Source organism: Massilia yuzhufengensis (assembly GCF_900112225.1).
Lineage (GTDB): Bacteria > Pseudomonadota > Gammaproteobacteria > Burkholderiales > Burkholderiaceae_D > Telluria > Telluria yuzhufengensis.
On the sequence record NZ_FOLD01000021.1, the window covers coordinates 1 to 57,671 of the forward strand.

At 57.7% G+C, this 57,671-nt stretch carries 53 protein-coding genes (1 of these 53 running past the window's edge); 32 read left to right on the forward strand and 21 right to left on the reverse strand.

The window, feature by feature from the left end; genetic code table 11:
• The 4 genes from BM031_RS16580 to BM031_RS16595 all read left to right on the forward strand — a co-directional run.
• Window positions 1-359: transposase (locus tag BM031_RS16580; protein ID WP_143084618.1), on the forward strand; the 359-nt coding region annotated here is incomplete at its 5' end.
• 460 nt (window positions 360-819) lie between these two features.
• On the forward strand, window positions 820-1,284 hold the full coding sequence (locus tag BM031_RS16585) for a bacteriohemerythrin (protein ID WP_143084619.1): 465 nt from the start codon (window positions 820-822) through the stop codon (window positions 1,282-1,284).
• Window positions 1,285-1,323: 39 nt separating this feature from the next.
• A complete protein-coding gene (locus tag BM031_RS16590; protein WP_091875683.1) occupies window positions 1,324-2,160 on the forward strand; it encodes a universal stress protein in 837 nt (278 codons plus the stop codon).
• A 43-nt stretch (window positions 2,161-2,203) separates the two neighbouring features.
• Entirely contained in the window at window positions 2,204-3,259 is a 1,056-nt protein-coding gene (locus tag BM031_RS16595) for an NAD(P)-dependent alcohol dehydrogenase (protein ID WP_091875684.1), read from the forward strand.
• A 6-nt stretch (window positions 3,260-3,265) separates the two neighbouring features.
• Here BM031_RS16595 and BM031_RS16600 read toward each other — a convergent pair whose 3' ends face one another.
• A complete protein-coding gene (locus BM031_RS16600) occupies window positions 3,266-3,760 on the reverse strand; it encodes a universal stress protein (RefSeq protein ID WP_091875685.1) in 495 nt (164 codons plus the stop codon).
• A gap of 134 nt (window positions 3,761-3,894) precedes the next feature.
• Here BM031_RS16600 and BM031_RS16605 point away from each other — a divergent pair, with 134 nt between their 5' ends.
• From BM031_RS16605 to BM031_RS16615, 3 genes are read left to right on the forward strand one after another with little or no spacing between them, the layout of a single operon-like run.
• Window positions 3,895-4,980: an HlyD family secretion protein gene (locus tag BM031_RS16605; protein WP_091875686.1), complete on the forward strand. Its 1,086-nt coding sequence runs from the start codon at window positions 3,895-3,897 to the stop codon at window positions 4,978-4,980.
• Window positions 4,977-7,730: a ribosome-associated ATPase/putative transporter RbbA gene (gene rbbA, locus BM031_RS16610; RefSeq protein ID WP_091875687.1), complete on the forward strand. Its 2,754-nt coding sequence runs from the start codon at window positions 4,977-4,979 to the stop codon at window positions 7,728-7,730. Before BM031_RS16605 ends, rbbA begins: the two co-directional genes overlap by 4 nt.
• A gap of 2 nt (window positions 7,731-7,732) precedes the next feature.
• Entirely contained in the window at window positions 7,733-8,857 is a 1,125-nt protein-coding gene (locus tag BM031_RS16615; protein WP_218147614.1) for an ABC transporter permease, read from the forward strand.
• 51 nt (window positions 8,858-8,908) lie between these two features.
• On the opposite strand, the gene BM031_RS16620 is transcribed toward BM031_RS16615, so the two are convergent.
• Complete coding sequence (locus BM031_RS16620; RefSeq protein ID WP_091875688.1) at window positions 8,909-10,687, reverse strand: PHA/PHB synthase family protein; 1,779 nt, start codon at window positions 10,685-10,687, stop codon at window positions 8,909-8,911.
• Window positions 10,688-10,699: 12 nt separating this feature from the next.
• The gene (locus BM031_RS16625; RefSeq protein WP_091875689.1) at window positions 10,700-11,539 is read right to left on the reverse strand and encodes a universal stress protein; all 840 of its coding nucleotides are present in this window, start codon (window positions 11,537-11,539) and stop codon (window positions 10,700-10,702) included.
• Between the two features lie 715 nt (window positions 11,540-12,254).
• Between BM031_RS16625 and BM031_RS16630 the strand changes: the two genes are divergently transcribed.
• Together BM031_RS16630 and BM031_RS16635 are read left to right on the forward strand one after the other, a co-directional pair.
• Window positions 12,255-13,016: a hypothetical protein gene (locus BM031_RS16630; RefSeq protein WP_091875690.1), complete on the forward strand. Its 762-nt coding sequence runs from the start codon at window positions 12,255-12,257 to the stop codon at window positions 13,014-13,016.
• A gap of 111 nt (window positions 13,017-13,127) precedes the next feature.
• The gene (locus BM031_RS16635; RefSeq protein ID WP_177207791.1) at window positions 13,128-13,727 is read left to right on the forward strand and encodes a hypothetical protein; all 600 of its coding nucleotides are present in this window, start codon (window positions 13,128-13,130) and stop codon (window positions 13,725-13,727) included.
• Between the two features lie 1,397 nt (window positions 13,728-15,124).
• Here BM031_RS16635 and BM031_RS16640 read toward each other — a convergent pair.
• From BM031_RS16640 to BM031_RS16655, 4 genes are all read right to left on the reverse strand, one after another.
• On the reverse strand, window positions 15,125-16,135 hold the full coding sequence (locus BM031_RS16640; RefSeq protein ID WP_091875692.1) for a DNA-binding protein: 1,011 nt from the start codon (window positions 16,133-16,135) through the stop codon (window positions 15,125-15,127).
• 1,167 nt (window positions 16,136-17,302) lie between these two features.
• Complete coding sequence (locus BM031_RS16645; RefSeq protein ID WP_091875693.1) at window positions 17,303-19,120, reverse strand: ATP-binding protein; 1,818 nt, start codon at window positions 19,118-19,120, stop codon at window positions 17,303-17,305.
• Complete coding sequence (locus BM031_RS16650; protein WP_091875694.1) at window positions 19,117-20,424, reverse strand: dsDNA nuclease domain-containing protein; 1,308 nt, start codon at window positions 20,422-20,424, stop codon at window positions 19,117-19,119. Before BM031_RS16650 ends, BM031_RS16645 begins: the two co-directional genes overlap by 4 nt.
• 530 nt (window positions 20,425-20,954) lie before the next feature.
• Window positions 20,955-21,248, reverse strand: a complete 294-nt coding sequence (locus BM031_RS16655) for a helix-turn-helix domain-containing protein (protein WP_218147615.1) — start codon at window positions 21,246-21,248, stop codon at window positions 20,955-20,957.
• A 176-nt stretch (window positions 21,249-21,424) separates the two neighbouring features.
• Here BM031_RS16655 and BM031_RS16660 point away from each other — a divergent pair, with 176 nt between their 5' ends.
• The 11 genes from BM031_RS16660 (at window position 21,425) to BM031_RS16710 (ending at window position 28,706) form a co-directional block, all read left to right on the forward strand.
• On the forward strand, window positions 21,425-21,838 hold the full coding sequence (locus tag BM031_RS16660; protein ID WP_143084621.1) for a hypothetical protein: 414 nt from the start codon (window positions 21,425-21,427) through the stop codon (window positions 21,836-21,838).
• 62 nt (window positions 21,839-21,900) lie between these two features.
• A complete protein-coding gene (locus BM031_RS25165) occupies window positions 21,901-22,278 on the forward strand; it encodes a hypothetical protein (protein ID WP_143084622.1) in 378 nt (125 codons plus the stop codon).
• A gap of 663 nt (window positions 22,279-22,941) precedes the next feature.
• On the forward strand, window positions 22,942-23,268 hold the full coding sequence (locus BM031_RS16670) for an ArsR/SmtB family transcription factor (RefSeq protein WP_091875752.1): 327 nt from the start codon (window positions 22,942-22,944) through the stop codon (window positions 23,266-23,268).
• Between the two features lie 250 nt (window positions 23,269-23,518).
• Window positions 23,519-24,013: an arsenate reductase ArsC gene (locus BM031_RS16675; protein WP_091875698.1), complete on the forward strand. Its 495-nt coding sequence runs from the start codon at window positions 23,519-23,521 to the stop codon at window positions 24,011-24,013.
• 57 nt (window positions 24,014-24,070) lie between these two features.
• Complete coding sequence (locus tag BM031_RS16680) at window positions 24,071-25,351, forward strand: arsenic transporter (RefSeq protein WP_091875699.1); 1,281 nt, start codon at window positions 24,071-24,073, stop codon at window positions 25,349-25,351.
• Between the two features lie 8 nt (window positions 25,352-25,359).
• Window positions 25,360-25,785 carry an arsenate reductase (glutaredoxin) gene (gene arsC / locus BM031_RS16685; protein ID WP_091875700.1) on the forward strand — a complete coding sequence of 142 codons (426 nt, stop codon included), beginning with the start codon at window positions 25,360-25,362 and terminating at the stop codon, window positions 25,783-25,785.
• Window positions 25,778-26,494 carry an arsenical resistance protein ArsH gene (gene arsH / locus BM031_RS16690; RefSeq protein ID WP_091875701.1) on the forward strand — a complete coding sequence of 239 codons (717 nt, stop codon included), beginning with the start codon at window positions 25,778-25,780 and terminating at the stop codon, window positions 26,492-26,494. Before arsC ends, arsH begins: the two co-directional genes overlap by 8 nt.
• 271 nt (window positions 26,495-26,765) lie before the next feature.
• Window positions 26,766-27,044 carry a metal/formaldehyde-sensitive transcriptional repressor gene (locus BM031_RS16695; RefSeq protein ID WP_091875702.1) on the forward strand — a complete coding sequence of 93 codons (279 nt, stop codon included), beginning with the start codon at window positions 26,766-26,768 and terminating at the stop codon, window positions 27,042-27,044.
• 7 nt (window positions 27,045-27,051) lie between these two features.
• Window positions 27,052-27,228, forward strand: coding sequence for a DUF1289 domain-containing protein (locus tag BM031_RS16700; protein ID WP_091875703.1), 177 nt, complete (start codon window positions 27,052-27,054; stop codon window positions 27,226-27,228).
• Between the two features lie 20 nt (window positions 27,229-27,248).
• Window positions 27,249-28,226: a CDF family Co(II)/Ni(II) efflux transporter DmeF gene (dmeF, locus tag BM031_RS16705; protein WP_091875753.1), complete on the forward strand. Its 978-nt coding sequence runs from the start codon at window positions 27,249-27,251 to the stop codon at window positions 28,224-28,226.
• 186 nt (window positions 28,227-28,412) lie between these two features.
• The gene (locus tag BM031_RS16710; RefSeq protein ID WP_082493945.1) at window positions 28,413-28,706 is read left to right on the forward strand and encodes an H-NS histone family protein; all 294 of its coding nucleotides are present in this window, start codon (window positions 28,413-28,415) and stop codon (window positions 28,704-28,706) included.
• 58 nt (window positions 28,707-28,764) lie between these two features.
• Here BM031_RS16710 and BM031_RS16715 read toward each other — a convergent pair whose 3' ends face one another.
• The 14 genes from BM031_RS16715 to BM031_RS16780 form a co-directional block, all read right to left on the reverse strand.
• Window positions 28,765-30,159 (reverse strand): hypothetical protein, encoded by a 1,395-nt coding sequence (locus BM031_RS16715; RefSeq protein ID WP_091875704.1) that lies wholly within the window; start codon window positions 30,157-30,159, stop codon window positions 28,765-28,767.
• Window positions 30,160-30,166: 7 nt separating this feature from the next.
• Window positions 30,167-32,587 (reverse strand): heavy metal translocating P-type ATPase, encoded by a 2,421-nt coding sequence (locus tag BM031_RS16720; RefSeq protein WP_267873323.1) that lies wholly within the window; start codon window positions 32,585-32,587, stop codon window positions 30,167-30,169.
• Between the two features lie 189 nt (window positions 32,588-32,776).
• Window positions 32,777-33,676: a CopD family protein gene (locus BM031_RS16725; protein WP_091875705.1), complete on the reverse strand. Its 900-nt coding sequence runs from the start codon at window positions 33,674-33,676 to the stop codon at window positions 32,777-32,779.
• Window positions 33,677-34,045 carry a copper homeostasis periplasmic binding protein CopC gene (gene copC, locus BM031_RS16730; protein WP_091875706.1) on the reverse strand — a complete coding sequence of 123 codons (369 nt, stop codon included), beginning with the start codon at window positions 34,043-34,045 and terminating at the stop codon, window positions 33,677-33,679.
• A 23-nt stretch (window positions 34,046-34,068) separates the two neighbouring features.
• Window positions 34,069-34,497, reverse strand: coding sequence for a YybH family protein (locus BM031_RS16735; RefSeq protein WP_027867468.1), 429 nt, complete (start codon window positions 34,495-34,497; stop codon window positions 34,069-34,071).
• Between the two features lie 88 nt (window positions 34,498-34,585).
• On the reverse strand, window positions 34,586-35,200 hold the full coding sequence (locus BM031_RS16740; RefSeq protein WP_084416539.1) for a DUF305 domain-containing protein: 615 nt from the start codon (window positions 35,198-35,200) through the stop codon (window positions 34,586-34,588).
• Between the two features lie 94 nt (window positions 35,201-35,294).
• Complete coding sequence (locus BM031_RS16745) at window positions 35,295-35,648, reverse strand: copper-binding protein (protein ID WP_091875708.1); 354 nt, start codon at window positions 35,646-35,648, stop codon at window positions 35,295-35,297.
• Between the two features lie 97 nt (window positions 35,649-35,745).
• Window positions 35,746-37,137 (reverse strand): multicopper oxidase family protein, encoded by a 1,392-nt coding sequence (locus tag BM031_RS16750; protein WP_091875709.1) that lies wholly within the window; start codon window positions 37,135-37,137, stop codon window positions 35,746-35,748.
• A gap of 14 nt (window positions 37,138-37,151) precedes the next feature.
• Entirely contained in the window at window positions 37,152-38,453 is a 1,302-nt protein-coding gene (locus tag BM031_RS16755; RefSeq protein ID WP_229408952.1) for a TolC family protein, read from the reverse strand.
• A gap of 28 nt (window positions 38,454-38,481) precedes the next feature.
• On the reverse strand, window positions 38,482-38,622 hold the full coding sequence (locus BM031_RS26035; protein ID WP_229408953.1) for a hypothetical protein: 141 nt from the start codon (window positions 38,620-38,622) through the stop codon (window positions 38,482-38,484).
• Window positions 38,623-41,459: 2,837 nt separating this feature from the next.
• Entirely contained in the window at window positions 41,460-41,873 is a 414-nt protein-coding gene (cueR, locus tag BM031_RS16765) for a Cu(I)-responsive transcriptional regulator (RefSeq protein WP_091875712.1), read from the reverse strand.
• Window positions 41,874-42,039: 166 nt separating this feature from the next.
• Window positions 42,040-42,735, reverse strand: coding sequence for a VIT1/CCC1 transporter family protein (locus BM031_RS16770; RefSeq protein WP_091875713.1), 696 nt, complete (start codon window positions 42,733-42,735; stop codon window positions 42,040-42,042).
• 86 nt (window positions 42,736-42,821) lie between these two features.
• Window positions 42,822-43,211: a diacylglycerol kinase gene (locus BM031_RS16775; RefSeq protein ID WP_091875714.1), complete on the reverse strand. Its 390-nt coding sequence runs from the start codon at window positions 43,209-43,211 to the stop codon at window positions 42,822-42,824.
• A gap of 87 nt (window positions 43,212-43,298) precedes the next feature.
• Window positions 43,299-43,853 (reverse strand): cytochrome b, encoded by a 555-nt coding sequence (locus tag BM031_RS16780; protein ID WP_091875715.1) that lies wholly within the window; start codon window positions 43,851-43,853, stop codon window positions 43,299-43,301.
• A gap of 467 nt (window positions 43,854-44,320) precedes the next feature.
• Between BM031_RS16780 and BM031_RS16785 the strand changes: the two genes are divergently transcribed.
• The 12 genes from BM031_RS16785 to BM031_RS16840 all read left to right on the forward strand — a co-directional run.
• A complete protein-coding gene (locus BM031_RS16785) occupies window positions 44,321-45,388 on the forward strand; it encodes a DMT family transporter (RefSeq protein ID WP_091875716.1) in 1,068 nt (355 codons plus the stop codon).
• 174 nt (window positions 45,389-45,562) lie between these two features.
• The gene (locus BM031_RS16790) at window positions 45,563-45,937 is read left to right on the forward strand and encodes a hypothetical protein (RefSeq protein WP_091875717.1); all 375 of its coding nucleotides are present in this window, start codon (window positions 45,563-45,565) and stop codon (window positions 45,935-45,937) included.
• A gap of 179 nt (window positions 45,938-46,116) precedes the next feature.
• The gene (locus tag BM031_RS16795; RefSeq protein ID WP_091875718.1) at window positions 46,117-47,232 is read left to right on the forward strand and encodes an efflux RND transporter periplasmic adaptor subunit; all 1,116 of its coding nucleotides are present in this window, start codon (window positions 46,117-46,119) and stop codon (window positions 47,230-47,232) included.
• Window positions 47,232-50,315: an efflux RND transporter permease subunit gene (locus tag BM031_RS16800; protein ID WP_091875719.1), complete on the forward strand. Its 3,084-nt coding sequence runs from the start codon at window positions 47,232-47,234 to the stop codon at window positions 50,313-50,315. The genes BM031_RS16795 and BM031_RS16800 overlap by 1 nt, the downstream gene beginning before the upstream one ends.
• Entirely contained in the window at window positions 50,308-50,610 is a 303-nt protein-coding gene (locus tag BM031_RS16805; protein WP_091875720.1) for a DUF3240 family protein, read from the forward strand. Before BM031_RS16800 ends, BM031_RS16805 begins: the two co-directional genes overlap by 8 nt.
• Window positions 50,607-51,833 carry a TolC family protein gene (locus BM031_RS16810; RefSeq protein ID WP_091875721.1) on the forward strand — a complete coding sequence of 409 codons (1,227 nt, stop codon included), beginning with the start codon at window positions 50,607-50,609 and terminating at the stop codon, window positions 51,831-51,833. Before BM031_RS16805 ends, BM031_RS16810 begins: the two co-directional genes overlap by 4 nt.
• Before the next feature lie 72 nt (window positions 51,834-51,905).
• Window positions 51,906-52,553, forward strand: a complete 648-nt coding sequence (locus BM031_RS16815; RefSeq protein ID WP_229408960.1) for a HupE/UreJ family protein — start codon at window positions 51,906-51,908, stop codon at window positions 52,551-52,553.
• Window positions 52,554-52,564: 11 nt separating this feature from the next.
• Window positions 52,565-53,203: a hypothetical protein gene (locus BM031_RS16820; protein ID WP_091875723.1), complete on the forward strand. Its 639-nt coding sequence runs from the start codon at window positions 52,565-52,567 to the stop codon at window positions 53,201-53,203.
• 629 nt (window positions 53,204-53,832) lie between these two features.
• A complete protein-coding gene (locus BM031_RS16825; protein ID WP_091875724.1) occupies window positions 53,833-54,519 on the forward strand; it encodes a response regulator transcription factor in 687 nt (228 codons plus the stop codon).
• Window positions 54,506-55,756 carry a sensor histidine kinase gene (locus BM031_RS16830; RefSeq protein ID WP_091875725.1) on the forward strand — a complete coding sequence of 417 codons (1,251 nt, stop codon included), beginning with the start codon at window positions 54,506-54,508 and terminating at the stop codon, window positions 55,754-55,756. Before BM031_RS16825 ends, BM031_RS16830 begins: the two co-directional genes overlap by 14 nt.
• 106 nt (window positions 55,757-55,862) lie before the next feature.
• Window positions 55,863-57,503 carry a phosphoethanolamine transferase gene (locus BM031_RS16835; protein WP_229408954.1) on the forward strand — a complete coding sequence of 547 codons (1,641 nt, stop codon included), beginning with the start codon at window positions 55,863-55,865 and terminating at the stop codon, window positions 57,501-57,503.
• On the forward strand, window positions 57,493-57,671 hold the start of the coding sequence (locus BM031_RS16840) for a phosphatase PAP2 family protein (RefSeq protein ID WP_177207793.1). The gene runs 622 nt beyond the window's last position; the window shows 179 of its 801 coding nt (coding positions 1-179); it begins with the start codon at window positions 57,493-57,495; the stop codon falls past the right edge of the window. Before BM031_RS16835 ends, BM031_RS16840 begins: the two co-directional genes overlap by 11 nt.

Below are 57,671 nucleotides of genomic sequence, written 5' to 3' on the forward strand. Positions count from 1 at the left end.
CCGTGAGCGCGCTCCAGCTGGAACGGCACCTGTTACCGATGCTCGATCCCCAAGTGCTGCTGGTAACCGACGCCAACGCGGCCTACCGGGCGTTCAGCCGGCGCCACGGCATCGCCCACCAGTACGTCAACCTGCGCGCCGGCGAGCGGGTGCGTCGCAGCAGCGAAGGCGCCATCCATGTACAGAACGTGAATGCCTATCACCGCCGCCTGCGCGACTGGCTGGCGCGCTTCCACGGCGTCGCGTCCCGCTACCTGACGAACTACCTGGGCTGGCGCAGGGCGCTTGATGGCGGGCGCGTCACGTCTGCCGAGGGATTGCTGCGCCTGGCAATCAAACCCATCCATAGCAAAAGGTGACAGCGCCAAGCAACAGGCCCACCGCGCGCGGCGGGTGACGGTGATCGAAGCCCGCGTCATCCTGGCCCAGCCGGTACAGCTTGAGGTTGTGAAGTCGGCGTCGTATCCGGACGATCCTGGCTCGTGACAGGATAATCGTCCGGCGGACCAAATTCGACCTGTACCGTTCGCATGTAACTATCTGATTCTACGCGATTGCTTCACTCTGCTCTCTCAACATTAGTTCACTTTGTCGCGAACTAGCTTTGAAACTTGGCGAAGGCGCGAACGCATTTTGAGACCTGCCGAAGGCTCTGGACTGTGGTGCGCTGACACCTGATTAGCTGGCTTCAGCGGCGCTGCGTCCATGTGCCTTTAACGCGAACCCGAGACATTTGATGTGGATCAAAGACAGGGCCGTAGTGGAACGGGGAGACTGCTACTTCATCCTCGCCGCCGCCATCCGGAACAGGTCTGCATCATGATTCCCGCATCACATCCCCCACAAAGCGCGCACACCGTCCTTCGCGCGCTGACTCATGCACGCAAGGGCCTGCTAACCCAAGTCCACGCTGCGGCAGGTGAGCCGGACGAACGCTTTCCCTCAGCTTTCGCGCGCTTGCTGGCAGCCATCGAAGCCGCCTTCCGCCACGAGGAGACACTGATGGAAACGATCGGCTTTCCCGGCGTACGCGAGCAGCGCCGCGACAATGCGCTGCTGCTCAACGCACTGCACCATGCGGCGCCGCGGGTGGAAGACGGTGAGCTCGGGATCGGCCGCGAGGTGGTCGCCGCCTTGCCGGGCCTGCTCTCGCTGCACCGCTTCTGCGGCCTGCGCGTGCTGGCGAGCGCGCGCGGCGCGGTGCTGGCCCTGCGCCGCCGCCCACCCGGCCCGCTTGCGGGGTATTCCCGGGCGACCAGGCCGGCCCGCCGACATCACGCCTAGCAAGGGACATCCGGACGCATCAACCAGGAGAAGCATGCCATGAGCTACCGAACCATCATCGTGCACGCCGACGCCTCGCGCCACGCGCCGCAACGCATCGGCATCGCCGCCAGGCTGGCTGCCGAGCACGAGGCACACCTGGTCGGCGTCGCCGCCATCGGTGTGTCGCGCGAGGTATTCCCTCGTGGCTATCACGCAGTGCCCGGCAGCCTGGAGGCCAGCTATTTCGATCCCCTGCATGAAACTGCGACGCAGGCGCTCGATCGCTTCGGCGAGCTGGCGGGCGAAGCCGGCGTCGCATTCGAAAAACGGCTGGTGTGCGACCTGGCCAGCGAGGCGTTGGCGCGGCTCGGGCGCTTTGCCGACCTGGTGATCGTGAACCAGGACGACCTGAGCGAAGCCCTGACCGACACCATCGGGCGCATCCCCGAATACGTGGCCTTCACCTGCGCACGCCCTGTGCTGGTGGTGCCCTGCGCGCCGGTGACACACGGCCTCGGGCGGCATGTGCTGGTCGCCTGGAACGGCAGCAAGGAAGCGTCGGCGGCGCTGTTGGCGGCCTTGCCCCTGATGCGGCGCGCCGTGCGTGCGACCATCGTCGCGTTCCGGCCGCCGGGCGATACCGAGCTGGCCGATCCACAGCAACAGGCCGATCTCGCCGCCTTCCTGGCGCGGCACGACGTCCAGGCCGAGATCCTGGCGATCGACCGCCACATCGATGGCGGTCGGGCGCTGCTCACGCTGGCGGCCCAGGAAGCCTACGACCTGCTGGTCATGGGCTGTTATGGCCATTCGCAGTTCCGCGAACTCTTTCTCGGGGGTGTCACCCGGCACGTGCTGCAGAACGCGACGATGTCCGTCCTGATGGCGCGCTGAACGGTGTAACAAGTCCGGGATCCATCACCGACGGGAGGATCCGATGGAAATGATGAAGGCGGCAGTTTTCGAGGGGCCGGGCCGGATCGCGCTCGGGCGCAAGCCGGTACCCCATGCAGGGCCCGGCGAAGCCATCGTCAAGGTGACGATGACGACCATTTGCGGGACGGACGTGCATATACTGAAAGGCGAATACCCCGTTGCGCCCGGCCTGACCGTCGGGCACGAACCGGTCGGCGTGATCGCCGAACTGGGCGCCGGGGTAGATGGCTACACGCTCGGCCAGCGGGTCGTGGTGGGGGCGATCACGCCCTGCGGCCAGTGCCATCCCTGCCTGGAGGGTCACCAGGCGCAGTGCGGGGGACATGCGATCGGCGGCTGGCGCTTCGGCAATACCATCGACGGCTGCCAGGCCGAATACGTGCGGGTGCCGTTCGCGATGGCGAACCTGGCCCCGGTACCTAGCGGCCTGAGCGACGAGCAGGTGCTGATGTGCCCCGACATCATGAGCACCGGCTTCGGCGGCGCCGAGAACGGCGCGATCCGCATCGGCGACACCGTGGCGGTGTTTGCCCAGGGTCCGATCGGCCTGTGCGCCACCGCCGGGGCGCGGCTGCGCGGCGCCAGCCGCATCATCGCGGTCGACACGGTGCCGGCACGGCTCGAGATGGCAAAACGGCTGGGCGCGGACCACGTCATCGATTTCAGGCACACCGATCCCGTCGAGGCAATCCTCGAACTGACCGGCGGGCAGGGCGCCGACGTCGCCATCGAGGCGCTCGGTACCCAGCAAACCTTCGAGAGCTGCCTGCGGGCCCTGCGTCCCGGCGGCACCTTGTCGAGCCTGGGTGTCTACTCGGGCAAGCTCAGCCTCCCGGTCGATGCCTTCGCCGCCGGCCTGGGCGACCACAAGCTGATCACGACCTTGTGCCCGGGCGGCAAGCACCGCATGCGGCGGCTGATGGACATTGTGTCGTCGGGCCGCGTCGACTTGCGGCCACTGGTAACGCACCGCTTCCCGCTCGACCGGATCGAGGAAGCCTACGAGCTGTTCGCCAACCAGCGCGACGGCGTGCTCAAAGTGGCGATCGTTCCCTGACACGCTTCAAGCCATGCCATCTTCGGTAAAATCGGGGCGCGTGGCCTCGCGTGGATCGCGCAGCAGCAGGACGGGGATGGGCGAGTTGGCCAGCACGTACTGCGCCACGCTTCCCGTAAACAGGCGGTTGGCGTCGTTGGGCCCGTGCGCTCCCATCACGATGAGGTCGCAGCCGTGTTCTTCGGCCACCCGGATGATCTCGGGGCCCGGGCTGGAAGCCAGCGGGATGGCGGGGTCGCAGCTGACCCCGCTCAGTTGGGCGATGCGGCCCACCGTGTCGGCATGGGTGTGCGCGGCCCGGCGGGCGCGCTCGAATTCTGCCTGCGCCGCCTGCGCGTCCGGCGCGGCCTCGCCGCTGTCGGGTATGCGGAAATGCGGTTGTGCGACCGATACCGCGACCACGCGCCCGGCGCCTGAACGGGCCAGCTGGACCGCCATCTCGGCGGCACGGACGGCCAGGTCGGAACCGTCGGTGGCAATGCAGATGCGTTCGAGGAACATGATGGGCCACCCTTTGTCGAAGTGCCAACAGCATTAAGGTTTCCCATCGCGAGCGCTTTGATGCACATCAAATTCCACAGAAGCTTGGCGCGCTCCCAGCCACCGCGGGGCAGGATCCGCGGGCGCGAGGCACCATGATCGCCTGGCGCGGTTGGCGCCTCGGCGCGCTCCTGCTGCTGGCCGCGCTGCTGGCCCTCGGGGCCACGGCCGGGCTCTGGTGGCAAGGGCGCGGGCAGGGCCAGGACCCCGGTCCGGGCTTCGTCGGCGGCAATGGCCGCATCGAGGCCACCGAGATCGACATCGCCACCAGGCTGCCGGGACGGGTTGCCGAGGTGCTGGTGCAAGAGGGCGACATGGTGAAGGCAGGGCAGGTACTGGCGCGCATGGACCCGCACACCCTGCTGGCGCAGCGCGCGGAAAGCGCGGCGCGCGAGCGCCAGGCGCGCGACGCGGTGGCGCAGGCCGCGGCCGGACTGGCGATGCGCCGCGGTGACGAGGCGGCTGCCGCCGCGAACGTGGTCCAGCGTCTGAGCGAGCTGGAAGCGGCGCAGCGGCGCCTGCGCCGCTCCACCACCCTGGCGGCAGCCGGCGCGGTGCCGTCCCAGGAGCTGGACGACGACGAGGCGCGGGTACGGGGCGCCGAGGCCGCGGTCACGGCGGCGCGGGCCCAGCGCGAAGCGGCCGCCGCTGCCATCGAGGCAGCCCGCGCCCAGGTGGTGGAGGCGCGCTCGAGCGTCGCCGTGGCGCTGGCCGCGACCGCCCGCATCGACGCCGACCTGCGCGAGCTCGAATTGCGCGCGCCGCGCGCCGGGCGCGTCCAGTACCGCGTGGCGCAGCCGGGCGAAGTGCTTCCCGGCGGCGGGACCGTACTCAACCTGATCGACCTGAGCGACGTCTTCATGAGCTTTTTCGTGCCCGAGGCCGCCGCCGGCCGCGTCGCGCTCGGCGCCGAGGTGCGCCTGCGGCTGGACGCCGCACCCGGCTTCATCGTGCCGGCCAGGGTCACCTATGTCGCCAGTAGCGCCCAGTTCACGCCGAAGTCGGTGGAAACGGCCAGCGAGCGGCAGAAGCTGATGTTCCGCGTCAAGGCCCAGGTCGATCGCCAGGTGCTGCTGCGCTACGCCGACCATGTCAAGGCCGGGGTACCGGGCGTCGCCTGGGTACGGCTCGACCGCCGCGCGAACTGGCCGCCTGCGCTGGCGCTGCGAGGCGGCCAATGAGGGAGGGCGCGGCCCCGGCGCCCCCGGTCGCTCGCGTCGAGGGCCTGCGCCTGCGCTACCGGCGCGTGACGGCGCTGGACGACATCAGCCTGGACCTGCCGGCGGGCGCCATGACGGGACTGATCGGGCCGGACGGGGTCGGCAAGTCGAGCCTGCTCGCAGTGCTGGCCGGCGCGCGCCGCTTTCGCCATGGCCGGGTCGAGGTGCTGGGCGGCGACATTGGCCACGCAGGCTTCCGTGCCCAGGCCAGCCCGCGCATCGCCTACATGCCCCAGGGGCTGGGCCGCAACCTGTATCCCTCGCTCACGGTCGAGGAAAACCTGCAGTTCTTTGCCCGCCTGTTCGGCCTCGACGCGCCGGCCGCCCAGGCACGTATCGACCTCCTGAGCCGCAGCACCGGGCTGCATCCCTTCCTCGGGCGTCCGGCGGGCCTGCTGTCGGGCGGGATGAAGCAGAAGCTGGCCTTATGCTGCGCTCTCATTCATGAGCCTGACTTATTAATCCTGGATGAGCCCACCACCGGCGTCGACCCGCTGGCCCGGGTGCAGTTCTGGGAACTGATCGCCGCGATCCGGCGCGCGCGGCCGGCCCTGAGCGTGGTGGTGGCGACCGCCTACATGGACGAGGCCGGCCAGATGGACTGGCTGGTGGCGCTCGACGCCGGCCGGGTGCTGGCCGCCGGCAGCCCCGCCGCGTTACTGGCGCGCACCGGCTGCACCGACCTGGAACAGGCCTTCGTGGCGCTGCTGCCGCCTGGGCGCCGGGCCGGACAGCGGCCCGCGGCCGCCCCACCCCTGCAAACAGTGCCCACAGGAGAGGCGCCATTGGCGGACGCCGTGGTCGAGGCGCGCGGGCTGTCACGGCGTTTCGGCGACTTCGTCGCGGTGCGTGACGTAAGTTTCCGCATCGCGCGTGGCGAGATCTTCGGCTTCATCGGCTCCAACGGCTGCGGCAAGAGCACCACCATGAAGATGCTCACCGGACTGCTGGCGCCGAGCAGCGGCGAGGCCTGGGTCCTGGGCCAGCAGGTAGAGCGCCACGACCTCGCCAGCCGGCGCCGGGTCGGGTATATGTCGCAGGGCTTTTCCCTGTATCACGAACTGAGCGTACGCCAGAACCTGCTGCTCCATGCGCGCCTGTTCGACCTGCCCGAGGATGCCGGACACCGCCGCTGCGCCGACCTGGCCCAGCGCTTCGGGCTGGAGCCGGTGCTCGACGCCATGCCGGACGCGTTGCCACTGGGGATGCGCCAGCGCCTGTCGCTCGCGGTCGCGCTGGTACATGGGCCCGAGCTCCTGATCCTGGACGAGCCCACCTCCGGCGTCGACCCGGTGGCGCGCGACGGTTTCTGGGGCGAGATGCTGGCCCTGTCGCGCCAGGAAGGCGTGACGATCTTCATCTCGACCCATTTCATGAACGAGGCCGAGCGCTGCGACCGGGTGGCGCTGATGCATGCCGGCCGGGTGCTGGCCTGTGGCGCGCCCGGGGATCTGCGGCGCGAGCGGGGCGTGGACAGCCTGGAACAGGCCTTCGTGGCCTGGCTGCGCGAAGCCGACCCCGAGGCGGCGCAGCCGGCGCCCGCGCTGCCGCCGCACCAACCCCAGGCTGTCGCGCGCTTCGCCTGGCTGCGCCGAGCCGCGGCCTGCAGCCGGCGCGAAAGCCTGGAGCTGCGGCGCGACCCGGTCCGGGCCCTGCTGGCGACGCTCGGCTCGCTGCTCCTGATGATCGTGATCGGCTATGGCCTGAACATGGACGTCGAAGACCTGCCATATGCCGTGCTCGACCGCGACGGCACGGCGCTCAGCCGCGACTATGCACTGAACCTGTCCGGCTCGCGCTACTTCAGCGAGCGGCCGCCGCTGGCGGACTACGCCGACCTCGACCGCCGCATGCGCTCGGGCGAGCTTGCGCTGGCGATCGAGATCCCGCCCGGCTTTGCACGCGCGCTGCAGCGCGGCCGGCCAGTGGAGATCGGCGCCTGGATCGACGGCGCCAACCCGCCGCGCGCCGAGACGGCAGAAGGCTATGTGCAGGGCATGCACGCGCACTGGCTGCGCACCCGGGCCGCCATGGCGGGCGCCGCCGGGGCGGGGGCAGGGACGACCATCGCCAGCGTCGAGACGCGATTTCGCTACAACCCCGACGTGCGCAGCATGCCCGCCATGGTGCCGGCGATCATCGCCCTGCTGCTGCTGAACCTGCCGGCCATGCAGGCGGCGCTGGCGGTGGTGCGCGAGAAGGAGATGGGTCCGATCGTCAACCTGTATGTGACGCCGCTGCGGCGCAGCGAGTTCCTGCTCGGAAAGGCGGCGCCCTACGTGCTGCTCGCCATGCTGAACTTCGCCCTGATGACGCTGCTGGCCGTGACGGCGCTCGGCGTCCCGCTCAAGGGCAGCGTGGCGGTGCTGGCGGCGGCAGCTTTCCTGTTCTGCATCTGCTCGACCGGCATCGGCCTGCTGGCCTCGGCCTTCACTCGCAGCCAGATCGCGGCCATCTTCCTGACCATGATCGGCACCATGCTGCCGGCGATCCAGTTCGGCGGCCTGATCAACCCGGTGGAGACGCTGGAGGGCGTCGGCAGGATGATCGGCGAAGCTTATCCGGCCTCGCACATGCTGACCGTCGCGCGCGGTGTCTTTTCGAAGGCGCTTGGCTGGAGCGACCTGCGGGCCGAGTTCCTGGCCCTGCTGGCGGCGATCCCCGTGATCCTGGGCCTGGCGATCGTGGCCCTGCCGCGGCAGGAGCGCTAGCCGTGGGCCTGTCCTGGCACAAGATCTGGCGCCTGGGCGTCAAGGAGTGGTGGAGCCTGTTGCGCGACCCGGTGATGCTGGGCCTGATCGTGTACAGCTTCACCGCGGCCGTGTACGTCGCCGCGACCGCCCAGCCCGATACACTGAGTCGGACCTCGCTCGCCATCGTCGACGAGGACGTGTCGGCGCTGTCGCTGCGGATCCGCCAGGCCTTCCTGGCGCCGCAGTTCATCCCGCCCGAGGTCATCGGCCTGGACGAACTGGATGCGCGCCTGGATCGCGGCAGCGCCACCTTCGTGCTGGTGATCCCGGCCGGCTTCCAGCGCCGGGTGCTGGCGGGGCGCCCGGCTGCGCTGCAACTGAACGTCGACGCCACCCGCATGAGCCAGGCGTTCTCCGGCAGCGGCTACGTCGAGCAGATCGCGCTGGGCGAAGTGGCGGCCTTCGCGCGCGGCGTGCGGATGCAGGAAGCGCCGCCGGTCGGGTTGACGGTGCGGGCGCGCTTCAACCCGGCGCTCACGCCAAGCTGGTTCGGCGGGCTGATGGAACTGATCAACAATGTGACCATGCTGTCGGTGATCCTCAGCGGCGCCGCATTGATCCGCGAGCGTGAGCACGGCACCGTCGAGCACTTGCTGGCGATGCCGGTGCGCCGGGTGGAAATCCTGCTGGCCAAGCTGTGGTCGATGGCCGCGGTGGTGATGCTGGCGACCGTGGTGGCGCTGCTGGTGGTGCTGCGCGGGTTGCTGCAGGTCGGCCTGCAGGGATCGCTGCCGATGTTCCTGCTCGGGCTCGCGCTGCACCTGTTCGCCACCACCTCGCTGGGCATCCTGATGGCGGCAACCGCGCGCGGCATGCCGCAGTTCGGCCTGCTGGTGATCCTGGCCCTGCTGCCGCTCCAGATGCTGTCCGGCGCCACCACGCCGCGCGAGAGCATTCCCCTGGTGCTGCGCGAACTGATGCTGCTGGCGCCCACCACCCATTTCGTGGACATCAGCCAGGCGATCCTGTTCCGTGGCGCCGGTATCGACGTCGTGTGGCGACCCATGCTGGCCGTGCTGGCGATCGGTACGGTGCTGTTCGCGCTGGGCCTGGCGCGCTTCGGCACGGCCCTGCGTCCGCGCTGAGGCGGCGCGTGTCGGGAGGAGATTGCAGCCGCTGCGCTTGCCGGGCATTCGTCAAGGCTGCAGGACGTAGCTGCCCGGGGCGGCAGGTCCGGTCACCGGGTCTGGCGGCGCCACCAGGGAACCGGCGTGGCGTGCCAACCAGGATTCCCAGGCCGGCCACCAGCTGCCGTCCTGTCGGCGATTGATCGCCTGCCAGGCGTCGGGACCGATGTAGGGCGCTTCGTGCGGGTGGACTGATACTTGATAGCTGCGCCCGGGCGTGCCCGGCGGCGAGACCACGCCCGCGTTGTGGCCGCCGGTGGTGAGCAGGAAGGTGACCTCGGTATCGGTCAGCGGAATGATCTTGTACACCGAGCGCCAGGGCGCGACATGGTCGGTCATGGCGCCCACCGCGAACACTGGCGCCTTGATGTCGGTCAGCGCCACCGGATGGCCGTCCACGATGTAGCGCTGGCTGGCCAGGCGGTTCTTCAGGAAAAGCGTATGCAGGTATTCCGAATGCATGCGGCAAGGCATGCGGGTGGCGTCGGCATTCCACGAGGCCAGGTCGTTGTCCTTGTCCGGGATGTCGAGCAGGTATTGGCGCAAGCGCCGTGACCAGATCAGGTCGTTCGAGCGCAGCAGCTGGAAGGCGCCGGCCATCTGGCGCGTGTCGAGGTAGCCCTGCTGCCACATGACGGCCTCCAGGAAGGCAACCTGGCTGTCGTCGATGAACAGCGACAGCTCACCCGGTTCGGTGAAATCGACCTGGGCCGCGAGCAAGGTTATGCTGGCCAGGCGATGGTCGCCGCCGCGCGCCATCGCTGCGGCCGCGATCGCCAGCAGGGTGCCGCCAAGGCAGTAGCCGCAGGCATTGACCCGCGGGGCGCCGGTCTGGGCCTCGATGGTGTCGAGCGCGGCCATCACCCCCAGGCGGCGGTAATCGTCGAGCGACAGGTCGCGGTCGTCGGCATCCGGGTTCTTCCAGGAAATGATGTAGACCGTATGACCATGCTCGACCAGGTAGCGCACCAGCGAATTATGCGACGACAGGTCGAGGATGTAGTACTTCATGATCCAGGCCGGCACGATCAGGAGCGGCACCGCATGCACCTGGGGTGCAGCCGGTTCGTAGCGGATCAGCTCGACGAGACGGTTTGACATCACCACCTTGCCAGGCGTGATGGCGACGTCGCGGCCCGGCTTGAACGCGACCGGGGCGTGGGTGCCGGCCAAGGCCCGGCGCAGGTCGCCCACGGCCCGCACCGCGCCGCGCACCAGGTTCTCGCCCCCGCGCTGCAGCGTGACCTGCTGCGCCACCGGATTGGTGGCGATGAAGTTGGAGGGCGCCATGCCATCGAGCAGCTGGCGCGCCACGAAGGTGACCACGTCGGTATGGTGGGGCGAGACCCCGCGCACACCACTGGTGGCGCGGTGCCACCATTTCTGGCTAAGCAGGAAACCCTGACTGATCCCGTTCCAGGGCCAGGCATGCCAGAGCGGGTCGCTGAAACGCTTGTCCTGGGCAAGCGGACGCACCGGTTCGTCGGCATTGCCGAGCATGGCTGCGGCGCTGTAGCGCAGCCACTCGCTCCAGTCGGCGGCGGCCTGGACGGCGAGTTCCGTCTGCTTGGCCGGCGAGAGCAGCAGGTGCGCGGCCCAGTCCTGCCAGGCGGCCGCGAGTGCGGCGGGCGAGATGTAGCCTGTCAGGCGTCCCAGCCAGGCGTTCAGGGCCAGGTCGATGTGGGCGTGCTCGACCCGGGATTCCGGGTAGCCTGCGCGCGCGCCCCCCTGCCAGGTGCTGGCTTCGCGTCGCTGTTCCGAGGGCGGGATGTCGTCGCGGATGTTCATGGCAGGCTTCAGTCAATGGGCGATCAGGAGCGGGACCGGGGCGCGCTCCAGCAGTTCGCGGGTGGCGCCGCCCAGCATCCATTCATGGAAGCGGCTGTGGCCATAGGCGCCGCATACCATCAGTCCCGCGCCGCAGTCGCGTGCCATGCCCGCCAGGGTACTGCCGACGGTGGCGCTGGTGCGCTCGGCCACCACCTCGACCGCCACCCCATGTCGCGCCAGGTAGAGCCCCATGTCGGCCCCGGGCTCTTCGCCATGCAGTCCGGATTGCGGGTAGGGATTGATCGTGACCAGCTTGACGGTAGTGGCGCGCTGCAGCAGGGGTAGCGCCGCATCAAGGGCCCGCAGCGCGGGAACCCTGCCGTCCCAGCCCGCCACGACCGTGCCGGGAATCGGCTCGTCGGCGTAGGAGGCGGGGACCACAAGCACCGGCCGGGTGCCGTTCAGGGCCAGCATTTCGGGCAGGCGCCGCACAGGGGGCGGCGGACCCGGGTCGTCATCGCTGTCCTGGCTCAGGACGACCAGATCCGCGTAGCGCGACTGCAGGAGCAGGCCGTAGCCGGCCGCGTCCTCGATCAGGCGGGCCTCGTGCGATGCCACGCCCAGGCGCCCGGCCTGCTCCGAAAACGCCTGGAGCCGCAGCAGCGCCGCGTCGCGCAGTGCGCCGAGATCGACGGCCTGCACCGGTGCCCCGGCGGAGCCGGCCAGCACGGCGAAGTCCATCCAGGAGATGCCGGTCGCCGCGCTCCCGATCAGGTGGGCGTCGTCTTCGGTGGCGAGCCGTACCGCGGCGCGCAGGCGGCTATCCTGGCGGGAGCTGCCGTCGACATGGACGAGGATGGTCTTGTACATGGCGCTCTCCTTCGAAAATGGCCAGCAGTCGGGCCAGCCGCCGTTCGACAAGCTGCGGCGCGATTAGTGCGCGAGCGGGCATTCCTCGGCAGGACGCCACTTCTCAAATTCCTAATGCTTTAGCAGCGGAATCCTACCAAGATCACAAGCTCCCCATGTCAGAATGGGTTCGAAGCGCGGCCCGGGACTGCCGCGGGGAGGTCGAGATGATGGCAAAACAATGCCGCTGCACCTGCCTGGCGGCGTTACTGGCCATGCTTCCAGCGCTTGCCGGCGCGGCTCCGAAATACTACTCGACATCGCCGGCAGGCAGCAAGTACGCGCGTGCGCGTGCGCTTGCGCTCAACAACCTCGGCCATTTTGCGGTCCACAGCTTCGGACCGGAAACCCCTTACCAGGGCGCCTCGATCGACCGCCCGTCCATGGGGGAATCGGTCGGCGGCCTGGGCGGCTACGCCACCCAGATCCGCGCCATCAACGACGTCGACGAGGCGGTGGGGATGTCGACCACGGACCTGGGCGAGTCGCACAACTTCCTGTATTCCGAAGGACGGCGGCGCGAATCCCGTCGACCTGCATACGCAGCTGTACCGCCCCCCGGCCGGACTGGTGCTGTATTCGGGAAGGGCGATCAACGACGGGGGGAGCGATTCTGGCCTACTCCTCTGCCGGCCTGGTTTTGCTGCGCCCAGGCGTCCGCGGGACGGACGCGCCGGTGCTCGGCCCCATCACAGGCGTGCCCGACAGGACCGAGGTCGGCCAGGAGGTCCGGGCCACCGTCGGCTTCGTCGACAATTCGCCCAGCCAGACCCACAGCGCGGCCGTGGCCTGGGACGACAACTGCACCTCGCCCCATCCGGCGGTGCGTGAAACGGGTGGCGTCGGCCAGGTCACGTTCCAGCACCGCTTCTGTGCCGCTGGAGTTTATCGTGTGAGGGTTCAGGTGAGCGACTCCGGAGGTCGGCATACCGACGTGGCCCGCTATTACATCGTCGACGACCCAGCGCTGCCGGCGATCAGCGGCCAGGGCGCGTTGGCCCGGGCGTCCGACTACGCTGGGCGCGCGGGGCAGGGCACGCAGGCCCTTCGTTTCATGTTGTGGGCGCCGCTTCCCGGCCCGGCGGCGGCAGGTGCTTCTGCGGCAGACCGTGCGCTGGTTACCTTGGCAGGCCCTTTCCAGTTCGTGAGCGATCGCGTCGGTGCGCTGTCCCGCGAGGGGAACCTGGTACGAATGGAAGGAACGGGACGCTACAACGGTCGCGCGGGATACCGCTTCCTGGTCGAGGCCAGCGATGGCGACCGGTTGGGCATGACCGGGGGCGACCGGCTACGGCTACGCGTCACGCATGTGGAACCCAATGGCGCCGAGGTTGTGGACTACGACAATGACGCAATGGCAAACGAAACGGTGCTGCAATCATCCTCGAACCCGCACCGGACCTTGGTCAGGCAAGGTGGGTTCAGCTTGAAGGATTGACCGCGACGGCGGCTGGTCCTCGCGTCCGGAGACCGGGACCTGCCCAGTCTTCCCGTTAGCAGCTACGGCGGCGGCCGCCGGCACGTGGGCGGCGCTTTCCCGGCTCGCTTCATGCCGATGCCGGCACTTCCCCGTTTGTCGATTGCAGTGCTGGCGCATCATTTCCGTTTGCCGCTGGCGCATCTCGGGCGACATTGCTTTCATGTGCTGGTCAAGCAACTCTCGGCACTGTCCCTCCGGCGCATTGCGCAACCCGCGGTGTACCGTGCACATGGCGCCGATGTCCAATCCTTGTGGCTGCTCCATGCCGGCACACGCCACGTCCTCGATCAGTTGCGCCAAGAGCTCGCGGCTGCAGCCGCGACAAATGCAGGTCTGGAAGCGCGATTCGAGGATCTTCGGCGCCAGTTCAGCGACACGCAGGCACGGGCCGGTCAGCAGAACGCTGCACATCTTGCCGAGAGGGAGAAGCTAGCGGAACGTACGAGCCTGGCGGAGCAGCGATTCGCCGACATGGAGAGGCGGGCCTTGTTGGAAATTGACAGGGGACGAACAGCGTCAGCGCAAATTCAGAAGAGGTTTGAATCGGAACAAGAGGCAGCTGCGGCAGAGGCCAACCGACTACGTACTGACTACAGCGCGGCTCAGGCGAACATCGGGCAGTTGCGCGAGCAGCTTAGTTCTGCAAAGCGCAATGCTAACGCTGGGTAATGAGCGAGATCGAGAGAGGGAAGAGCTACAGTCAATTCGAGCACAGCTGCAGGACGCCGTTCGCAGCGCCGCTGCCGAAAGCGCTAGGGCAGGCGGACTACACAATGAGTTGGAACGGCAGCGAAACGACGCCACCGCCCGTGCGCGGCAAAACGTAGACTCCAGCACTGTACGCAAAACGGAGAAGTAAGACATGGGCGAACCTGACAACTGAATGGCCCATCTAACCATGACGCTCTGTGATGGGCCACCAGAGTGCTCGCGCCGGAAACCACGAGCGCATCCACGCTCACCAACCAAACACCGCATAAGGTCAAACTTCGCCCTTCATCCAGCTTCTTAGCTTAACTCGACATTATTTAACGTAATGTCGAGTTCGTTTTTACCAAAATTCAAGCATTATCCTCGAGACATATCCATATATGTAACCGCGGCCGCCGAGAACGGCAGCGGTTTCACCTGAAGCGTTGAATGCGTCGGAGTTCACTGGCTAATTCGAAAGTACGTTGCCCAGGTCAACATTTTGACTTTTCCCACCCGAAATACGAATCCGAAAGCGCCCGAACTGCTTTTTCGGAATGATTCCCACCCAACCAGAACCTAAGAAATCCCTCAGGGAATGACTGCGTTTTCGTTCGCCATTCCTGGCAAGGTCCGTAGAGGAATGCACCCCCTTGACCCAAGGATGCAGTCGAAGGCTGGCCTCAAGCAGCGGTGGCGTCAAAACCCGTACAGAGAACCTGGCCTTCGAAGCACCGGGATGCGCATTGTCCTAACCGAGCGCAGATCTTTGCCATCTTCTGAAACGCCAGCTAATCGCCGTAGTCTGACCCAGGGACACATGACTAGCGATGATTGCGCGCCGCTTGGTGTGATTACGATGCCGCGAGCCTCAAAGCCGCGACAGAATACTGTGAACAAGTGCGATCTCTTTCCAAACATGCAAAGGATTCACAAGATTCTGTCGCTGGGAGGGGGGATATTCTGTCGGTGTACTGCAATGAACTGAGGAGGTAAGCTGCGCACGGTAGGTGTCTCAAAATTAGTTCGCAGCGTTCGGGTGGTCTCACATCTAGTTCGTCTCAATGCACACTTTCAGTTCGCCGTAGGGTATTCCTCCCGCGCCCGGCTCTTTAACAAGCAAGACATTTAACATAATATAGATTATGCGTAATTGCGAACATGAACGTTAGCTGCCTGAAGCTCTAGCGCTCCGAACTAAATTGATATACATCTACGGAAGTAATTAGCTGCCAACTACTATCCGCACATATGTCACGTTTTTAGTTCCAATATTTTGTCCGGTCTTGAAACGCGACGGAGAACGTTTCCGCAAGATTAGAGTGCCTTTTCCTCTAGCAAGCGCTCGATGCTGACTCGCCGGAAAAAGTCGTGGGTCAGCGCCAGTTCTTCCTTAGGCTTTTGCGTTTGACCGTATTCGACCGTTTACCGGCTTTTGAACTCAAGTGAGATGTTGGCTGTTGAGTTTGGCGGCCTCTGCCTAGTAGCTCGGCCAAGCGCATGTCTGCGGCAGATAAATCCCTCACAAGTGCTTCGCGCTGCTCAGTCGCGAGTTGCGTAGCGCTGACGGCACTGCTGAGCTGGTTTTTCAAAAGCTCTACTGTGACGCTCAGCTCAGATATACGTTGCTCACACAGGATAGCCGTCTTACGCTCATTTTCAGCAGCCCCTTCAGCTATCTTTTCTGCCCGCTTGAGTGCAACGCGTCCTCGGTCCAGCTCTAGGTTAACTCTCTTTTCCGCTTCGTTCAGCCGTTGCACTTCGCGCTCTTTCTCATCGCGCTGAAGTTGGAGCTCACGTGAAAACTCTTGTCGGGTCTCCTTTACTCGTTTCTCGTGCTCGTCCGCCTGAAGTCCCAGGCGGCGGACTTCCTCCGTCATCGCTAAGTTGGTGGAGGACGCAACCGTCAGGCGCTTTTCTGTGTCAGCGAGCTCTTTACTCAGATGGCGGAAGTTAACTGCTGATTCGGAAAGCTGAGCTTGCAGCTTCTCGTTCGCCTCGCGTAGCAAATTAGCAGTATTCTCTGCAAGCTCAACAGATGCTGCGGCGCCGGCTTTGATTAATTCCACCGCTTCGTCAGAGCGCTGCCTTGCTTGCCTCCAAAGCTCGGCCACAAGTTCCCCCGCAATTTCTTGCAGTGCCTCAGGCAAATCCGGATGCGAGATGGTCCCGCGACTGTTCGCTCGCAGGTCCTGCCAGAATTTCGCAAGCGCTTCAGCCGGCGCAGACATGCTGCCCTTCCTAACGAGCTGATACAAACCGTTTGCGGTTGGAGTCTTCCCATACCGGAAAAAAATAATCACGCACGCTTCACGATAAAGGTCCGCCGTCTTCAGGCCCATCGCTTTCAAGTGCTCGATATCTTCGCGTAATTGCTTTTCGTCCATAACCACCTCCCAAGTGCCCGCGCTTCAAGAAATAATACAACGTATTATGTAGGGTACCTTGAACCATCGCAGGAAAATATGACATTATTCTTATAATGTCGAATTTATCCTTGGGTTGTGCTCCTGGGGCGGCCTCTCTCCAAGACTCTGCTGGGTGCTCCTCCCCTGCTGCAAAATTCATCATCGCCAGTGGCGGCACGACTGCAACGGGCAATGATGAGGTCTACGGTGACAGGAACAGCTATTGAGCTGCCAGCATCTCGGTCGGTCTGCGAGAGTAAAGCAAAGGAACCGAAGAGCACCGAGTCGGCAAAGTGGGTGCTGTCCTGCCCGGCTACGCTAAGTCACCGTGCCTGCTTTTCTTCTTTGCGGCACACCTAACTCTCGAACTAAGTCAGCCAGGACTTTAAATTCGGCCAAGTCGTCACCGTATTTTCTAATACGGCCGAATGGACGGGACTCTCCTATGAATATGAAGATTGGCGCCCTTGCTAGGGGCCCGGATGTTCACCCGTTGTCTAGTAAAAATTCCGCGGTTAGAGCCAGCCGTGGTAGACCTTGCGATACCGACAAGTCGGATGTCTATAGCCGTTGCCACTCATCACAGAACGCCATGTGCGGCTGCGAAGGCATGCCGGAGCACGTTTGTCCGCCAGCTGTATTGTCCAGAATTACAGAGGCGAACCATAGCAAGGGCCATACCGCTCAAGCTAAACGCTTATTCGGTCGCGTGCAATGAACTAGTATCGGTGGCGCGGCGCCAATCCGAACGGAGTGCGCAGCGACAAAATCCAAACTGCTGCGAACGAGTACGTCACTGACCTCTCCGCGCGATAGGTAGGTTGCTTAAGTCGAGTTGATGATGAACTGCATTGCGAACTCGTCTTCGGGGGCCTAGATTCTGGCGAGGTGTTCCAAGGAAAACGTTCGCCCAGAGTCAAGGTAACCGCTCTGGGCGCCCGACCCTAGAGCAGCACCGTCTAATATGAGGTGTGCGCCGGATGGACGGTCAGGATGTAGTCAAATCGAGAACTACGATTTCTGTATTCCGGCCGCTTGGTAGCAGTTACACGGCCGCCATTCAGGTACCAGCGTCCACGGACGTGGGCCAAGGTAGAGGTGTGCTGAGGGATGGGGGCATTGGACCATCCCATTCCAAAGGATTTCTTACTCCTCGTCCTCATCCTCGTCAGCGTCGACAGCGTCGTCCACGTTTCCGTTTTCCGCCGGTTCGCTCTCTGCAGCTATCTCGGCAGCCCGTTCGCGGTCGGCCGCGATAGACTCACGCATTGCTTCCACAAAGGGTGCTAACTGTTGAACGCCGGCTCGGTACTCATCCTTGCGCAAGAAATTCCGCTTCTCTGTGAAGGTTTGAACGGAACAATCCTGCGGTGGGGTCCAATCAACGGGCACCGATTCATTCGCGATGAAGATTTGCTCGGCTACAGCATGGTTGTAGACCGCGCTGAGGAGCCGGCCCGTATTGGGGTCGTCTAAGCCTTGTTGACGAGGCGTGTCGACAATGAAGGGAAATTGCGGCCCGCTGCCATATTTCGCGTTGGTCTCCAGCATTGCCATGTGCATAGCCAGGTAGACGCGTGGGCCCGAGCTACCGGCGCCCATCGCTGGCCGGGCTCCAATTTTGACAGAAGCAATTTCCGCTTTGTCGATGCCGAGACGGTCAGCACACGATTTTACTGCGGCCTTGTAAAAGGCTCGTACTTCTTTCACCCGCTCAGCATCCGTCAACGCATCTAGTTCGGCCTGGAGCTCGCTTCGGCTTTCATCAAGTTCATCGATAGACTCAGACAGTTGCTGGCGTGTCTGCCCATATGCATCTTCAATAGTGGCCAGGCTTTTTGCGGCGACGATTTCGGCAATACCACCCTGCCCCGGCCGTCTTTCAATCGAAACGCGCAGCGCTTCCATTTGTTTGGTGACACTGGCGAGCATGCCCCGCAAGCCTTCTTCGCGCTTACTCAACTTGTCCAGCTGGGTACGTACGCTCAGAAACAGTTGATGGGCATCGTTTGCATCTGAAGCAAGTTCCACTTTAGCGCGGAAGGACAGGCCGTGCGTTTGACCGCATGTTGGGCAGTTTAACTGCTCGTCATCGCGATACTTGGACAGGTACGCCAAGTCTTCAACCAAGTCATTCTCTGCCCGGGCCGCAAGCTGCAGTTGGCCAGTCAGTTCCTGCCGTTCCTGAGCGATTGCGAACAAATCGTTGCGGACTTGGTTTTCGTCATCAACCAAGGCCTCAACCTGACTAGCGACCTGCTGCAACTCTCTGGCGAACGCGCTTTCATCAATCGCGGCATCGGACGCAGGTAGCATCGCTTTGACGTGCTGGTACGCGCTCGCCTGCACCTTCGCTTGCAGTCGCAGTTCGCGCAGCTTGAAGACCAGTTCGTCCCGCGTGAGTTGAGCATCAAAGTACCGCTGCGGTCGCAGGCCTAGGAAGGACTCAAAGACGACCGGCTCCCATCGAGCAAACTGGGACAATCGGAGAAAGTTCCCCCATTTTCGCCCCCAGCCACCTTCTTGGTCGATGTAGAACGGCAGCAGGGCGTACTCAGGCCCTGCCAACGCGAACGCGCCTTCCTGATGGCGCTGCAACTTCAGCGGGAACTCGAACGTGTCAGCAAAAAATTTCGCCCATGTTTGTGCGCTTTCGGTCGCCAGCAGAAGCTTTCCTTCAGCGTTAAAGGCCGCACGCTGGTCGCGCCCCATTCGCACAAATGTGAACCACTTCTGCCCGATACTAAGGACTACGCTGGCTGCGATGTTGACATCCCAATTCCCGGCAATGCGTGTTGACGGCTCGCCGCCGAGCGCCCAAACAAGGTGCTTTAGGATGCGTGACTTACCTGTTTCATTCGTTCCCGCCAGGAGGTTCTTGCGCGGATTGAACTTCAGGATTCGGGCGCTCTCGTCCCTTTCGGATACTAGCCAAAGTTCGTGATAGGTGACGGTTTGCCTCATTGCGAGTCCTCAGGTTGCGGACTAGCCGGAACAGATGGTAGTTGTTTTGTGGGATTTGCATTTTGGGTAATCATGGACATTAGACAGTAAATGTACTCGCGGCTGTAAGGGCGAGCTTCGCTTAACTGCAGCTGCTGAAAGTCCTCGAACCAAGCGGAGAAGATATCGGTCACTCGAGGTAGCGAGTCGTACTCAGACCTCGCTTCGTATAGCGCTTTTAGGTGCGCGGTTACGACCGGCACCGGACCAGCACGGTTCGTGATTTCCATACATGCCCGCACGACTTGTCTCTTCATGTTTTTCACCAGCGTAAACGGCGCCGTTTCGATGTTCAACCGCTCTATTATTTCTTCTACGAGTTCGCGCGCGGACACCGTTTCTTCGTCGGCCGCCGCTAGATAGCGGTCAATGTCGCTTCGCGTGACCGCGCGGCCCAACAACTCGGAATAGTTCTTAGCGTGTCGAGTGCTGCCGGCTCTGAGGTTCACATAAGAAGCAATTATTAGTACCGCGAGAATGGTAGCCGAACCGCTAAGGTTCAGTTCTGACTCCAGCTGCATCTCTGCGAGCTCACCAGCCAGGTACTTGTGTGGTTCATTGACTGGGCAATCGCTAACCACGAGTGCAAAATCAGAGAAGTCGATTGCCTCGGCTGGGTCGAGGCCTAACTGCTCACGCAGTCTGGCCTCAATGGCCTGTCGAACTGAGAGGTCGGCAGTAGCTAACTCAACACTACTCTGCAGCGAGCTGGCTCCCGTATCATCCGGCATCTCGAATTGAGCGTCGGACGAGAATTCGAGGCGCGACTTCCCAAGCGTCTGGAAACGACGTCGGTGGGCATAGAGCTTGGCAAGGATTGACTGTTTTGGCTTCTTAAGCGGCTTTGACTTCGCAGCCTTCCCAGTGGTGACTGGTTCAGAGATTAGCTTCGTCACCGTCGCGCCAGGTTCGGCGGCGTCAGATGCATCTGCCGCTGGCGGCGCATCCTCGTCCTTGCCTTTAGGCGATGCTATAAGGTGATTGAGTTTCCAATGGGTCGACGCCTCATGCTTCTTGAGCTGCACGAAGCGGACGCCGGTCGGTGCCACGGACGAATCCAAAACAGCGACATCCTGCTGCCACTCAAGCACGACTGCGTAATCGTTGCCGGTGCGGTGCGCCCGGAGCGCTTCCATAACTGCATGCCAAACCTGAAAACTAAACCCTCGGATGGCGTGCCGGCCGCCGATTTCATCTCCTTTGAAGTCTCGGAATAGGTCCGAAGCGACTTGTTGGAGAGGAGCTTCAGTTGGCGCCGTAGTCATGTATTCGATAGTGTCGATATTAAGGTTTGCGACGGTCAGGAATCCGCAATCGCATTGCGGCTAGTTCTTAACAGACCGGCAGATTCCCTAAAGAAGATGTTGTCATTTATAAATCATTGTGCCACAAGCGGGTAATTATTAGTAGCCTGAAGGGTGCTACATCTGCCGGCGAAGTCAATGACCGCCAGCAATGCCCTATCCAGACCGCTGTAGAACCAGGAACAGTTGAGCTGCTTTACTGACAACCAAGAAGCGCTGGAGCTGCCTGCTTGCCTGCAACAATGGTGGAACTTTGGACGGAGTCTATCGTTAGCGCAATCTATAGGGGATAAGTGCTCAGCGGCGTGGTACCCCCAGCAGTGCGTTAGCAATTACGGAGACGGAGCTAAGGCTCAGGTAAGTGCAGCGACTAGAGGCCAGAACAGCTAGCTAGGCAGAATGCAGCACTCCGGCGGTCGGTGGCACGCTCTCGGTCTGCGTATCCCATCGGCCAGTCAACCCTGAATGCAATTTCCACATGAACAGGCGGGCTAACCGGCGATTCGGTTGCGACGGGGGCCTTTAGGTAAGACCTCGGGCAGGTCCGCGTCTTCCGCAACTGGCCTGAAGAGCACGGAAACATCTAATTTTAACGCCTTTGCCAAGCGCTCAATGTTGTCAATTGAGCAGTTCCTAACCTCCCGTTCCACATCGCTAACAAAGGTCCTGCTGAAGCCTGCAAGTGCCGCCAGTTGCTCCTGTGAGATACCTTGACGGACTCGACAAGCCCGAAGGTTACGGGCAAAACGGGTCCGCAAAGGCATTTTGCTGTTAATTTTTGACATTTACTTAGCATCCGGTACTGCACGGCATACGTCTACAATCTGAGACATGACACTCTTTGCAATTCCACTGTTTGGTATTACACTGTTTGCGTGACGTATCTCGCGTCTTGCTTGTCAGCTCACCTCGCCGACCCGCTCTCTTTTTAACTGCTATTTCTATAGCACTGGTATCCATCATGCCACTCCAAAACTCGGCTTCGCAAACGTTAGCCACGACGCAGCACTGGATGCGCCTGATTCAGCGAGTAGAAAACAGTGAATTGCTTCCTCACCGGCTACCCGTCGAAACCTTGATTTTTCTTGCAAAAGTGTTGGCAATGTACAAAAGCGACGCGCTCTACGCTGGTGAGATGAAAGGCGTGCGCGAACTGATGTACTGCTGGATTCAACGCTTGCTCATTGCGCAGGGGCTGGTGCGCTTGCAGACGTTTCGGACGCATTGGAAAATTTTGCTTCCGCAACTGACAGACGAACTCGAGCACTGGATACGCCAGGAGCTGCTATCTCGACAAATTGGCTACCCTCTGACCCACGCCAACATAAAAGTATTGTTCCTCGAAGCGTTTACCGGCATCGAGCATGCCGCGTAAGCGGCGTTCATACGCTCTGTCTAAGCCACGTGCCGGCGTTGGGTTTTATTTCATTCCCTGTCATGACCATGCCTAAGACGCCTAACTTTGCCGAGGTTCCGACCGACTATCCTCACCGTATGGCGTATGGTGCGGTCTCCGGATATCAGCCGAAATTGCTGTTGACCTCTTCGCCAGACGGGAAGTTCTACAGCCCAGGCAACGCGCCGGAAGAACGTTGTCACGACTGGCAGTACAGTGCAACGCTCGTCTCTGCAATGGTCAACAAGTGCCTCGAATCGAAAGCAGGAAAGCGCTCGCACCTTTCTGAAACCGAAATCATCTCGCAGTACTACCAACGCGCCGTTGCCGCCGGCGGCCGGTACGGGACCGAAGAGCAACTCAAGTGGACATTCACGAAAGTAGCCGAGGCGTTAGCCTGGCCCCTCCCGGAGCTTTGACCGCGCTTTAAAACCGTGCTGACGGAGGCGGCTCAGCCTTAAAAGGGCCTCACTACTTTTAGACTTTCATGGAAAAATTGCTTCGATATATCGAGACACCAGCTGGGCGCGAACGAATCGTTAAGGTCATCAGTACATTTACCTTGGTGGGCGGAACCATAGTGAGCATTGTTTTGTTTACAGCCTTGTTTCTTCGTCATTTTTGGGATGCTCGGTAACCTTCGAGATGGTTGATTATGTTTTCCAGGATTCCATTACGCTTACCGTTGGAGGGCTGGCACTGTGGCTCTGTGGATTCGGCGCTCAATCTCAGCGGCTGTGGACTCCATTGTGCTATCAGGTCTAGCGGTGCTGAACAGACTCGTGATGGTCTGATTCATCAAGCTCCTTCAGGAAAACGCAAGGCCACCTCTTGACGATATTCATGACGGAGCGCTGACACGTCCGCGAACAGTTTTTGATGACCGACGGCGCCGCTTCAGCCTAGCCGAGGCAAGAAATGGTCTCCTAGTCCACACCTGGGTGACCAAGTTACGACTTGATTGCCATTTCCGAGTCCAGTACTGTCACAGCTTTGTAACAATACTTCGATATTGTTTGAAGTATCGTATCGATATCGGTACAATGATTCAACAACTATTGAAGTGTTTTAAGGGGGTGACCATGGATACGCCGCAAGCATTGCTAGCCTTATCCGCACTAGCACAAGAAAGCCGCTTAGCAGTCTTTCGCTTGTTAATCCAGTGCGGCCCTGAGGGTCTGGCAGCAACAAAAATAGCGGAACACCTCGATATCGCGCCGTCGTCGCTTTCATTCCATCTGAAGGAACTAAGCCATAGCGGGCTAGTCACGTCGCGTCAACATGGGCGCTTCATCATCTACTCCGCCGACACCAAGGCCATAAGCGACCTGGTGGGTTTCCTGACTAAGAACTGCTGTGCCGGCATTCCCTGTGATACGTCGAGCCTGGCCGTCAGCACTCAGTGTTAAGAAATTAAGCAACCAGCGTCGAAGATGAATGAGAGAATTTACAACGTCCTTTTCGTCCGTAGTGGCAATTCTGCTCGCAGGACTCTGCGGCTTCTAGCGGGGACGAAGACCTGCGACGAGTGGCCTTTCACAAAGTAATGGCTCGTGTAAGCATCTTTCTAAGCCTTCCTATCCACATGCTGGAGAAGAACGGTATCCAGCGTGAAGTCGATGCTTCGACGAACAGCCTATCTAACTCTAGGATTTTCAAATGACCGTTAACGTACTTTTTTTGTGCACTGGTAACTCCTGCCGCTCTGTCCTGAGCGAGGCCACGTTCAACCATCTCGCCCCCGAGGACCTAAGCGCCATAAGCGCAGGCAGTCAACCTGCTGGACAGTTACATCCGCGTGCAGTCGCGCTATTGCACCGTAAAGGAATCTCCACTGAAGGCTACTTCAGCAAGTCGTGGGATGGCCTTCCGGTGACGCCAGACATTGTCGTCACCGTCTGCAGTAGCGCAGCCGGAGAGACCTGTCCAGCTTACCTCGGGCCAGTCGTACGCACTCACTGGGGTGTCGAGGACCCGAGCCATGTGGTCGGAACTGAAGAGGAAATCGAGACTGCCTTTGAGGAGACCTACGCCATTATTCGCGCGCGCATCGAAGCGTTTCTAGCCTTGCCTCTGGACGAACTTATGCGCGATAAGGCAAAACTGAAAGCGGCTCTCGACCCAATCGGCGAGATTACTGCTCAATCTCACTAAGCGGCTGTACATCAGGCCGCGTCCAGCGTAGGTCTTGCATATCAACAAGGAAGATTTGTGCTCATCGCATCTTTAATTTTTTTCGCAACCCTAGTCCTCGTCATCTGGCAGCCACGTGGGCTCGGAATCGGATGGAGTGCGTCTGCTGGCGCGGTGGCCGCCCTTCTTGCCGGCGTCATTGGCGTCAACGATATTCCTGTCGTGTGGAATATCGTGTGGAACGCGACCGGCACGTTTGTAGCTGTCATCATTATCAGCCTGCTGCTAGATAAGGCTGGCTTCTTCGAATGGGCAGCGCTTCATGTCGCAAGATGGGGCGGAGGCAGTGGTAAACGTTTGTTCGTGCTACTTGTCCTCCTAGGAGCCGCAGTGGCTGCACTGTTCGCTAATGATGGTGCAGCACTCATCCTCACACCTATCGTCATTGCAATGCTTCGCGAGCTACGATTCTCTGCGAAAGCGACGTTAGCGTACGTGATGGCAGCCGGCTTCATCGCCGATACAGCAAGCTTGCCCTTGGTAGTGTCCAACCTGGTCAACATCGTCTCTGCCGACTATTTCGATATTAGTTTCGCTCGGTATGCCGCCGTTATGGCACCTGTAAACATTGTCTCTGTCCTGGCTACGTTACTTGCTCTTCTGCTCTGTTTTGGCCGTGACATACCGGCATCGTATGATTTCCATCAGCTGAAGCGTCCGGAGGAAGCAATTCATGACCGAGCGACCTTTATTACTGGCTGGTGGGTTCTGGTGCTCCTCCTTGTAGGCTTTTTTTGGCTCGGGAGCCTCGGTGTACCCATCAGTGCAGTAGCGGCAGTTGGGGCGCTACTTCTCTTCATTGTGGCTGCAAAAGGTCACAAGATTGCGACCCGCCAGGTGCTTGCTGACGCGCCATGGCAGGTCGTTATTTTCTCGCTTGGGATGTACCTCGTTGTCTACGGCTTGCGCAACGCCGGCCTGACCGACTACCTTACCTCGGTTCTTAACCAATTCGCAGCTTACGGTATCTGGGGAGCCACGCTGGGCACAGGATTTCTAACGGCCCTTCTGTCGTCCATCATGAACAACATGCCCACCGTTTTGATAGGAGCCCTGTCTATTGACGCGTCTTCTGCGCAGGGTGCCGTACGTGAGGCGATGGTCTATGCCAACGTTATCGGCAGCGACCTAGGACCCAAAATCACGCCAATTGGCAGCCTGGCAACGCTGCTTTGGTTGCATGTCCTGTCGAGTAAGGACATCAAAATCTCGTGGGGATATTACTTCCGCGTCGGGGCTGCCCTGACGCTCCCGATTCTTCTCGTCACCCTGTCAGCCCTCGCAATTCGCTTGAGCTAGGAGAGCCCATGACCGTCACCATTTATCACAACCCAGCTTGCGGGACATCTCGCAACACCTTGGGTCTCATCCGCAACGCTGGCATTGAGCCAGCCGTCATCGAGTATCTGAAGACGCCTCCGGACCGCGCGACCTTAACCGGTCTGATTAAGGATGCAGGCTTAAGCGTTCGGGACGCGATTCGTCAGAAGGGGACGCCGTACCTGGAACTCGGCCTCGACAAGACGGACGTCGGGGATGACGAGCTCATCGGCGCGATGTTGGCACACCCTATTCTTATCAATCGTCCGTTTGTAGTGACACCGGTCGGCGTGAGACTTTGCCGTCCTTCTGAAGTAGTGCTGGACATCTTAGACGCGCCTCAACAAGGACCGTTTTCCAAGGAAGACGGCGAGGTTGTCATTGATGAAAAAGGGAATCGTATCAATGGATAAAATTCCGGAATTACCTAACATTAGCCCCGGCCAATTGGACGTCCCAAGCGTGAGCAAGTTGGAGCCAGTCGGCGAGCTAGCCCATCCGCCTCGAATTTTGATGCTCTATGGTTCCCTCCGGGAACGCTCGTTCAGTCGATTTCTTACCTACGAGGCTGCGCGAATTCTCGAGCATTTTGGCGCCGACGTGAGAATTTTCGACCCAACCGAACTTCCGATGGTCGGAAGCGTTCCAGAGACGCATCCCAAGGTAGTGGAGTTGCGAGGCCTTTTCCTGTGGTCAGAGGGCCAGGTTTGGTGTAGCCCCGAGCGTCATGGCACCGTTACCTCTGTGATGAAGAACCAAATCGACTGGGTTCCGCTAGAACAAGGGGCGTTGCGGCCCAGCCAAGGTCGCACGCTTGCAGTCATGCAGGTTTGCGGTGGGTCTCAGTCCTTCAACGTGGTCAATACGCTCAGACTGCTCGGACGGTGGATGCGAATGTTCACAATCCCTAACCAATCTTCTGTACCGATGGCTTATAAGGAGTTTGATGAAGAAGGACGTATGCGTCCCTCGAGCTACTACGACCGTGTTGTCGACGTGATGGAAGAGCTGTTCAAAATTACGCTGCTCATGCGTGGTCGAGTTGACTATCTCACTGACCGGTATAGCGAGCGAAGCGAAAGGGCGATTCAAGCCATCGACCGCCAAATTGAAAAAATCTGAGTGACGCGCATGTCAGTTAAGTCGACCTCCACGAAAAATGTAAATTTGGCCGGCTAGCTTCATCACGGCGACTATCCGGCCGTTGGGTTCGGTCGCGCCTTTCGCTTTTCGAACTCGCGAGAAGCACCAGCCTCGCGTCCGTTCCCAACTATAAGCCTCAATACCGACAAGACCCAGGCTAGCAAAGCTGTTAGCCTGCATGCCCCAAGCACAGCAGACCCGCCCACATACCCTACCCCCCTATGCTATGATTGAGCTCATAGGAGGAACAATGGCCCATACCAGCCGCCAAAAAGAAAAACTAATCAATAGGGTTCGCCGCATACGTGGCCAACTCGAAGCCGTGGAGCGAGCGCTGGAAACCGAGACCAGCTGCTCTGACGTTCTGCATCTCTTGGCAGGCGCTCGAGGTGCCATGAACGGGCTGATGGCCGAGGTCATCGAAGACCATATCCGTGAGCATGTAGCGAGCCCAGCTATTCAAAGTGATGAGGAGCGCACTAAGGGCATCGATGAACTGGTCGACGTCATCCGGTCATACCTGAAGTAGGTGAGCAATGGCTGTCAAATCACCATGCATCGAGCAATGTAAGTTCGATGGCCGTACCGGCTTCTGCACCGGATGCCTGCGGACCCAACCCGAAGCACGAGAGTGGAAAAGAATGACTGACCACAAACGTCATCAAATTTTCAACGAGCGCGCGCGGCGCGAAAGGAAGCTGACGGGGAAATGACCTGTCAGCATACAAGCACTATGAAAATCACACAGCAGCACGACGACCTTTCCCCTTGGGTACATGAGCACTCCTTCGATGCGGGTAGCCAGGCCGGCGAGCGCGGAACGCGATTGGTCATGTGGATTACTGCAGTGATGATGGTTGTCGAAATCTTCGCTGGCTGGTGGCTGAACTCAATGGCTCTGCTCGCCGACGGTTGGCACATGAGCTCACACGCGCTCGCAATTGGACTAAGCGCGTTTGCCTACTCAGCAGCACGAAAGTATGCCAAGGACCCCCGCTTCGCGTTCGGCACCTGGAAGATTGAAATCCTCGCGGGCTACACAAGCGCAGTGTCTCTCATTGGCATTGCCGCCTTAATGGCGGTCAGCTCAGTCGAGCGAATTTTCTCGCCGGCGCCTATCCACTATCGCGACGCAATCATCATTGCCGTCATCGGACTCGTCGTGAACGTGGTGTGTGCTTTCATCTTGGGAGATGCTCATCACCATCATGGAGAGCATGAACATCATCATGGACACGAGCATCATTACGCGCACGAGGAAGGCGGGCAACACCATCATGACCTCAATCTGAAGGCAGCCTACATGCATGTCGTGGCTGACGCCGCAACGTCAGTACTCGCGATTGCAGCTCTTGCTGGCGGCTGGATGTTTGGCTGGGCCTGGCTAGACCCGGCAATGGGTATCGTTGGCGCCGTACTGGTCGCAATTTGGGCCAAGAACCTTATTGTTCAGACCGGTAAGGTACTGCTGGACCGTGAAATGGACGCTCCTGTAGTGGAGGAAATCCGTGAGGTCGTCGAGTCCGGCACACACCAGGGCGATACCAGGATTGTTGACCTTCATGTATGGAGAGTTGGCCGGCAAAGTTATTCTTGCGCGTTAAGCCTGGTCACGCGGGACGCGACGCTCACAGCGGAGAAAGTTCGCGCCCAGCTTTCGGTACATGAGGAGATTGTTCACTCGACGATTGAGTTGAACTATCGTGCCTAACGTTTAGCAGGCATCGGAACTAGCTAGGCCGGATGGAATCGCACACCATTATCAAAGACGAGCGTCTTGCCGTCACTGGGCGTAACCATACTCGAGAACTGCGCGCATCAGAAGACCCATGTGTTTGCTTGACTCAAGCGTTGGCGTGATAGATTGCTGACTTCTTCATATCACTAAAGATTAGTTATGCCAACCTATCAGGAATATCAGGAACAAATTGCAAAGTTGCAGATTCTTGCCGAGCAAGCACGCCAAGATGAGCTTAATGATGCCCGCCGAAAAGTTCGTGAGCTCATGGATGCGCACAAGCTATCGCCATCCGACTTTGCTGAGCCAAACAAGAAGGCAAAGCAGTCAGAGAAAAAAGGCACGGTTCAGGCTAAGTATCGCGACCCGGACTCCGGAGCAACTTGGACGGGCCGCGGCCGGGCACCACGTTGGCTCAACGGTCGAGACAAAGAAAAATTCCTCATCAAATAATAGGTACTTGCGTCCTGATAAAGCGAGATGGTTGTCGGTTTAACGGCGGTACACTCAGTCATTTGCAGTCATTTGCGCAGCAGCTCCTGCTGCCTGCTGCATCACTGATGGCCTTCAGCTCCGCAGTCACTTCTTCATCGCCCAGGCTGTACACGGGTGCGAATCCGCCCCCTGGAGTCCTGAAGTTCGTGGTCTGGCCCTGATAGACACGCGCGGCTGTCCACTGGACTCGGCTGTTGTACACGTAGCTGCGCAAGTCGAACTTCAAAGTCTCGGGACTGTCAGCCGTACCGGAAACCCGAACGCCTGGAGCGACAACTCGCTGAGCGATGTATTCGCCCGACAAGATTTCCTGCCAAACCCGCTTGGTTACCTTATCGCCCCGGTAGGCCGCTCTCCCTCCGTATCCAGCGACAGGCTTGAAGAACAGATTGCGTCGCTCGTTCCACAATCGTTCTGCATTATTGGTCGTGACGCTCTCGGTGAAAGGCACGTTGGCAACCAAGATGTCGATAGTAGCCTGGGGTACCCCAAGTGCTGCGAGTGCCGTGGCATCACTCAATATCGTGAGATTTCGCTTGTTTGCGTAGATAGCGTGAGCGCGCGGGTGCGGAGTCAGTACAACCGCATCCTCGCAGTACGCGTCATGTAGAGCGCGCGACTCAGGCGCCTCAAGCATGAAGTCGGTGAGCCGGTTGTAAACCAAGTCAATCTGAAGCTCACCGAACCACAGCGCACCGTCTCTGAAAAAAAGTTCTCCCGGGTCTGCTATGACGGCATTGATGTCGTGCGTGGCGAAGAGGCGTTGAAACAGAAGGAATTCTGGGTAGAGGTATTGTTGCTGAGGCTGAATATCGACAATCGCAATGGTTCGCAGAGGCGCTGTTTGCCGTGCAGAAGCCCATTCTGACTGGAACATCTGAATTATCTCGTTCTCAAACTTAGCGCCGGAAAGGACAGCTTGTGCCAGCTGCGTATCGTCCAGACAGCAGGTTCGATGCGCCCTTGCCATGGCAACGTTGAGCATCGCGCCTCCAGCGTTTGTGTTTATTTCGATGAGGCCGAGGTTCGCGCCGTCCGGATGGAAGTCGTATCCGAAAAACACTCCTCGTGCGCCGATGGCCCCTCGCTTGGCAATGTCGGGCGCATCGACCAGTACAAGCTCCTGGTATGCGGGCAGCTCAATGACAGACTCAAGGGCCCCCACTACCTCCTCGATTCTGTCCGCCTGGGTACTGGAAATGAAAACGGGCCGTGCCGAGAAAAGGTACGGGCATCGTTCCTCTATAAGTTCAAATAGCTTATCGTCGTGCACCTCGCAGGACAGCGCCGACTTCAAGGCAGACTTATCCAAGCTGCTGCAAAAGCAGGAACTGTTGAGCTGCTCTGCTGGCAACCTGGTCGAGTCATGGTTGCTTGCCGGGTTGCCAGTAACGATGTCAGAATTTCGCATACAGTCTCTATCCTTGGTGCGAGCTTATGGCTCGGGTGTTCGGCGGCGCTGTGCGTCCTCGAAGACGCAGTGCATTGGTGATTACTGAGACCGAGCTAAGACTCATGGCGAGAGCGGCAATCATGGGCGACAGCAGCTGTCCAGTGAAGGGATAGAGCACCCCAGCTGCCAGTGGAACTCCGAGCGCGTTGTAGACAAAGGCAAAGCCGAGGTTTTGCCACATGTTTCGCACTGCCTGTACAGAGATGGAGCGAGCCACTGCAATGCCGCGTAGGTCTCCCTTCACGAGGGTGATGTGGGCACTGTTGATAGCCACATCCGTCCCCGTACCCATGGCTACACCGACATTTGCTTTGGCGAGCGCCGGCGCATCATTGATGCCGTCGCCAGCCATTGCGACAACCCGCCCCGCCTTCTGCAACTTATCTACCAAAGCTAGCTTGTCTTGAGGCTTTACTTCGCCATGGAACTCGTCTATCCCGAGTTTTGCGGCAACCGAGCGCGCCGTCGTGATTCCATCGCCAGTAGCCATCACGACAGTAATCCCATCGTTACGAAGACTTGTCAGTGCCTCCATCGTTGTTGCCTTGATAGGGTCGGATACCGCCAGGATTCCCACGAGCGTGCCGCCCTCGGCCAAATACATTACGCTGGCGCCCTCGGCTCTTAAACTCTCGGCATGTCCTGTGAGGCCGGCCCAAGCTACGCCCAAAGACTCCATCAGTGCCGTATTTCCGAGAGCAACACGTTTTCCGTCTACGACACCTGTCACCCCGATACCACTTGCAGACTCAAAGGACTCAGGCTTCGAGAGCGAAATCCCTCTGCTCTTCGCCTCAGCTACGATAGCGTGGGCTAGCGGATGTTCGCTGCCTTGGTCGAGGCTGGCGGCAAGCTGCAGGACGTACTCATCGTCATTTCCTGGGGCTGCGACAACGGTGTTAAACGTCGGCTTCCCTTCCGTTAGCGTTCCCGTCTTGTCTACAATGAGGGTATCCACTTTTCGAAGGTCTTCGATAGCCGCAGCATCGCGGAAGAGAACTCCCTGCGTTGCCGCACGGCCGGTCGCAGCCATGATGGACATCGGGGTGGCCAAGCCGAGCGCGCATGGGCAGGCAATAATGAGCACTGCTACCGCATTGACGAATCCAAAAACCCAGCTTGGTTCGGGACCAAACAGCCCCCAGACCACAAAGGTCAAAACCGCGATTGCGGCCACGACGACAACGAAATATCCAGCTACCGAGTCAGCCAGGCGCTGCATTGGTGCGCGTGAACGCTGAGCCTGCGAAACCATCTGGACAATCTGCGACAGCATCGTTTCTGACCCGACCTTCTCCGCGGTCATAACAAGGCTTCCGCTTGTGTTGATAGTTGCGCCTATCAGCCGGTCGCCAGGTCTTTTCGTTACGGGCACGGGTTCGCCTGTCAGCATCGACTCGTCAACCGCGCTCTCCCCTTCCAACACGACTCCGTCTACCGGCACCTTCTCGCCTGGACGAACCCTAAGGGAATCCCCAACGTGCACATGAGTGAGTGGTACATCTTTCTCGCTTCCGTCCGAAGCGATTCGCCTTGCAGTCTTGGGAGCCAAGCCCAGCAATGATTTGATGGCAGCAGACGTCTGCGAGCGCGCGCGCAGTTCGAGGATTTGGCCGAGCAGCGTCAGCGAAACGATTACTGCCGCCGCCTCGAAGTACACACCAATGCGACCGTGGCTCGCGAAACTAATTGGGAAAGCGCTTGGCGCCAAAGTAGCAACGACGCTGTAGCCATACGCAGCCATGACCCCTGAGCCAATGAGCGTCCACATATTCGGGCTCATGCGTATGAGGGATTGGAACCATCGCACAAAGAATGGCCAGCCTGCCCAGAGAACGACCGGTGTGCTTAGCGCTAACTCAATCCAGTTCTGTCCCGCTACGCCTGCCGGGAAAAGCATATGGCCGAACATTGCCAGTGCAAAGACAACTGCTGTCAGTGGTAGCGTCCACCAGAAGCGCCGGCGAAAGTCGACCAGCTCTGGATTTTCTTCATCTTCCAACGACGGGAGCTCAGGCTCTAACGCCATACCGCAAATCGGGCAATTTCCCGGCGCAGGCTGTCGAATCTCAGGATGCATCGGACAGATAAAAATTGTCCCTGCCGGTGCTTCCTGTAGGCGCACCTCGGCTGAGTTATCTGGGGCTAAATAGCTCTCTGGAGCGGCCCTGAACTTAACCATGCATTTTGCGCTGCAGAAGTGATATACCTCGCCCTTAAACGAAATCTCGCGCTCAGGGTTAGAACCAACTTTCATGCCACACACTGGGTCAGTGAACGGCTTCGGGTCTGCCGGTTGGTCGGGAAGGCGCGTGGATTCTTCGCCGTGCGAATGATGATGGCCGTGTCCCGCCATACGGTCGTGTGTAGCTTTACTCTCAGCCATGGTCGCCTCTCAATGTTCGTGATGTCGTCCGAAGCTGCAGCACTACTTACAAAATGTGCGGCAGAGTTGCGTATCTACGCGTGAAAGCTCATTCACAGTTCACTTTAGGCCTTCCAATAATAGGAAGGTCAAGCACGTTTACGCTGCCGGATATCGCAGAAATTTGCGGTATCCGGACAGTTAACACACTCACATGGCAGCTGGCGGCTGTTGCGCAGTCAGAACAGCCGCTGCAAACAACACAGCAAGTAAGACAATGCTTTCTACCTTTAGCGCAAACTTCACGCGCGCGATACCTTGCGCTGAGTTCCGCGCAAGGGCTAGTCCGAAAAATTTGTTGTACCCGCCCAGTAGCAACGCCACTGCAACTAGAGCGACCTTTACCAAAAGCGCCGTCGTGTAGAGGGTGCCGCCAAGAAGGTTGTCTACGGTGCCAACCCTGTGCCATGAGTTAAATAATCCCGTGGCAAAAATCGCGATGACTGCAACAGTGGCCGCTACCGACATCGCCTCGAGATATCCACCCATCCGATTCGAATCGTCTTGGAGCGCGTCGGCTCCCATCGCCTTCCAAGCTGAGACAAACACCAGGCCGGTCCATGCTCCCATAGCAGTTAGATGAACAACCTCAGCTGCAAAAGGAATAGTCCAGTAACCGTTCTCTCCTGCGTGGCCCATCGATGCGCGTACAAACGCAAAGACGCCTAATGCCGCAAGCACTGCCCACTCACGCCATGCGGCCGTTGAACGATAGGCGCGAATCGCGAGTGCGAGCGCTAGAGCACCAAGCGAAATATAGCCAGCTCGTCCAATACTCGTCATGGTCAACATCTGCCACACGAGGTCCTTAGCTTCGGCCAGGCTTACACCACCCATGACTGCAGCGGAAGCCCATAGGCCCGCGCAGCCTGCCAACACTCCTAGTGCTCCAGCAAAGATGTCAGCTGAACCTAACAGGTGTTCGGTGTCCGTTTTCGAGGCGCCCACAGCGGACATCCAGCGGCGCGCCAACCATGAACCTACAAGCCAAGCAAACGCAACGTTCAAGAAAATGGCTGACCCAACCTGCAGACCCAGGACACTATCCATTTATTTCACCGAGAATGAGAAGGTTCCCGTACGGCGGTGACCATCGTTGCCGGCGACGGCCCACTTAACGGTGTAAGTGCCGGTGGACAGTCCCTTGGTTTGGAGGCGCACGATTTTCGGGTTACCGACGTCGACCTTGGCCTTGTCGGTTGCGATGACCTTACCGTCCGTATAAGTCAACGTCACGGTGCTAAACGCCTGCTCGACCTTTTCGTTGAAGGTCAGGGTGATTTCGGCAGGAGCTGTCTCTAAGACCGCCCCTGGCGTCGGGTTCGAGGTACTGAGTTTCGCGTGCGCCATGACAAATGGGGCCGCAATGGTGGCTGCTGTAAAAACGCAGGCTGCTACGATTTTTTGAAGGGTTTTCATATTGCCTCTATGTAGGTGATTGGTTACTTGGCTTTACGGGAAGACCAGTGAACGTGCGTGATGACCCACTTGTCACCCTGCTTTTCCAATACGGCAGTCTCGGTGCCAAACGAGTGAACATCGGTCCCTTTGAACTTGCCTTTTGTTTCCGTTTCACGTGTGACGATGGCGATATTTCCCTCAACTCTTTCGTTCTGTCGCACGACCGTTTGACTTGTGGCCTTGGCAAACGCGATGTCGCCAGGAAGATGGTGACCAGCGTACTCATCGCGGGAGCGCTCGACGTAACCGGACTCGAAAATGTTGATGGTTGGGGAGAGGAAAACGGTTGCTGCGTCAGCCTTTCCGGCGGACAGTGCCGCATGAAACGCAGTTAACGTTTCAAGCGGCGTTGCTGCGAATGCCTGAAGCGATGCGGCCGAGATAGCAATGGCAAACAGTGTTTTACGCATAGATTTATAGGTTGGTAGTTGTAGGGGACGACCCGACAAGCTATTCATCGCTGACAGGCTTGTCGGCTCTTCGCTCAGCTGCAGCGTCTTATTTCTTCGCCGAAGATTTCTTCATTTCTGCCATGTGTGCCACTTCTTTCTTCTGCATCTCGACGAGCTTGTTTGCGAACTCTTTAACTTCGGCGTGCTCGAGCTTTGGTGCCGCGGTCTGCGCCATCTTGATTGCGCCTTTGTGGTGCTGACTCATCATGTCCACAAACATGCGGTCAAACTGCTCGCCCTTCGCCGACGTTAGCTTGTCGCCTGTCATTCCCTTCATCGACTCGGACATGCCTGGCATCTTCATGTTTACTGCATCTGGTTTGCCGGCATACCACTGCTCTTTCCAACCCTTGAGCTGCGCAATCTCTTTCTCCTGCTCGGCCATCATCTTCTTGGCCATACCCTTGAGGTGTTCGCTGGCAGAACGAGTTTCGACCAGGCTGGCCATGTGCATAGCCATCTGATGGTGCATCGCCATGGTGTCCAGGAACTGCAGTTCATACGGCGCCTTAGCCGCGTTCGGCGAGCTCTTGTGCATCGACTGCATGTTTGTCATGTCATGCCCAGCGGCACCGTGTGCGCCGCTTTGATGCTGAGGTGCCGCGTTAGCAGACAGCGCAATCACGGCGATTGCGGCTAGTGCGATTTTCGAGATTTTCATATTTACTCCTTGGTTGGTTGCAAAAGTACTCATCCGATTACATACACCTAGCGCCGATGCTGATTCAGACACAGACGCCTCCTACCTCCCTTACTTATTTTTGAAGCACCAACTGGGTCACCACCAAGCGCCCATCAAGCCTTTCAGCGACGAACTTAATCTTGTCGCCGGCCTTGAGCGTATCGAGTGCTGAAACGTCCTTTACACCGAATACCATGGTCATGCCGGACATACCAAGGTTCTCTAGTGGACCGTGTTTGATAGTCAAACGCCCGGTATCTTTATCGACTTTCTTGACTTCGCCTTCCGACAGTGCCAGTTCTTGACCTGCGACTGCCGCGGGTGCGGGAGCGTGATTTTCACGGTCGTGAGACTGCGCCATCGCATTATTGAAAGCGAGGAGAGCAACTATGGCGGCGACATTAGCAATGATTTTTGCGATTTTCATTCGATATCTCTTCTTTAATTTAGGTTTAGCAGCCCCATTTCGAACTGCCAGTTACAACGCTATTCACTGCGCTCAAACTCAGCCACTTCGCTCGAGGTCAATGCCCAGAATGGCCCGATGGCTTACGGACGTTAAATTCCACATTCTGAGCAGGCTTACCTGCAGGCATAGACTGCCCGCCGGCTGAGGTGTTCCTGGTGGCTTCCGGCGGGGCACCATTCCATTCATACGCCAGAGTTCCAGCAGGGTGCTTGTACCAACCCGGGTCGCTGTAATCGCCGCGCTTCTGTTCCTTACGAACCTTCATCACGGTGAACATCCCGCCCATCTCAACCCCACCGAATGGCCCTTGTCCACCCATCATCGGCAAAGTGTTCTCTGGCAGTGGCATTTCCATCTCACCCATCGCTCCACCTGTCGAGCCCATGGCCATGTAGTCCGGAATAATTGAGCTAATCTTCTTCGCGACGTCGCTCTGAGATACGCCAATCATGTTGGGAACGTCATGTCCCATTGCATTCATGGTGTGGTGAGATTTATGGCAGTGGAATGCCCAGTCGCCTAGGTCACTTGCGACAAACTCGATAGCGCGCATCTGACCCACGCCGACGTCGACAGTCACTTCTGGCCAACGCGATTCCGGTCGAGTCCAGCCGCCGTCCGTGCCAGTTACTTCGAATTCGTGGCCGTGCAGGTGAATCGGGTGATTGGTCATCGTCAAGTTGCCAAAACGAATGCGTACGCGCTCGCCCTGGCGCGCGACCATTGAATCAATTCCTGGAAACACTCGGCTGTTAAACGTAAATAAATTGAAGTTCAACATCGTCGATGTCTTTGGCACAAAGCTACCAGGCTCGATGTCATAGCTACCGAGGAGGAATACGTAGTCGCGGTCGACTTTCATGAAGTTGGGATTCTTCGGGTGGGTCACCCAGAACCCCATCATTCCCATGGCCATCTGGACCATTTCGTCCGCATGCGGGTGATACATGAAGGTGCCCGGGCGCTTTGCCTCAAATTCATAGACCATCGTCTTACCGGGCTGGATAGGTTTTTGCGTTAGGCCAGCTACGCCATCCATGCCGTTGGGCAAACGCTGACCGTGCCAGTGCACACTGGTATGCTCCGGGAGCCTATTCGTCACAAAAATCCGAACACGGTCGCCTTCAACAACTTCAATGGTTGGCCCCGGTGAAGCACCGTTGTAACCCCAGAGATTCGCTTTCATGCCCGGCGCAAATTCACGTACGACGGGCTCAGCAACCAAGTGAAATTCCTTAACCCCGTTGTTCATACGCCAAGGGAGCGACCAACCGTTGAGCGTCACCACTGGGTTGTATGGACGCCCATTCGGTGGTGGCGGTGGCACCTGTGTTGAAGCACTCTGCATGATTACTGCTTCTGGGAGGGATGCTGCGCCAACGCGGCTAACTACCCCGGCCCCGACCAAGGCTGCTGCACCGGTGAATAAATCTCTACGTGAAACCATTTCAACTCTCCCAATTAATGTTGTGCTGCTGGCGCAGAACTTGAACTTGCCGTCACTGCTTGCGAAACAGCCCCGCCGCCGCCATTGATAGCTGCTTGCATGTCGGTCTCTGCAATCCAAAAATCGCGCTGCGCTTCAATGGCGCCGTTCACGCTCATCACCTGGTCGCGCGCATCGGCCAGAAGCTCGAACACGCTGGCAAGCATGCCGTTGTAACGAAGAAGGACTTCGTCCGAAATTTGCTTTCTTAAAGGGACGACTTCATCGCGGTAGTGCTTGGCGACGTCGTAAGTAGTCCGGTACGCCGAATACGCTTCGCGCACTTCCGAGCGCGCTCTAATGGCAGTGTCAGCGGTACGGTTAAGAGACATCATGTAGGTAGCCTTGGCACGAGCCCGTCGTGCCCCGCCCCAGTCAAAAATGGGCAACTCCAGTGATATGTCGTAGCCATTTTCGCGAGGTGCGCCCGTTGTACTTTTATTGGCATATCCAGCGTCAAGGACATTGATGAAGCCCGTCGCGTTGGTCAGGCCCAACGACCGAGCAGTAGCGTCGACATCTCGTTTGGCAAACTGGATGTCGAGCCTCTGCTCCATCGCCATTGCCTCAAGCGCACCAGGCTCATTCGGCTTTTGCGGCAGGTCCGGCAAGCGGTCAGGAATTTTGAAGTTGATGTTCGAACCCCAGAGGCCGAGTAACCGCACCAGTTGTTCACGTGCAGCCGTCGCAGCATGGCGGGTACGGGCGTACTGCGTCGTTGCTTCGGCATAAAACGCCTGCTGGCGTGCCCTGTCCAGTTTGCTAGAGTTACCAACCTTCGCCTGCTCTTGCGCCAGTTGAGCTCCAGCCTCGGCTGAAATTACTACTTGGCTCATGAATTTCTCTGCCTGAGCAGCCGCTACAGCGTTGAAGTAAGCCCGGCGAGTTTCGCTAGCTAAGCGGACGGCTTCTGACGCTGCAACCAGCTTCGCTTGTTCAAACCGACCGCGTTCGATAGTGCTTCGAACTGGAAGAGTCAGGAGGCCAATCAAATCGAACATGACGCTACGTCCGATTTCAGTAGTGTCGACGCCCCGCATCTTGCTAAACGAGAAACCAGGGTTACGCAGCCGGCCGGCTTGAACGAAGTCGGCTTCCGATACGCCCAGCTCCGCCAGTGACGCCTGGAAGCCGCGATTGTTGAGCAGGGCAATCTGTACAGCGCTGTCCGGTGTCAGCGGCGACGACAACAACTTCGAGACTTCAGTAGTGCTAGTCTGCGCATCTTTGTCGTTGCGCTCTGCCGAGACTCCGAAGCCGGTCCGCGGTTTCGTCAACTTTGAGACGTCAGTTGCTCCGCCGTCGCTAGATAGCGTCGAGCACCCGGCCAAAACTGATATCGCTAGAAGGAGGCCAGAAGTCTTCAAAGCAGGTGTGATATTCAGAGGCCTCATTTCCTGGTTCCTTTTTCTTGAGGTTGCTGATGCTGCCCATGCGCAGCGTCATTCATTGCTCCACTCGCAGGTGCTGCGCTAGCCGCATTGGCTGGCTTCTTCGGCTGGCCCATCTGGTGCCCAGCATGCGAGCCGGGCTTTGGAGCTGGTGCCATCTGATGACCCGCATGCGGGTCGGGCTTTGGAGCTGGTGCCATCTGATGACCTGCGTGTGGGTCTGGCTTTGGAGTTGGCGCCATTTGATGACCGGTATGCACTGCAGCGGCAGGTTGGCCATTAGACGTCGCTGGAGAGGCTGTTGGAGCTGGCATTTGATGACCGGCATGGGACGCCTGGCCAGCGGGTGCAGCTGGTGTTGCGCGGCTCGGGCTAGCGCTTGGATTTGCACCTTGGGCCGGCATCGTGTGCCCAGCGTGGCCGCTAGCATCTTGCGGCGCCGGAGATTCGGCCCCATGAGCTTCCCCATGCATGCCCTCGCTTGCAACTGTAGCGTTAGCCTCTCGCCAAACTTTGTCAGGTGAGACGTTACTTTCCCTCACTGGGGTGTATGTCGACAAAACCGAGGTGTACGACGTTTGCGGAACTTGGGCAGCTGGGTCAGCGACCTTAAGAGAAACTGGAGGCTCGCTCGCAAAGGACACGAGCGAAGTTACGGCTGCCGCGGTAGCGGCAACAAAACGCTTTGAAAACATAGTTTTCCCAAAATCGAAAGTAGGCGCGCAGTAGTATTGCGCGACAAAAGCACAACGAAATACGAGCGAGTACGCGCGTCGTTGCTACCGAAAACGATTAAACGGCGAAGGGCCGGGGGGGACGTTCGAGACTGTCGGGGATGAATCCGCCGACAAATGTAGAGCCGAAGGTCTCATAGACCTCAGCGTTACTGAAGGAAGGTTTGAAGGTCAACAGCTGAGGGGGAGCGAAGGCCCCAACAGAGCAAGCAGCACAAGCACTGCACGACCCATGCTTGATGCTTGTGGACGTCTCGCTGCTCTGTTTGCTAGACGACGCCATCTCTGGGCAATGGTCATCCTGGCCGGACGGTTGGTCCATGCCTGCACCGTCAGAAATATCTGATACGTTACCGTGGTCCATTGCGCTGGCGACCATGCTCATACTCTGATGACTTGAACCGCACGCCCGCAGCACATTCGCTGCGAATGCCTGGAAAGGCATCACGGCGATTAGCAGCCATAGTACGTAGGTTTTCAGGGTTCGATTCATTGGTCGAAAGTGTAGCACGAGCTCTTTCACCGTCAGGGTGACACAAATCCAAGATACACCTTCCCACAACAGGAAGGTCAAGCGAAATCGCGCTGAACTTAACAAATAGTTGCGTCTGCCGCGCCCCGGCTCCGTGGCATTGTCAGATTTACAAAAAAGAGGCAATATCAATACGCTACGAAAATAGATGATTTTGCGCTACCACAACATTACGGTATTTACATGATGACCCTCATCCGACTCTGGTTTTCCCTGCTTCTGCTTGTATCGACGCAAGCTGGTGCTCAAGAGTCACAAGTCAGCCAGAACCTTCGCTCATGCGAGGCCGGGTATTCAAGCTGCGACATATCTTTATTGAACGCGTCTCAACTTGAACGGGTTCGTCAATCAACCCTCGCACGAAACTTCCGTTCTTGCGACAGTGGATACTCAAGCTGTGACTTGGCTCTGCTGACTGAACCTCAGCGAACACAGGTTCACAGCTCTGCCTTGGTAAGGAACTTTCGCAGCTGCGATAGCGGTTACAGCAGCTGTGACGAATCCTTACTAACGACAGCACAGCAGGCACAAGTCCTCAAATCCCAGCACAGCCGAAACTTTCGGAGCTGCGATAACGGATATTCATCCTGCGACCTAACATTGCTCACACAGCAGCAGCATGACAAAGTTAAACTCTCAGCCCTGGCTCGAAATTTCGCCAACTGCGATAGGGGGTACTCAGGGTGCGATACGGCGCTTTTGACTGCAGCACAGCGCGCACAAGTCGATGCGTCAGGTCGTACCCGCAATTTCCACAGCTGCAACAGCGGATACTCTGGATGCGATGCGAGCATCCTCACTGACGTCCAACGTACGCCCGTCACGGAATCCGCATCACGCCGAAATGCGTACAACTGCCAGAAGGGGTACAGCAGCTGTATCCATACAGTCAGGACTTCGGAGTCACTATCGTCTGCGCCAGGACGTAGTTCAAGCTCGCCCCACGCCCGCACTCGCGACACCTACATTACAGATGGCCAACAGGCTTCTTTTGAAACGGCGAAGAGCGCGCCAACTAAACCTAAGGCGCCAACTGCCCTGGGCCCTGACGCAGTCGAAACAGTCGTGTTACCAGTCGCAGCCGGGCCGTCTTGCGCTGAGAATGGGTCCTGCTATGGCGACATCAGCTCAGCAACACTAAGGCCCAAGACGACACACGTTAGCGGGTACACACGTCGTGATGGAACGTACGTTCGCGGACACTACCGTAGCAAGTAATTGTAAACACGCGGCAGGCCTTGATACTGTCTGTTTACTTCTTATAGAAGTTACATCCCGGGCAAAGATGCCCCCTGCTTGCTAACGACAGCAAGCTCGCATCTCTGCCCGGCGGTGCGTGAATCGCCCGGGCATACCGGTTCGCGCAAATGCGCCGGTACTCCAGCCAGACTTCAAGCGAATTTGCTCGCTCCTACCTCACCTCTAGCTGCTGCCCAGTGTGCGCCCATGGTATCCCGCTTGACGCTCTTGTTCCTCGTCGACCGCGGGGTTTCGAGCCCTCTCCTCCGACGAAGTGGTATACGCAATGGTTTTATTCTTTTCTGTTCATCCGCTTGCTACCTTTCTGGGAAGAACATGCATCGCAACTGTCTTCCCACGGTAAAACACCTGACAGATGCGCTCTATCTAGGCCCTGGGCTCAGCTCGCACACGCGGTTGTGCCAGCTCATCAAGAATCGGACAGTCAGGGTGGGAGTCGCCATGGCAGTTCTTAGCCACGTGCTGCAGCTGGTCACGAATTGACTGCAGCTTCGCGATGTCATCATCGAGCTCGGCGATATATCGCTGAGCTAGTTCCTTCACGTCGGCACTTTGTCGGCTACGGTCCTGCCATAGGCTCAGTAAGGTCTTAATACGCTCGAGCGAGAAGCCCAGGTCACGAGAGCGTTTAATGAAGCGCAACGTTTGGACATCACCCTCGTTGTATTGACGATAGCCTGAATCAGTGCGATTTGCAGCAGTAATCAAGCCTATACTTTCATAGTACCGGACCATTTTTGCGGTCACTCCTGAGGCGTCAGCAGCTTGTCCAATGTTCACACCATTTTTCCTTTAGAAATGGTCCGCTCCTCCTAGGAAGCGGCGCGTTGTCCTTTGCTTAGGCGCCCCCGCACGAGACCGGGCGCTGCCTTGCCTACAATCTAGTGACGCCCTCGCCGCAAGGGAGTGACAGTTGTGACAGTCTGCCGCATTCGCAGCACGCGTATTAACCGACGGCGCCGAAGAGCGCACCAATGCCTGCGGTCACACCCATGGCAAGGGCGCTCCAGAATGTAACCCGCACGACGCCGGGTAAGATACGTGCGCCTCCTGTCTTCGACGCGAGTCCGCCAAGGATTGCCAGCGATACAAGCGCAGCTACCGCTACGGATGGAATCAAAATCGCTGTGGGTGTGACCACAGCAACCCCAAGAGGTAACGCGGCACCGACGGCGAAACTTGCAGCTGAATAGACAGCAGCCTGCAAAGGCCGCGCCGTGGTTGTTTCAGAAATGCCTAGCTCATCCCTGGCATGAGCACCGATTGCATCATGGTCCATCAACTTTTGGGCCACCTGTGTTGCAAGGGAATGGTCGAGCCCTCGTCGTACGTATATTGCCGTCAGCTCCGCGTGTTCTCCAGAGTAGTTCTCGTGAAGTTCTGTTCTTTCTTCTGCCATGGCAGCCCTCTCCGTATCGGCTTGGGACGACACCGATACGTATTCACCTGTGGCCATAGACATGGCGCCAGCAACAAGACCTGCGACACCGGCGGTCAGGATATTCTCGTGCGCCGCACTTGCTGAAGCGACACCTAAGATAAGACTTGCAGTCGACACAATTCCATCATTGGCTCCAAGCACCGCGGCGCGTAGCCATCCAATTGCGTCAATCCGGTGCCCTTCGGTATGGGGTATTCTCATTTATTCCGTTCCAAAAGTTGGCGCCGCAGTGCTAAGTGCCGTAATGAGTGAGCACATCAATATCGAGCAACTGTCAGCTGAAACTGCTATAGGTAATGGCTTGACAACACCGAAATCCATGCTAAGGCAGCAATAGCTAGGGATAAGGTTACAGCAGCACTGCCTAAATCCTTAGCCCGCTTAGACAATGGATGGCGCTCAAGTCCAATGCGGTCTACTACTGCTTCGATTGCAGAATTGATGATTTCCACCAGCAGAACCAGCAGCAAGACAGCGACAAGAAATGCTTTCTGAAGCATTGGGACCGGAAGCATCATGGCGACAACGGTGGCAATTGAAGCACCCATGAGTTCTTGTCGGAAAGCGTGCTCGTATCGCCAAGCATCTCGAAAACCCTCCATCGAGTTGACAAAGGCGGCGAAAATGCGGCGATAGCCAGCCTTGCTTTTAAAGTGACTTATTGGTGGCTGGTCCATAGATATAAAATATATGAAAATATTTATCTTGCAGGCATGCTGCTTTCGCTTTGAGGCCTGTACAGTGGCTAAAGAAATGTTTGGCTTTTATAAGCGTGGCCACATCCGCTCGAAGACTCCATCTCGGTCAAGAAGCAGATGCTTCAGTGCTGCCAGCACATGTAGCACAATAGCTGCCACTAGAATCCAAGCAATCCAAGAATGAATAGTGAAAAGCTGCTCTTTCAGAATTTCGTTCTTGGAGGCCCAACCCAGTGTTGGGACGCCGAAATACGCTACGCCATCCCCACTGAACGAAGCACCAAGATAGCCGGTGGTTGGCATCAATATCAATAAAAGATACAGCAGTTTATGAGTGTAACGTGAAGCTTTGATTTGCCAGACTGGCAGCGATGACGGTAAAGCAGCGGGCACATGTCTTAGACGCCAGAAGAGTCGCATTACAATGAGCGCTGCCGCTGTAAGACCGAGCGATATATGAAGGCCGAAAAGCCATTCACTACCTGGCTCTTCTTCGACCGACATCATATACCAGCCCAAACCGATAAGCCCGACAATTAAAACTGCAAGTGTCCAATGAAAAAAGATGGCTGGACTACCGTACCTGTCCGAATTCTCGCTTGTTGTATCTTGAGACGTCATAAAACACCTTTCTGAGTTACTGCTCTTCGCTGCTGATAGGCCGATGACTTTAGACGCGGCGATTCGTACACAAGGTTAGCTAGCACTGCCCTCGCTTGGAGTCCATACGCCTTGCACCGGACCGCGAATGCGCCGTGGGTGCTCATCAAACGCAGTATTTCAACAAAGTCACCTTTTGACCAGAGGCATAAGTAAGCTCCGACATGGCGACGTGGATGACACAGTAAGTAGCAAGCATGTGGAGCGCAATTTCATTACACCATTTTCAGTGTCAAGACTTTGTTAACAACTCACTTAACTTAGACTGCTGTGGGTGCCTATACGCAACTTCCTCACATTTTGGATAGTGCGAGCTACTTCCTCAGATTCGATATACTATAGGGGGGTAGGGTATTGAGTACCATCTGAGAGACGAATGGTGCCGAGATGAGAGCCCATCACGAAGATGTCTATCTAACAAGGAAACTATGCACAAAGGAGTGCTTTATGCTCTGCTTGCTGCAGCGCTTTTTGGTGCAAGCACCCCGTTTTCCAAGCAGCTAACTGGGAGAGTCGACCCGGTAATGCTCGCCGGATTGCTTTACTTGGGTAGCGGTCTAGGCTTGGCGACCTGGTTCGCACTAAGACCTGTGTTGGTGCGCGACAGCACTCCGGCTCTCGTCCCAAAAGGTGACATTCCCTGGCTCGCAGGCGCAATTTTGTCCGGCGGCATAGCGGGACCGGTTCTCCTAATGGTCGGGCTGGTCAATACACCAGCATCATCAGCTTCACTCCTCCTCAACCTTGAAGGCGTGTTGACAGCGATGCTAGCGTGGTTCGTATTCAAAGAAAATTTTGACCGGCGAATTTTCGTCGGCATGGTGTTCATAGTCGCGGCCGGGGCACTGCTCTCTTGGAGCGAGCGACCAGAATTCGGTATTCCATGGGGGCCACTAGCTATCGTAGCGGCCTGCCTGTGCTGGGCGATTGATAACAACTTGACTCGTAAAGTTTCCGCTAGCGACCCCGTCCAAATTGCATGCCTTAAAGGACTAACTGCGGGTACCGTCAACCTGGTCATTGCGTTCTCGCTTGGCCAGCAACTGCCTGAGCTGACAACTGTTTTAACCGCAGCAACGGTCGGATTATGTGGCTATGGGATTAGCCTGGTGCTCTTCGTCTTGGCCCTTCGCCATCTTGGCACCGCGCGAGCCGGCGCATATTTTTCCGCAGCACCTTTTGCTGGCGCCTTGATTTCCTTGGTCATGTTTGGGGAACGTCCAGGCATCGCTTTTTGGACTGCAGCTGTGCTCATGGGTATTGGCCTCTGGCTGCATCTGACAGAGTCGCATGGGCATGCACATGAACATACGATGTTCGAACACGAGCACGTTCATGACCACGACACCCATCATGAGCACGAACACGATGCAGACGTCGACATAAATGCGCCGCACTCGCATCACCATGTTCACGAGCCCCTTACGCACTCTCATGAGCACTATCCGGACATCCATCATCGGCACGACCATGCGACCCAGCCACAAAGCAAGTAGCTTCGCGCATACGCGCGGCAGGATGGCACGGGACTCCACACGCTTAGCTGCAGGTGGGCTGAAATCGTCACTTACCTTGGGCTCTAGGACGTGGGCGATGTGCCTAAGCACCGAAACCACAAGAGCACTTTGCATCATCTTCCCGAACGCGAACCTTCGTGGTAGAGTCGCACCATGTTGAAGTTCCGCAATCCGCTCGCGCTCATCTTGCTCGTCATATTTCTGGCGAACATGGGCCTATGGAGCCTCACTAACAAGTCAGTGACTCATGGCTTGATGCATGACGATGTTGTCCAGTTAGCTGCGGACCACGACCATCATGAACTGGTGTCTAACGACACCACCGACGATGACAGTCTGACGTCGGTTCAACACAACGCACTTCACGCCGCGGAACACATTCAGTTCATTACAGGCGTTCCAGGCAACGCGCTTCGCGTTGAAATTGAAGTTAGCTCTATCTCCCTGCACTTCCCTCCGCAGGCGCTTCCGCGTCCAGCGTTAGACCAGCCGTTTAAGCCACCTCGCCTCACCGTACTTGCAGCCTAAATCCGTCCGTTTTTCCGAGAGCTCTTAAGTAGTCCTCTCTGTAGAACAGTCTGAATAAGGCGTTTGTGGACGATTACATCGTCCCATCGCTTGGTTGCGCCCTTCCCTTTTCTAGCATCTACCTTGACGGCTGACGCCGCGTTGCGTCCGCATGTCCAATTCGTCATATCGAGAAATTTATGAGACCAAAAGTCACGCTCCTACTGCGGTTGTTGCCAGTTGCATTGGCGTTTCACGCTAACTCTTACGCGGCAGAGCGACAGGCCAAGTTTACGGTTACTGACCAGCAGATGAAGGCCTTGAGTATTGAAACTGCTCCTCTTCAATCGGGGGCTCAACCAGTCATGTTGTCGCTTCCTGCGCAAGTGAGCGTACCTCCCAACCGAGAGCAGATAGTCAGCACGCCACTATCGGGATTGGCGACTCAAGTACTCGTACAGCCGAACCAGACGGTCCGCCAAGGAACCGCTTTGGTTCGCATTAGCAGTCCAGAACTTGGGCCTCTTCAGTTGCAACTGCTCCAGGCCGCAAGCCGCACAAATCTCGCTCGAAAAGCTTCCCTGCGCGAGAAAGCGCTGTTTGATGAAGGCATTATTGCGCGCCGGCGTCTCGAAGAAGCACAGGCGAGCTTCTCGGAAAATGAAGCGGCGCTGCGCCAGGCCAAAGCGGCGCTTCGCTTTAGCGGTATGGCAGGCCCACAAATTGAGCGCGTCATTGCTACTGGCAAACTGGAAGATGCCATCACGCTGTCGGCTCAGAGTGCGGGTACCGTGGTGAGTGTTGATGTCAAGCCAGGCCAGCGAGTTGAACCGTCTGTCGCCCTAATTCACGTAGCCCAAGTAGACCGCTTGGCGTTGGAAATCCAGGCGCCGACAGCCCAAGCCGCCGCATGGCGAACTGGCAGCAAATTGACACTCCAAGGCCGCCCGGGCACTGCTACTGTGACAAGCATCAGCCCAATCGTGGCGACGGGCAGCCAGACGGTCGTTATCCGGGCTTCTATCGACGCGGGTACGAGCGGTCTTCGTCCGGGTGAGCTGGTTACCGTCCAATTTCCTTTGCCAGCAACGAGTGGCTCTTGGGATATCCCTCTCTCCGCTGTAGCCCATGACAACCAAGACGCCTATGTGTTTGTTCGTAATGGAGCAGCTTTCGAGGCCCGTCCGGTAAAAGTACTCAGCAGCGCCGGTCAGCGGGTGCGCGTTAGCGGGAGCCTTCGCGCGGGCGAAAAAATTGCAGTGTCCGGAGTCATCGCGCTCAAAGGCTCCTGGCTTGGCGAAAAGGGAGGCGATTGATGCTATCCCGTCTGATTCAGGCCTGCCTCTCGCAGCGCCTGTTCGTGCTTCTGGCCACTTTGATGGTCGCCGGTGCCGGCTGGTATGCCTTCACGCAGCTGCCTATTGACGCGTTCCCGGACGTTTCGAGCACACAGGTCAAGGTCATTATGAAGGCACCCGGTATGACACCGGAAGAGGTCGAAAATCGCATTGCCGTGCCTATTGAAGTAGAAATGCTCGGCATACCAAACACCAAGATTTTGCGCTCGGTGACCAAGTACGGTTTAGCCGATGTGACTATCGATTTCCAGGATGGGACCGACCGCTACTGGGCACGGCAGCAGGTAAGCGAGCGCCTTGCGGGCATTTCGGAAAGTCTACCCGCAGGTATCAGCGGCGGCATGGCGCCTATCACGACGCCACTGGGCGAGATGTACATGTTCACAGTTGAGAGCGAGAGCATGTCGCTGGCTGAGCGCCGCAGCTTACTCGACTGGGTGATACGCCCTGCGTTACGCACGGTTCCCGGGGTTGCGGATGTCAACTCCTTGGGTGGTGTAGTTCGCGCCTTCGAAGTAGTGCCCAATGAGCCAGCGATGGCTGCTAGCGGCATCACTCTCACGCAGCTGAAGGAAGCCATATCCTCGAACAATCGCAATGATGGTGCCGGGCGTCTCGGTGAGGGAGATGAAGTCCTCCTGGTGCGCAGCGAAGGCAGCATCACAAGCCTTGATGACTTGCGCTCGGTCGTGGTGACTGTGAAGGACGGAGTTCCAGTAAGGATTGGCGCTGTGGCGGAGGTACGGATTGGCACCATGACCCGCTACGGCGTTGTCACACAAAGTGGCAAGAGCGAAGCGGTCCAAGGCCTCGTTTTAGGGTTAGCGGGCGCTAACGCGCAGCAGGTTGTCGAAGGTGTACGTAAAAAGCTAGAGGAACTCAAGCCGACGTTACCAAAAGGTGTGGCAATCAACGTGTTCTATGACCGAGCCAACCTGGTGTCCAACGCAGTCGGTGCAGTCTCATCCGCGCTTTTGGAAGCGACCATCATCGTCATCGTTTTGTTAGTCTTATTTTTAGGGAACGCAAGGGCCGCATTTACCGTCGCCATGGTTCTGCCAATGGCTGCGTTGGTCACATTTATCTTGATGCGCATGTTTAACATGTCCGCGAACTTGATGAGCTTGGGCGGACTCGCGATTGCCATTGGTATGTTGGTCGATGCTGCTGTTGTCGTCGTCGAGAATATTGTTCAGCGCATGGCTGATGACCCATCCAAAGGTAAGCTCCCACGCTTACACATCATCTACCGAGCAGTGAGCGAAGTCGCTGTGCCAGTAACGTCTGGCATCCTCATCATCATCACTGTGTTCTTACCTCTGCTGACTCTCCAGGACCTGGAAGGAAAGTTCTTCTCTCCGGTTGCACTGGCCATTGTGTTTGCCCTCGCCGGCTCGTTGCTCCTGTCGTTCACCATCATCCCGGTGCTTGCTTCGTACCTTCTGAAAAACGTCGCTCATAACGAACCTTGGCTCCCACGCAAGCTCCTTGCAGCTTACGGTCCAGTACTTGAGTGGACGATGCGCCGTCAGCGCATCGTTGCGATAGGTGCAGTAGTGATGTTGCTCGTGGCAGCAGGGGTCTACACACAGGTAGGCAAAACCTTCATGCCTACCATGGACGAAGGTGACCTCATCGTCGGCATCGAGAAGCTTCCCTCAGTGAGCCTCGAGCAAAGTGCAGCGCTCGACTTGAAAATCCATCAGGCCTTGATGAAAGCCATACCGGAAATTATCGGTATCAACGCCCGCGCGGGTTCTGACGAGATTGGACTGGACCCGATGGGGCTAAATCAGACCGATACGTACTTACTACTCAAACCTCGCGACCAGTGGCGGATGAAGAGTAAGGAAGCGCTGATGGATGAAGTACGCAAGGTGTTGGATGAGCTGCCGGGTGTCAAGTACAGCTTCACACAACCCATCGAAATGCGTGTGTCAGAGATGATTATTGGCGTTCGCGGCGATATCGCTGTGAAGGTTTTCGGCCCTGACCTCAACCAACTGAATCGCTACGCAAGCCAAGTCGAAGAGGTGCTTAAGACAGTGCGCGGCAACCAGGACGTCTACACCGTTCAGAACGATGGCGTGCAATATTTGCGCGTCGTCGTCGACCGATTACAGGCCGGCCGCCTGGGCTTGTCCGTTGAGGAAATCCAGGACAGCCTCCGAGTACAAATCGAGGGGCAGCAAGCCGGCAGTGCAATCGAAGGCAACAGGCGCACTCCAATTATCGTCCGTGCTGACGAATCGGTACGTCTGTCACCGACTCAGTTCGGCGCCATCCGCATCACAGGCAAAGACGGAAGTACAGTCCCGCTCTCCGCCATAGCCACACTCGAACGCGCTGCTGGCCCAGTGAAAATCGACCGCGAGATGGGAAGCAGATATAGCGTCGTGATTGCGAACGTTAGTGGACGTGACCTAGTTGGCTTTGTAGAGGAAGCCAAAGCTGGCGTCGCTAAAAAGCTGACCCTCCCAACGGGCTACAGGATTACCTGGGGTGGCCAGTTCGAGAACCAACAGCGCGCCGCTAGCCGACTCGCGATTGTGATTCCAGTCGCATTAGGGCTGATTTTCATCGTGCTGTTTTCAACCTTCCGCTCAGTTAGACAAGCCCTTCTCATCCTGAGCATCATCCCGTTCGCGCTCGTGGGCGGAATCATCGCCCTTTGGGTGACTGGAGAGTACCTGTCTGTGCCTGCGTCAGTAGGATTCATTGCGCTGTTGGGCATTACCGTCCTGAACGGAATTGTCCTGGTGAGCTATTTCAACCAGCTACAGAGCACCGGAATGGCACTTGCGGATGTCGTTGTCCAAGGGGCTCGTCGACGTCTGCGCCCGGTCATGATGACTGCCTCCATCACTGCGTTCGGTCTTATTCCGCTTCTGTTCGCAACGGGTCCAGGCTCTGAAATTCAACGCCCCTTGGCCATCGTTGTTATCGGAGGCCTGATTACAGCTACAGCTCTAACGCTCATGTTGCTACCAATCCTTTACTTGCGCTTTGCAGTTGCGAAGCCGGAGACTACTCATGGCTGAACTTTGCCTGACGATACTTTGCCCTCCCCCACTCGCAGAGCAGGTGCTCGACACCTTACTGACGATGCCTGAAATTTTATTCTTTACGAGCAGTGCAGCTTCCGCGCACGGACTTGAGCACTCGGCGCTGAACGCGACCGAACAAGTTCTTGGCATGGCGCGAATGACTCGAATCGAGGCACTGCTCTTGCACGCAACGCGCGCCGAAGTAGTCGCTCAGTTGAACAGCGCACTTGCCGGAACCGGTTTGAAATATTGGATGTCGCCAGTGACCGAAGCAGGAGAATTTCGATGAAATATTGGTTATTTCTAGCGTTGGTCGCCGGCAGCGTCAACGCAGCCCAGCCGCCTACGCCAGGCTTATTGCCCACTGAAATCGTCAGACCGTTGATTGACCGGGACCCAGAAGTTGCTGCTGCCCGTGGTACCCGCCAGGTCGCACAACAAGACGCCCTGCTTACGCGTGCTTCGCCGTATGAATGGACTGCGAAAGCGACTACGCAGCGGCGTCGCGTCGAACCTAGTGTTCGCTACAACGAATGGAACGTCGGGCTTGAACGCACACTTCGCCTACCTCAAAAAGCGCGGGCCGACCGTGACATCGCTGCTGCCACCCTCGACGAGGGCGAAGCGAGATATGGCGAAGCCCTGCACGAAACAGCACGCACACTGCTCGACCTGTGGTTGAACTGGACCGAGGCTGAGCAAAACGCGTTGCTTGCAACAAGCCAGGTCAAAGCGGCGACGGACAACTTCAACGCTGTCGAAAAACGGGTCAAAGCAGGTGATGCGGCAAAGCTCGATGCGGGAATTGCACGCGCCGAACTTGGCGAGCAACAGCGAGCTGCGAGCGACGCAAAGACTGCTGCGAACGTCGCTTGGGCACGCCTAAATTCCCGCTTTCCTGACATGCCACGGCGCTTCTCAGCAGTACCTGAGGCAGTGCCGCTTGACACTGAACCTGGACAACTTCGCGCACGAATTATCGACCAGAGCGATGAGCTAAAAATTAGCGAGGCTTTGCTATCCAAGGCCAAGGCCAATACCGCTCGCGCTCGCGCTGACAGAATTCCCGACCCAACAGTAGGGGTGTTCACTGCTTCTGAAGTTGGGGGACGGGAGCGATTGACTGGCGTAATGTTGAGCATCCCTATTCCTGGAACTATCCGCAGAGGCCGCGCAGACCGGTCGGTACACGCAGCGGAAGTATCGTACCAAGAGCACGAGCTGAAGAAACGAGAGCTCGACGCCATCATCAGTGCGACTCTGGCGTCAGCGAACGGTGCCTACGAAAGCTGGCAAATCGCTGAAAGCAGTGCCGAAGCCATGCGCGAAAACAGTCAACTCCTGCAGCGCGCTTACACGCTTGGTGAGGCGGACTTGCAGGCGCTCCTGACCTCGCGTCGGCAAGCGGCAACCGCGGCGCAAAGCGCTCTGACAACGAAGGTAGCGGCGGCCCGTGCGTACTATTCCCTGCTTGTCGACGCTCACCTGGTATGGGATATGGACCATGATTAATAGGGACTCACAATGACATTCATTCGCAGACATTTATATGGCAACAGTCGGTGGTGGGTAGTAGGCACCTTGATGATGCTGCTGAGTGCGAGCGCTTTCGCTCACGGGGTATCGGAGTCGGATAAGAGCTTCCTGCAAGGGAGCACCGGTGTCCAATTCCTGCCGTTCATGTACTTGGGCGCTAAGCACATGGTGACCGGGTACGACCATCTTTTGTTCCTTTGTGGGGTTATTTTCTTCCTGTACAGGATGAAGGATATCGGCTTGTATGTGACCTTGTTCGCCGTTGGGCACAGCACCACATTGCTGATGGGCGTCTTGAACGGATGGCATATCAATGCTTACTTCGTCGACGCGATAATCGGACTCTCAATCGTATATCGAGCATTTGACAACCTCGGAGGGTTCCAGACGGTTTTTGGAGTTCAACCTAACAAAAAAGCGGCGGTCCTAATTTTCGGATTTTTCCATGGCCTCGGCCTCGCAACCAAGCTACAGGACTTCGCACTGTCACCCGATGGACTGATTCCGAATATGGTTGCATTCAATATCGGCGTCGAGATAGGGCAGCTGCTAGCGCTGAGTCTAATTTTGATTGGTATGCGCTACTGGCGCTCAACCGTCAGCTTCGCTCGCCACGCGTCACTGAGCAATTTCGTCCTCATGACCGCTGGCTTCATGCTGGCAGGATTTCAATTCACAGGTTTTCTTCGTACGTAAGGACATTTCTCATGATGCATTCAGCTTTGACCGACACCCACGTGGTGCCAAAACGAGAACTACTGCGGGCAACGCTCATCGCCGCCGTAGTCGCTGCAGTTCTTCTCACAGTTGCCGTGCTGCCGGCCGAGTACGGCATTGACGTAACAGGCTTGGGTAAGGCCATGGGCCTCACGAAATTGCATGCAGCTCCAGAGGCGCCGGTTGTCCAGACTACAAGCCAGGGCGTTTCAGCAGCAACGATTGCGGCAGTGCCAGGCTCAACAGTTTCCGCTCCTGGAGAGGAGCGCGCGCTGACGATTTCGTCTAGCCCTTCCCTACCGTATCGCGCCGACGACATGGAGGTTACGCTTGCTCCAGGCAAAGGTGTCGAGGTGAAGACGCACTTGGCGAAGGGAAGCACCCTAATCTACACGTGGAAAACGAAGAATTCGGAGAAGGTGAATCACGACTTCCACGGGGAGCCCGTCAACGCCAAGGAAAACGAATTCGAAAGCTTCATCCTTGAGAAAGCGGTTAGTGAGTCACGTGGCACGCTCATCGCACCGTTCACTGGAGTGCATGGTTGGTACTGGAAAAACAAGAGTGCAGCGCCTGTGACAGTGGTACTTCGCGCAAGCGGGTTTTACTCTGACATCTACAAGAAATAGCAGCAACCGGGCACCGGACGCCAGGCCCGCTAACTGGCATCCAAATTTCAAAGGTAAATTGTGAAGAAATTTAACAAGTTAGTCATTTCGTTGGCAATTGCTTCGTCCGCAGCTGTGCATGGATTGTCGATGGCTCATCCTGAGCACGACGAACCTACTCCAAAGGTCCAGCACGCTGAAGTGAAGGCTGGAGTCTCTGGCAGCGGGAAAAATACGAAGGTCCACTTCACTAAAGGGACCGAACCCGTGTCGACAGCGGGCGCCTCAGGCACCCTAACGTTGTTGGGTACGAAGAGCAAAGCGTCATATCCGCTTGTCCCTGCCTCAAACAATACAATGACGTCAGATGGATTGAAGAAACTCGCAAAGGGAAATCGCGCCCAAGTGCAAGTCACTTTTGCTGACAAAACGACACTGACTACTGAGGTGACTGCACAGTAATCGCACCACAGCCGGGGCTGCTGCACTGAGCTGCGGCACCCGGTTTCCCTCTACGTAGTAGCTCAGACTGTAGAATGCCGTGCTTTCGCCGTGCCTTAAGCGACTGTCAAACAGCTGAGATGCTCAACTCGCGCACCCACAAAGGTAACCTTAGAACGTTGCTGTAGACTCAGAAAATCAAGGAAAGCATGAGAATTCTCATCATTGAAGACAACCCGGACATCCTTGCTAACCTGTTCGGGTTCCTCGAGCCTAGAGGCCATACGCTCGACTGCGCAACCAATGGTTTTGCCGGCCTGTCATTCGCGGCAGAGGGTACGTACGACGCCATCGTTTTAGACGTCATGCTGCCTGGCCTGAACGGCGTCGACCTATGTCGTCGATTGCGAACCGAAATGAACAACGCGACGCCTGTGCTGATGTTGACAGCACGTGATACGCTTGAAGACAAGGTCAACGGTTTCACAAGCGGCGCCGATGATTATTTGGTAAAGCCGTTCTCCCTTGTAGAACTAGAGGTACGCCTTCAGGCTCTGGTACGGCGCGCTAAGGGTCTCACTGAAACGTCGACCTTGGTAGTTGGGGACCTTCACTTTGATTGTAAGAGTTTTCATGCTACTAGGGCAGGTAGACCACTTAGCCTGACAAAAACCGGATTCATCATACTAGGGTGTTTGATGCGCGCTTCTCCCGCCGTGGTCTCACGCGAAGAGCTTGAGTACGCAATCTGGGGCGACAATCGGCCGCAGAGTGACGCGTTGCGCACCCATATTCATGCATTGCGGCAGACTCTCGATAAATCGGAAACAGCACCGATGTTGCAGACGGTATCTGGTATCGGCTTTAAATTAATAGTAAATAATGAAACCCTTTAAGTCTATTGGCCGGCAAATTATCGGCGCGTACCTTCTTTTTACTGCAGCCTGTTGTTTGCTTTTCATTACTATTGGAGCATTTGTCATTGAGGGCATTGAAGTCAGGCTTGTTGACGACCGTTTGAAAGAAGTCGCCGCATGGGCTGCCCCTAGGTATGCTGGTGGCTTGCCTGTCGAAATGCCATCGGGATTAAGCTTCCATCATGGCGAAGGCATCCCCACTTCACTGCGAGCTCTTCCAGAGGGCATTCAAGAAGCTATTGTCGACGGCATTGAGCTGCACGTATTCGGAGGGCACACATCGGCTGGACCATTCGTCGTAATCGACCATGCATCAGACTATGAAAATGTCGAGAAAGCCGTCTACTCGTTAATCCTGACCTCCTTCATCGGCTTCCTTGGATTGTCGCTGCTATTAGGCCGCTATATGGCACGTCGATTTGTTTCGCCAATTACTAGCCTGTCTCTCGCAGTTGCCGAAAAGCAGCCTAATCTTCCTCTTCTACAAGAAAATAACGAGCTTGGGGCGCTCGCGAGAGCGTTCGATGACTATGCCAAGGAGATGAAGCACTACCTGGACCGCGAGCGATTCTTTACTGGCGATGTCAGCCACGAACTTCGAACACCGCTTACGATTATTCGCGGCGCTGTAGAAATTCTCTCGTCAGAAACGATAAAACACCCGGCAATGCGGGCGCCAGTCGAAAGAATTAATCGAGCGATTGAGGACGCGTCGCAGAGTGTCAACGTTTTGCTGATGCTTGCACGCGCTCCGAATCTTATCGAATCGTCTGAGATTTCTGTAGGTGCTCTGGCACAAGCTCAAGTCGAACAGTACCAATTTTTGGTGCGTGACAAACCTGTCAAGCTGACGTTTGCCGGAGGCGACTTTAGATTCAAAGTTCCGCCTAAGCTCCTCGAGTCGGCCTTGGGCAACCTCATCCGAAACGCGTGCTTGTACACCGACCGCGGCACAGTAGCTGTCGAAATCACTGGATATAAGATTCAAGTCCACGACACAGGCGCCGGTCTCCCAGATGCCGTTATGGCAATGCTGCTTGAGGAGCAAACTGGTAGCTACGTAGGCTCGGAAGGTACCGGGCTAGGACTTGCGCTCGTCAAACGCATTTGCGAATACATAGGGGCCACACTTCGCGTTGTCTCAAAGTCAGACCAGGGCTCGGTCATCGAAATCGACTGCTCAACCGCGCAGAGCACCGGCCTCACAAAATCCTAACATCTCAGTAACACAGTCTTCACTGACCGAAACGTAGTCTTAGCTTGCTGCACATTCTGTAGCAGCAGTGCAGAGCTCCTGCACAGGACTACTTTCGGACTACAAAGTGAAGTTAAGTTTAAGCCGTAACCTCCCGAGCGTTATATTGCCGCCCCTAGCGGCGCTTTTCCTCCTAATCGCCTACAATTCCGCGTTCTGGGATTCATTCGTCCGTGCCACCGGAGGCCTCGGGTGGTCGCAGCTCCCGCTGCAGATAGGAATGTTTCTTCTTATCGCGTTCGTCTTTACTGCCTGCCTAGCTCTCGTAAACTTCAAATACGTCTTCAAGCCTGTTCTGATATTCCTGTTCGTTGCCACCTCGGCTGCGAGCTACTTTATGAACCAGTACGGCACTGCCATTGACTGGTCAATGATTCAAAACGTTGCCGAAACAGATGCTCGTGAAGGGATGGAGCTCCTTACATGGAAAATGACATTCACGGTTACCTTACTTGGGATTCTACCCTCAGTTGTTTTGGGTTACAGCAAGGTCCAGTATCCGCCTATTAAAGGTCATCTAGCTCAGATTCTCGGTAGCGTCCTCGCTTCACTCGTTTTAGCAGGAGTACTTCTCTTCCTGCTATACAAAGGACTGGCCTCGCCGTTGCGTGAGCATCGCGAACTGCGATTTCTCCTTACGCCAACAAATTATATACAAGCGGTTAATGGATATTTCAAACGGAAGTGGGCGTCTCCAGTTGTCGTCTCCCCGTTAGGAACCGATGCTAATAAAGGAGTTCTATGGGCTAAGAGCTCCCGGAGAACAGTAACCGTCATCATCGTTGGCGAAACCGCCCGTTCGATGAATTTCTCACTCAACGGATATTCTCGCCAAACCAATCCACTGCTCGCAAATCAGCAAGGGTTGCTCAACTTTACCCAGGTGCAGTCCTGCGGAACTGCGACCGCCGTATCGGTCCCTTGTGTCTTTTCCGCATTGGGACGTCATCAGTACTCCAGTGCGAAAGCCCAAGGCCAGGAAGGCTTACTCGATGTGTTCAAACATGCGGGCTTCGATGTTCGGTGGCGCGATAACAACTCCGGATGCAAGGGCGTATGTGACCGTATCCAGTTCGAGGACCTTTCCAAGCCTGCTCCAGGAGACCCTCTCTGTAACACTGAGGAGTGCTATGACGAAAAGCTATTGAGAGATTTACCGGAACTCATACGGAGCGCCACTAAAGACTTGGTCATTGTGCTCCATCAGAAGGGTAGCCATGGGCCGGCTTACTCGAAGCGATATCCCAAAGAATTTGCGAAATTCGCGCCCGTGTGCGAAACGAGCGAGCTCGCCAAATGCTCTACCGAATCAATTGTAGCGGCATATGACAACACCATCCTCTACACCGACTTCATCATTAGCAAGGCGATTTCCATTCTCGAGCAAAGTAATACTGAGGATGGTGTAGATACGGCGCTCATGTATTTTTCGGACCACGGAGAGTCACTTGGCGAAAAAAATATGTATCTGCATGGTGCGCCGTACGTTATATCGCCGGACGAACAACGACATGTTCCTCTCATGCTGTGGCTCTCTGACAGTTTCCAAACCAGATTCCGTATCGATACACGCTGCCTTGCTGCACGTAGAGACCAAGAATTTTCGCATGACAACGTATTTCATTCGGCGTTGGGGATGCTAGCCATAAATACTGCTGTGTACAACCCGAAGTTGGATATTTTCAATGCGTGCAAACATGAGCAGTAAGCACAGATGGTCGTCTAAGTTGTCCTCGAAGGCAGGCTTATCCCTAGCTGCCCAGGAACAATGGCGTCAAACGTGTACTGGCATCGCTTTAACGTTGTTAATCACCCCGTTTTTGCTGAGTCTAATCGCATTGGTGACCGACTGGGACCTGCAACTTGCTGACAGTGC

Coding starts and splice junctions, on each gene's coding strand:
- BM031_RS16585 (WP_143084619.1), top strand. CDS start 820: ATGATTCCCGCATCACATCCCCCACAAAGCGCGCACACCGTCCTTCGC.
- BM031_RS16590 (WP_091875683.1), top strand. CDS start 1,324: ATGAGCTACCGAACCATCATCGTGCACGCCGACGCCTCGCGCCACGCG.
- BM031_RS16595 (WP_091875684.1), top strand. CDS start 2,204: ATGGAAATGATGAAGGCGGCAGTTTTCGAGGGGCCGGGCCGGATCGCG.
- BM031_RS16600 (WP_091875685.1), bottom strand. CDS start 3,760: ATGTTCCTCGAACGCATCTGCATTGCCACCGACGGTTCCGACCTGGCC.
- BM031_RS16605 (WP_091875686.1), top strand. CDS start 3,895: ATGATCGCCTGGCGCGGTTGGCGCCTCGGCGCGCTCCTGCTGCTGGCC.
- rbbA (WP_091875687.1), top strand. CDS start 4,977: ATGAGGGAGGGCGCGGCCCCGGCGCCCCCGGTCGCTCGCGTCGAGGGC.
- BM031_RS16620 (WP_091875688.1), bottom strand. CDS start 10,687: ATGAACATCCGCGACGACATCCCGCCCTCGGAACAGCGACGCGAAGCC.
- BM031_RS16625 (WP_091875689.1), bottom strand. CDS start 11,539: ATGTACAAGACCATCCTCGTCCATGTCGACGGCAGCTCCCGCCAGGAT.
- BM031_RS16635 (WP_177207791.1), top strand. CDS start 13,128: ATGCCGATGCCGGCACTTCCCCGTTTGTCGATTGCAGTGCTGGCGCAT.
- BM031_RS16640 (WP_091875692.1), bottom strand. CDS start 16,135: ATGGACGAAAAGCAATTACGCGAAGATATCGAGCACTTGAAAGCGATG.
- BM031_RS16645 (WP_091875693.1), bottom strand. CDS start 19,120: ATGAGGCAAACCGTCACCTATCACGAACTTTGGCTAGTATCCGAAAGG.
- BM031_RS16650 (WP_091875694.1), bottom strand. CDS start 20,424: ATGACTACGGCGCCAACTGAAGCTCCTCTCCAACAAGTCGCTTCGGAC.
- BM031_RS16655 (WP_218147615.1), bottom strand. CDS start 21,248: ATGTCAAAAATTAACAGCAAAATGCCTTTGCGGACCCGTTTTGCCCGT.
- BM031_RS16660 (WP_143084621.1), top strand. CDS start 21,425: ATGCCACTCCAAAACTCGGCTTCGCAAACGTTAGCCACGACGCAGCAC.
- BM031_RS25165 (WP_143084622.1), top strand. CDS start 21,901: ATGACCATGCCTAAGACGCCTAACTTTGCCGAGGTTCCGACCGACTAT.
- BM031_RS16670 (WP_091875752.1), top strand. CDS start 22,942: ATGGATACGCCGCAAGCATTGCTAGCCTTATCCGCACTAGCACAAGAA.
- BM031_RS16675 (WP_091875698.1), top strand. CDS start 23,519: ATGACCGTTAACGTACTTTTTTTGTGCACTGGTAACTCCTGCCGCTCT.
- arsC (WP_091875700.1), top strand. CDS start 25,360: ATGACCGTCACCATTTATCACAACCCAGCTTGCGGGACATCTCGCAAC.
- arsH (WP_091875701.1), top strand. CDS start 25,778: ATGGATAAAATTCCGGAATTACCTAACATTAGCCCCGGCCAATTGGAC.
- BM031_RS16695 (WP_091875702.1), top strand. CDS start 26,766: ATGGCCCATACCAGCCGCCAAAAAGAAAAACTAATCAATAGGGTTCGC.
- BM031_RS16700 (WP_091875703.1), top strand. CDS start 27,052: ATGGCTGTCAAATCACCATGCATCGAGCAATGTAAGTTCGATGGCCGT.
- dmeF (WP_091875753.1), top strand. CDS start 27,249: ATGAAAATCACACAGCAGCACGACGACCTTTCCCCTTGGGTACATGAG.
- BM031_RS16710 (WP_082493945.1), top strand. CDS start 28,413: ATGCCAACCTATCAGGAATATCAGGAACAAATTGCAAAGTTGCAGATT.
- BM031_RS16715 (WP_091875704.1), bottom strand. CDS start 30,159: ATGCGAAATTCTGACATCGTTACTGGCAACCCGGCAAGCAACCATGAC.
- BM031_RS16720 (WP_267873323.1), bottom strand. CDS start 32,587: ATGGCTGAGAGTAAAGCTACACACGACCGTATGGCGGGACACGGCCAT.
- BM031_RS16725 (WP_091875705.1), bottom strand. CDS start 33,676: ATGGATAGTGTCCTGGGTCTGCAGGTTGGGTCAGCCATTTTCTTGAAC.
- copC (WP_091875706.1), bottom strand. CDS start 34,045: ATGAAAACCCTTCAAAAAATCGTAGCAGCCTGCGTTTTTACAGCAGCC.
- BM031_RS16735 (WP_027867468.1), bottom strand. CDS start 34,497: ATGCGTAAAACACTGTTTGCCATTGCTATCTCGGCCGCATCGCTTCAG.
- BM031_RS16740 (WP_084416539.1), bottom strand. CDS start 35,200: ATGAAAATCTCGAAAATCGCACTAGCCGCAATCGCCGTGATTGCGCTG.
- BM031_RS16745 (WP_091875708.1), bottom strand. CDS start 35,648: ATGAAAATCGCAAAAATCATTGCTAATGTCGCCGCCATAGTTGCTCTC.
- BM031_RS16750 (WP_091875709.1), bottom strand. CDS start 37,137: ATGGTTTCACGTAGAGATTTATTCACCGGTGCAGCAGCCTTGGTCGGG.
- BM031_RS26035 (WP_229408953.1), bottom strand. CDS start 38,622: ATGACGCTGCGCATGGGCAGCATCAGCAACCTCAAGAAAAAGGAACCA.
- BM031_RS16770 (WP_091875713.1), bottom strand. CDS start 42,735: ATGAGAATACCCCATACCGAAGGGCACCGGATTGACGCAATTGGATGG.
- BM031_RS16775 (WP_091875714.1), bottom strand. CDS start 43,211: ATGGACCAGCCACCAATAAGTCACTTTAAAAGCAAGGCTGGCTATCGC.
- BM031_RS16780 (WP_091875715.1), bottom strand. CDS start 43,853: ATGACGTCTCAAGATACAACAAGCGAGAATTCGGACAGGTACGGTAGT.
- BM031_RS16785 (WP_091875716.1), top strand. CDS start 44,321: ATGCACAAAGGAGTGCTTTATGCTCTGCTTGCTGCAGCGCTTTTTGGT.
- BM031_RS16790 (WP_091875717.1), top strand. CDS start 45,563: ATGTTGAAGTTCCGCAATCCGCTCGCGCTCATCTTGCTCGTCATATTT.
- BM031_RS16795 (WP_091875718.1), top strand. CDS start 46,117: ATGAGACCAAAAGTCACGCTCCTACTGCGGTTGTTGCCAGTTGCATTG.
- BM031_RS16800 (WP_091875719.1), top strand. CDS start 47,232: ATGCTATCCCGTCTGATTCAGGCCTGCCTCTCGCAGCGCCTGTTCGTG.
- BM031_RS16805 (WP_091875720.1), top strand. CDS start 50,308: ATGGCTGAACTTTGCCTGACGATACTTTGCCCTCCCCCACTCGCAGAG.
- BM031_RS16810 (WP_091875721.1), top strand. CDS start 50,607: ATGAAATATTGGTTATTTCTAGCGTTGGTCGCCGGCAGCGTCAACGCA.
- BM031_RS16815 (WP_229408960.1), top strand. CDS start 51,906: ATGATGCTGCTGAGTGCGAGCGCTTTCGCTCACGGGGTATCGGAGTCG.
- BM031_RS16820 (WP_091875723.1), top strand. CDS start 52,565: ATGATGCATTCAGCTTTGACCGACACCCACGTGGTGCCAAAACGAGAA.
- BM031_RS16825 (WP_091875724.1), top strand. CDS start 53,833: ATGAGAATTCTCATCATTGAAGACAACCCGGACATCCTTGCTAACCTG.
- BM031_RS16830 (WP_091875725.1), top strand. CDS start 54,506: ATGAAACCCTTTAAGTCTATTGGCCGGCAAATTATCGGCGCGTACCTT.